Below are 55,946 nucleotides of genomic sequence, written 5' to 3' on the forward strand. Positions count from 1 at the left end.
TCCTCGACGGGGACCTGGAACCGGGCGACCTGTTCCGCCGCCGCGACGACCGTCGCGGGTGAGGCGCCGATGAACGAGCCGAAGCCGGCGGCCGCCCCGCCCCGGGCCGCCCCGCCCAAGGCGGCCCCCGCCGACCGGGGGGCCACCCGGATCGCCGACCGGGTCGTCGCCAAGATCGCCGCCCAGGCGGCCCGCGAGGCGCTCGACGCTCCCCCCGGCGCGCCCCCGCACGCCACCGTCACCGTGCACCACGACATCGCGCGGGTCCGGGTCAGCCTCGAGCTCGGCTACCCCTCCGACCTCGCCGCCCAGTGCGCGGCCGTACGGCGCCAGGTCGCCCGGCGCATCGAGGAGTGCGCGGAGATGTCCGTACCCGAGGTGGACATCGACATCGAGCACCTGCACTCCACCCACACCCGGCTCGCCGCCGGGCGGGACCGGCGGCTGCGGTGACCGCCCCGGCCCCCCGCTTCCGGTCCGCCCGGCGCGTCCCGGCCGCGCTCACCGCGCTCGTCGTCCTGGGGGTCGCGGGCCTCTTCCTCTACGACCTCGCCGCCGTACGGGCCCACCGCCCCGGCATGAGCTGGCGCCGCGAGCTCGCCGCGCAGCTCGACAAGCTCACCCCCGCCGACCTGGCCGTCCGGCTGACCGGCGGGGCCCTCGTGCTGGCCGGGCTGCTGCTCCTGCTGCTCGCCCTCACGCCCGGCCTGCGCGGGATCCTCCCGATGCGCACCCCGGATGCGGCCGCCGGGGTGCGCGCCGGGCTGGGCCGCAAGGACGCCGCGCAGGTGCTGCGGGACCGGGCCATGGAGGTGTCCGGGGTGCGGTCGGTACGGGTCAAGGTGGGCCGGACCCACATCGCGGTGCGGGCCACCTCGCACTTCCGCGAGCTGGACGACGTACGGGCCGACCTGGACGAGGTGCTCGCCGTCGGCGTCGAGGAACTGGGCCTCGCGCACCCGCCGCGGGCACACGTACGGGTCAGGAGGTGAGCGGGCGGTGCTCGGGAAGGTGAACCGGACCCTGCTGGCGGTGATCGGAGCGGTCCTGCTGGCCGCCGGGACCACGCTGCTCGGCGGCTGGTGGCCGCTGCACGGCCGGCACGTGCCGCTGCTCACCGAGGAGGCCCGGCACCGGTACTGGCACGCCGACGGCTGGTGGTGGTGGGCGGTGCCGGCAGGCCTCGCGCTGTGCGTGCTCCTGGCGCTGTGGTGGCTGCTGTCCCAGGTGCGGCGGGCGCGGCTGGGGGCCGTCGAGGTCGACACCGGGGACGGGGCGTTCGCCCTGCTGCGGGGGCGCGCGCTGGAGGAGGCGGTCGCCGCCGAGGCCGGCGCCCTCGACGGCGTGGCCCACTGCCGGGCCTCGCTGTGCGGCCGGCGCGGGTCGCCCGCGCTGCGGATCGCGATGGAACTGGAACCGCACGGCGTGCCCGCCGACGCCCTGGCCGCCCTCGCGGGCCCGGTCCTGACCGGGGCCCGCACCTCGGCGGGCCTCCCGGGGCTCCCGGCGGAGGCCCGCCTCAAGGTGACCTCGCACCGGGCACAGCGGGTGACGTAGCCCCCGTCAGAAGCCGTGCCGGGAGCCGCCGTCCACCGGCAGCATGACGCCCGTCAGGTACGAGGCGGCGGGGGAGAGCAGGAACGCGGCCGTGCGGCCGAACTCCTCCGGGGTGCCGTAGCGGCCCAGCGGGATCCGGGACTCGTTCCCGGCCCGGGCCGCCTCCGAGTCCCCGGACAGGGCGTCGAGCTCGCGCACCCGGTCGGTGTCGATGCGCGCCGGCAGCAGGCCGACGACCCGGATCCCGCGCGGGCCCAGCTCCACGGACAGGGACTTGGCGAAGCCCGCCAGGCCCGGCCGCAGGCCGTTGGAGATGGTCAGGCCGGGGATCGGCTCGTGGACCGAGCCCGACAGCACGAAGCCGATGACCCCGCCCTCGCCCAGTTCGGCGGCGGCCGCCCGGGCGAGCCGGACCGCGCCGAGGAAGACCGACTCGAAGGCGGCCGACCACTGCTCGTCGGTGTTGTCCGCGGCGGTGCCGGGGGTCGGGCCGCCGACGCTGACGAGGATGCCGTCGAAGCGGCCGAAGTGCTCGCGGGCGGCGGCGATGAGCTGCCCGGCCGCCGCCGGGTCGGAGTTGTCGGCGGCCACCCCGACGGCGTTCGGGCCGAGGGCGGCGGCGGCATCGGCCGCCCGCTTGCCGTCCCGGCCGGTCAGCACGACCTTCGCGCCGTCGGCGGTCAGTTCACGGGCGGAGGCGAAACCGAGGCCACGGGTGGCGCCGGTGACTACGTAGACACGGTCCTTCAGTCCAAGATCCATGCCGACACGCTACGCGTCGGCGGGCTCCGCCTCCACGGGAGCGGCCTTCGCCGCCGCCTCCTCGCGGTCCCGCTTCTCCCGTCGTACGAGGACCAGCCAGCCCACCGGCACCGCCGCGGCGAACAGCCACCACTGGACGGCGTACGCCATGTGCGCGCCGATCGAGTCGTGGTCGGGCTCGGAGATGATCTCGGGGCTGCCGCCCGCCGGGTCCGGAGCGGTCAGCTCCATGTAGCCGCCGAGGACGGGCAGGCCCAGGTACTCCGCCTGCTGCGCGCTGTTGATCAGCATCACCTGGCGGTCCGGCAGTCCCTTGCGGTCCTTGATGCCGCTGCCGCCGCTCGTCTCGTCGGCCTTCAGCCGGCCGGTGACGGTGACCTCGCCCGAGGGTGCGGCCGGCACCGGGGGATAGGCGCGCGGGTCGTCGCCGCCGGCCACCCAGCCGCGGTTGACCAGCACCGCCCGGCCGTCGCCGAGCACGAGCGGGGTCAGGACGTGGAAGCCGACCTTGTCGTCGTTGGAGGTCCGCATCCGTACGACCAGCTCGTGCGCGGTGTCGTACGTGCCGGTCGCGGTGACGGCCCGCCAGAAGTCCGCGCGGGGCACCTCGTGGCCGGGGGAGGTGACCTCGGTCACGGGCACCGGCTCCGCCCGCAGGTTCGCGTCGATGAGCTGGTTCTGCGCGACCCGGTGCACATGGCGGTGGTACTGCCAGAACCCCAGCTTGATCATCGAGGGGATCAGAACGAGGGCGACGAGGGTGAGGCACACCCACTGCCGGGTCAGCACAAAGCGGTACACGCCCACGACGGTACCCCCAGCGCGGAAGACCCCGGCGGCCGGGTGGCCGTCCGGGGTCGCGGGAGGAAAGGGGGGACGTGGTGCGGGGGAGTCAGACGGGAGTCATACGCGGTCGACGATGCCCACCTTCCCCTCCGCGCGGGCGCAGTGCGCCCCGCAGAACCACTCGCCCTCGACCTCGGCGCCCTGCCCGATGATCGGGACCCGGCAGTGGGCGCAGAGGGGCGCCATGCGGTGAATGGCGCAGGAGAAGCAGTCGAAGACGTGCACCGCGCCCTGCGCGTGCACCTCGAAGGACATGCCGTAATCGTTTCCGCAGACCTCACAACGTGCCATGCGCCGAATGCTGCGCACGGAGAAGGGCCGGAACAAGATCCAGCGGGGTGAGTCGCAGCGCCTGCACCCACCCGGAGCAATGCCGCCCCCGGCTCAGGACTCCGCGTCCGCCACGTCCCGCAGCAGCTGGGTGAAGGCCGCCTCGTCGACGACGGGGGTGGCGAAGGACTTCGCCTTGACCGTCTTCGAGGTCGCCGAGTCGGGGTCGTTCGTCACGAGCAGGCTGGTGAGCCGGGACACGCTCGTGGCGATGTGCAGCCCCGCCTCGACTGCACGGTCCTCCAGCAGCTCCCGCTCCACCGAGGTGTCGCCCGAGAAGGCGATCCGCATGCCCTGCTTCAGCGGCTTGCCGTCCTCGTAGCGCCCCGGGTTCGGGTACGGGCACGGCGGCCGCTTGCGCGAGGGACGCCAGCTGCTGTTCCCGTACGAGGCCTGGTAGCCCACCCGGGGAGCGGCGGCGGAGTCCGACCACTCGGTCAGCGGCCGGCACTCCAGCAGGGGCAGCCGCACGCTGCCGCGCGCGGCCGCGTGCAGGGACGGGCGGAAGGCCTCGGCGAGCACCCGGGCGTCGTCGAGCGCGTGGTGGGCGCGCTGCTGGACCACGCCGAAGTGGGCGGCGAGCGACTCCAGCTTGTGGTTGGGCAGCGGCAGGTTCAGCTCCTTCGACAGGGCGATCGTGCACAGCCGCTGACGGACCGGCGCGGTCTCCTCGGCGCGGGCGTACTCCCGGGCGATCATCTGCCAGTCGAAGATGGCGTTGTGCGCGACCAGCACCCGGTCCGCGAGCCGGCCGGCGAACTCCTGGGCGATGTCCTTGAAGAGCGGGGCGTCCTGGAGCATGTCGCTGGTGATGCCGTGGATCCACACGGGTCCCGGGTCGCGCTGCGGGTTGACCAGGGTGTACCAGTGGTCCTCCACGTTGCCCTGCGCGTCCAGCCGGTAGACGGCGGCGGAGACTATCCGGTCGTCGCGAGCGAGCCCGGTGGTCTCCACGTCGACGACCGCGTACCCCTTCGGGTACGCGGTCGGCCACGTCGTCTCTGCGGTCGTACGGTCGGCGAGCATGGTCACAGAGGATATCGGCACGGACTGACACCCGTGGCCGCGATGTCACCTCAGCCCAGTTCCGCCACCAGGTCCCCGGCCGTCACCGAGGTGAGCGCGGCGGGGACTTCGACGGTCCCGGGAAAGAGCCGGTACGCCGTTCCCGAAGCCCCCGTCGGGGCCGCGCCCCCGTGCACCAGGGCCAGGAACACCCGCTTGCCCGCGGCTGCTTCGGCGGCTGCCGCATCGGCGTCGCGGCACGCCCACAGCTCCTCCGGATCGCGGAGCGCGCCGATCCGGGCGGCGAAGCCCGCCACGTCCTCGTCCGGGCGGCGGCGGTGCACGCACAGCTCGTCGAACATCCCCGGTTCGACGACCCGGCGTACGACGGCCACCTCGCGGGAGCGCGCCGCGGCCCGCCACACCGCCAGGTCCCACATGCTCGTACGGACGCCCGCGCCGAAGTGCTCCCACACATCGCGGGCCACGGCAGCCAGCCGCTCCCCATGCGAGTCCACGCTCTGGAACCCGCCCGACGGCGGCAGGTGGACGTCCGTCCACAGGGCCCGGCGGGCCGAGAGGTCCACCACCATCGGCAGGCACGCCCGCGACTGCCCGGCGAGGTCGAAGCGCTGGCGGACGGTGCGCGGATCGTACGAGGAATCACGCGGGCGGTCCGCGGGCAGGGCCATGAAGCCCGCGAAGGCGTCCGGCAGCTCCTCGAAGGGCACGTTGTTGTAGCTGAAGACCAGCGGGACCGCGAACGCGTCGCCGTTCCGCGCGAGCGCGTCCAGGTCCAGGTCCACGTACTCGGTGGCGCCGTCCGGGGCGGGCGCCGAGGTGAGGTCGCCCGAGTGGACGGCGGCCCCGTGCGGCCCGTGCCGCAAGGTCGTGTAGTCGCACAGACCGGTGAACTTCCACTCGGCGTCGAAGAAGGCGACGGACAGGTCCAGGTCGGTGACCCGGCCCGCGGGCTCCGTCCAGTGCAGGAACAGCCGCAGCACCTCGCCCTCGGGCAGCGTCTGCACGCTGCCCCGCGGTACCGCCACCAGCGACTTGGCGGCGGTGCGCTCGCCGAAGGGCACCGTCAGGTCGGCGAGCCCGGAGTCGAGGACGGCCAGGTCGTACGGCTCGTCCCCGGCGGCACCGAACCGCCGCAGCACCTCGGCCTCCAGCCGGTCCGTGACCGCCCCGACGAGCGGCGCGGGCAGCGGGGCCCGCTCCTCCCGCGCCACCAGGGCGTGGGTGACCTGGCCGCGCGGGAAGAACACCCGCCGCCCGCCGCGGCGGTCCTCGGCCCGGGTCCGCAGCGCGCCGAGCGCGGACAGCAGCGGGCCCGCGCCGACGGAGGGCAGCCCGCGCGTCAGCGCCCGCTCCAGTTCGGGGACGAGCTCCTCACCCTCGTGCAGGCGCAGCAGCTGGTCCAGGCGGCGTACGAGTTCACCCGCCCGCTGCCCGGCCAGCGCGGCGGCCGCCCCCGCGTCCCCCTGCGCGACGGCAGCCTCGATCCGGCCGGCCCAGGTGGCGGGCCGGATCCGGTCGCCGTCCACGCGGACGGCGTCCGGGTACGCGGCAGCCGTCTCCAGCAGTGCCGCGCCGAGCGGTGTGGCGGCGGACACGGTGGTGCCCCGCAGCACGGCGAAGGCCAGCGCGGCCCGCGGGTGGCGGGCGTGCTGCTCGAAGGGGTGCAGGCGCTCGGCGGCCCGCTTCCAGCCGGCGGGGTGCCGCAGCAGGTCCTCGACCAGGTGCTCCGGGTTCAACGCGTCGAGCACCGAGAGGAGTTCCCGGCGCAGCGGCCGCCCGACCCTCGCGAACCGGGGCAGCGGCAGCAGGCCCGCCTCGCCGCCGGAGAGCACGGCGAGCAGCCGCAGCACGTCGGTGGCGGTGGTGAGGCGCGCGGCGAGCAGCGGCCGCACCGCGTCCTCGGTCCGCCAGTCGCCCAGCAGGGTGCCGAGGAGCAGCGCCTTGGTCTCCCGTACGGGGATCTCCTCGGGCAGCCAGCCGAGGTCCGCCGGGGCAGCGGGGAGCAGGAGGGCCAGGTCGTCGCGGTCCTCGGGGGACAGCGGGGTCTGCCGGGCGAGCAGCGAGGCGATCGCTCGGGCGCAGTCGCCCGGCTGATCGGTGCCGAGCCGGAGCAGCCGCAGCGGGCCCGCCGGCAGGGTCTTGCCCTTCTTGTCCTTGCCCTTGTCGGCGTCCGGGCGCAGGAAGGGGTCGGCGGGGTCGACGCGCCGGTGGCAGACCGGGCAGCCGGTGTAGTCGGCGCCGTCCCAGCAGGTGCGGCACACCAGGTGGGCGCAGGGGGCGACGGGGTGGACCGTGCCGCTCTCGCCGCACAGCACGCACGGCTGCTCGGGCTCCTGGAGCAGCAGGGCGAACACGCGGCTGACGTACCAGTGCTCGGTGTCCCGGGGGATGGAGAAGGGGAAGCGGCGGAAGAGCGGCTTGTGCACCCGGTCGGCGCCCATCAGCTCGTCCACCAGCGCGAGCAGCCGCAGCCGCTCCTCGGCGAGGTCGGTCGGCGCGAGCGCCGAGAGCGCCGCGTGCAGCTCCGCGCTCAGCGCGTGGCCGCGTTCGAGGAGTTCGCCCTCCAGGGGCCGTACCCCTTCGGGTCCGGGCGAGGCGGCGGCCGGCGGCCGGTCGACGTGGACGGTGGCGAGCCGGCGCAGCAGGACGGACTCGATGGCAGGCACTGGTGGATTCCCTCCGCGAATGGCAAAGCGGGGGCGGAGAGTGGGCGCGCGGGTCTTTTTCTTAAAAGGAGAATGAGAAGGATGCACGCCGGGGAGCCGCCCCCGCGGAGCCGATCCCATCACGGGACGGGGTGCCGGGGCAATGTGATTATCCGTGCGGTGTGAGCAGGGTGGCGGTCAGGGCCTGAACGGACAGCAGGAACAGCCGTTCCGGATCGGCCGGCCGGGCCAGGGCGCGGGCGAGGGCCGGGTCGTGCGGGGCCGCGGCCGGGTCCCAGAGCTCGCTCTCGGCGGGCGACTGGGCGGGGGAGCGTTCGCGATTGCGCTCGACGAGCAGGAAGCCGACGATCTGGAACTGGATCGCGCGCACCACGTCGGCCGCCCGCGCCCCGCGCAGTCCCGCGACGTGCACCTCGTGGACGAGGGCCTGCTGCGCGGGCAGGAACATCCGCTCGGTGAGCCCGCGCTCGTGGACCATCGCGATCAGGTGCGGGCGCTCGCGCAGCTCGCGGCGCAGGATCCGGGCCACCGACAGGATCCGCTCGGCGGGGGTGCGGCCGGCCGGCCTGATCGCACCCATCTCCTCCACGGTCCGCTCCACCAGGGCGTCCAGCAGCTGCTCGCGGTTGCCGACGTGCCAGTAGATGGAGGTCACCGCGGTCCCCAGCTCGGCGGCGAGCTTGCGCATGGTGAGGGCGGCCGGACCGTGCTGCTTGACCAGGGACGTGGCGGCGTCCAGTACCTCGTCACGGGTCAGCGTGCTTCTGGCCATGGAGCGGGCCCACCCATCTGTCGGTCCGTCAGTTCTGGTGCGTGCACGGGTCTTTACCCTTCATCGGTGGCGGTGTAACTGTGTTACAGAACCGTCCCCCGCTCAAGACAAGGGTGGTGCGAAACATGGCACGCGTACGGTACGGAGCGCGAAGCGAGGCCGAGATCGCGGCGTCGCGCGAGAAGAGTTCCAACCTCCCCGACATCTGGTCCACCGGCGTCGTCGCCGTCTGGGAGACCGACCCCGACGTGGTGGCGGCGGTCCTCCCGCCCCCGCTCAAGCCCGCCGAGCGGCCCCTCGTACGGGCCAACATCAGCAAGGTCGACCTGCCCGGCTACCCGCTCGGCGCCGGCTCGGTGGCGGTCGCCGCCCAGCACGGCGGGGTCGAGGGCTGGTACCCGCTGGTCATGCCGATGAGCCTGGAGCGCGCCCTGATCGGCGGCCGCGAGGTCTTCGGCGAGCCGAAGAAGCTGGGCGAGATCACCGTCGAGCGCGAGGGCCTCGTCGTACGGGCCTCCCTCGCCCGGCACGGGATCGCCTTCGTGGAGGTGCGCGGGGCGGTGGACCGCGAGCTGCCGCTGCCCGAGCCCGCCCAGAAGGTCGACTTCTACTTCAAGTTCCTGCCCGCGGTGGACGGTTCGGGCTTCGACGCCGACCCGGTGCTCGTGCACTGCACGCGCAACGAGAAGGTCCGCAAGCTGGAGCACATCACCGGTGACGTGGTGCTGCGCGAGTCGATGTTCGACCCCATCGCCGACCTCCCGGTGCGCCGCGTCGTCGAGATCACCATCGGCGAGAAGACCACCGACCAGAAGGGCAAGGTCGTCGAACGGGTCAGCGCCCAGGCCCTGCTCCCGTACATCCACCAGCGCTACGACGACCCGATGCAGATCCTGGACGGCCCTCCGGAAGGCAGTGTCTGACATGCGACTCGAACCAGGACAGGTGGCCGTCGTCACCGGAGCCGCCAGCGGCATCGGCCTCGCGATGGCCCGGCGCTTCGCCGCCGAGGGTCTGAAGGTCGTCCTCGCCGACGTCGAGGAGGGCGCCCTGAACAAGGCCGCCGGGGAACTCGCCGCCGAGGGGGCGGAAGTCCTCGCGCGGATCGTGGACGTCAGCGACCGCGACTCGGTGATCTCGCTGGCCGACGCCGCGTACGAGGCCTTCGGCGCCGTACACGTGCTGTGCAACAACGCCGGCGTCGGCTCCGGCGCCGAGGGCCGGATGTGGGAGCACGAGCCCAACGACTGGAAATGGGCCTTCTCCGTCAACGTGTGGGGCGTCTTCCACGGCATCCAGGCCTTCGTCCCCCGCATGATCGCGGGCGGCGCCCCCGGCCACGTCGTCAACACCTCCTCCGGCGACGGCGGCATCGCCCCGCTGCCCACCGCCTCCGTGTACGCCGTCACCAAGGCGGCCGTCGTCACGATGACCGAGTCCCTCTACGCCCACCTCAAGGCGGAGGGCGCGGACGTCGGCGCCTCCGTCCTCTTCCCCGGACCGCACATGCTGCGCACCGGGCTGTGGGAGTCGCACCGCAACCGGCCCGAGCGGTACGCGAAGGAGCGGCCGCGCAAGTCCCCGTACCGCAGCCTCGACCAGTACGAGGCGGCCATGAAGAAGGCCGGCCACGAGGTGAACTTCACCCCCGTCGAGGAGGTCGCCGAGCACGTCGTCGACGGCATCCGCGCCGACCGCTTCTGGATGCTCCCGGCCAGCGAGCACAGCGACCGGCAGATCCGCGCCCGGTCGCAGTCGATGCTCGACCGCGCCAACCCCGCCTACCTGGAAAGCTTCATCCTCGACTGAGGGGCCCGCAGTGAGTGACACACCGTACGAAGACCCGTACCTCATCATCTCCTCCGACTGCCACGCGGGCCTGCCGACCGAGCAGTACCGCCCCTACCTCGATTCCCGCTTCCACCCCCAGTTCGACGAGTTCCTCGGCGAGCGCGACGCGCGCCGCGCGGAGGCCACCCGGCTGGGCGTCCGCAACGAGGCCTTCGCCGAGAAGTGGTTCCACGACCACGAGGAAGGCCTCAAGGGCGGCTGGGACACGGCGCAGCGGCTGAAGGAGCTCGACGGCGACGGCGTGGCCGCCGAGGTCGTCTTCCCCGACGCGGACGCCGTCGACAGCCAGACCGCGGCCCCCTTCGGCGTCGGCCTCGGCCTCTCCGGCGACCAGGACCCCGAACTCGGCATGGCGGGCGCGCAGGCGCACAACCGGTGGCTGGCGGAGTTCGTCTCGCAGACCCCCGAACGCCACTGCGGCGTCGCGCTGCTCCCCATCACCGGCGAGCCGGACAAGGTCGTCGCCGAGATATACCGGGCCAAGGAGTCCGGGCTGGGCGCGCTGATGATCCCCGCGATGTGGGTGGACAAGGCGCCCTACCACGACCGCCGCTACGACCCCGTCTGGGCGGCGGCGGCCGAGACCGCGATGCCGATCGTCACCCACTCCGGCTCCTCGCCGCGCCACGAGTACGGCGACCACCTCGGCATCTTCGTCTCCGAGGTCACCTGGTGGCCGTCGCGCCCGCTGTGGTTCCTGCTGTGGTCCGGGGTCTTCGAGCGGCACCCGGGCCTCAAGTTCGGCGTCGCCGAGTCGGGCTGCTGGTGGCTCCCGAACCAGCTGTGGTTCATGGACCGCCTCTACCTCGGCGCGCACGGCGGCAAGAAGCTCTCCCCGTTCGAGGAGCTGAAGCGCCCGCCGAGCGAGTACCTGGACCGCCAGGTCTTCATCTGCGCGACGAACACCAAGCGCCGGGAGCTCGCCCAGCGCTACGAGATCGGCGTGGACAACATCCTGTGGGGCTCGGACTTCCCGCACCCCGAGGGCACCTGGCCGGACACCCGGAACTGGCTGAAGAAGACCTTCCACGACATCCCGGTCGACGAGACCCGCCGGATGCTGGGCCTTGCCGCGGCCGAGGTCTTCGGCTTCGACACGGAGAAACTGGCCCCGATCGCCCGCCGGATCGGCCCCACCCCGGCCGAGCTGGGCCAGTCGCCCGACCAGGCGGCGGTGGCGGCCTCCTGGGCCCGCTCCCGCGAGGTGGGCCGGCACTGGCTGACGGACAACGACTTCCCGGTCATGGGGGTGAACCAGTGACGTCCGAAGACCGCTACACGGTCATCTCGGCGGACTGCCACGCGGGCGCCGACCTGCTGGACTACAAGCCGTACCTGGAGAAGCGCCACCACGACGAGTTCGACGCCTGGGCCGCCACGTACGTGAACCCGTACGAGGACCTCCTCGCGGACACGGCGGACCGGAACTGGAACTCGGCGCGGAGGTTGTCCGAACTCGAAGCGGACGGCATCGTCGCGGAAGTCCTCTTCCCGAACACCATCCCGCCGTTCTTCCCCAAGGCCTCCCTGATGGCCCAGCCCCCGACGGCCGCGGAGTACGCGATGCGGTGGGCCGGGCTCCAGGCCCACAACCGCTGGCTGGCGGACTTCTGCGCGGACGCGCCGGGCCGGCGCGCGGGCGTGGTCCAGATCCTCCTCAACGACGTGGACGCGGCGGTCGCGGAGATCCGCCGCACCCGGAACGCGGGCCTCACCGGCGGCATCCTGCTGCCCGGCGTCCCGCCCGGCTCCACGGTCCCCGAGCTCTACTCGGCCGTGTACGACCCGATCTGGGCGGTCTGCGACGAGCTGGACGTCCCGGTCAACCACCACGGCGGCTCGGCCTCGCCCCCGCTCGGGGACGAACCCGCCGCCCGGGCCGTCTTCATGGTCGAAACCACCTGGTTCTCGCACCGCGCCCTGTGGCACCTCATCTTCGGCGGCGCCTTCCGCCGGCACCCCGGCCTCAAGCTGGTCCTGACGGAGCAGGGCTCCGGCTGGATCCCGGGCGTGATGGAGATGCTGGACTACTACCACGGCCGCCTGGTCGCGGCCTCGTCCACGGCCGAGTCCAAGTTCGGGGCGGGCCTCGCGGAGTCCATGGGCAAGGGCCCGAGCGAGGTGTGGCGGGACAACTGCTTCGTGGGAGCGAGCTTCATGCGCCCCCACGAGGTCCCGCTGCGCGACCGGATCGGCCTCGACAAGATCATGTGGGGCAGCGACTACCCCCACGACGAGGGCACGACCCCCTTCTCCCGCGAAGGCCTCCGCATCGCCTACGCGGGCCTCCCGCGCGAGGAGGTCGCGGCGATGGTCGGCGGCAACGCGGCCCGCGTGTACGGCTTCGACCTGTCCCTGCTGGACGCGGTGGCGGCGAAGCACGGCCCGCTGGTCTCGGAGATCGCCGAGCCGCTGACGCAGGTCCCGGAGGGGGCCACCAGCCCGGCGTTCGCCCGAGGGGGGTCGGTCCGGGTCTGGTAGCCCTCCGGTCCCGACGGGCGGCTCAGGATCGGCTGACCCGGAGCCGCCCGTCGGGAAACTGCTCGCTGCCGAGGACGGGGCTGCCGCCCGACAGGGTGATCTGCAGTTGCTGCAGGTCTGCCAGCGGGCTGAGGTCGACCGGCCCGTTGCACTGGTGGATGCTGAGGTGTGTCAGATTCGGCATGTCACGCAGTGGTTCGAGCCCGGTCGTGAGGGTGCTCGAGCCCAGATAGAGGTCGCTGATCCGTTGATGGGGGACCAAGGTGCCGAGATCGAGTCCGGACTGGAAGAGGACCTGAAGGGTCCGCAGCTGCGGCAACGGCCCCAGCCGCGCCAGCTGTGCGCTCTGCTCGTCCCCGGAGACGGTCAGCCAGTCCAGGCCGTCCCGGAAGCGCTCGAGCCCGTCCAGGCTGACGTGCCGAGCACCTCGGTAGAGCCCGAGGCCGGTCAGTGCGGCGGTTACCGGCAGATCGGCGACGCGTTCCAGGGCCGGGACGAAGTCCAGGCCGAGGTGGGTCAGCGATGCCAGGTCGGCGACCGGAGCGAGATCGAGTCCGTCCTGGAGCCGGTACAGGTACAACGTGTCGAGCGCGAGCCCGCGGAGCCCGTCGAGGCGTGTACCAGGGCAGGCGTCCAGTCCCAGTAGGGTGAGCCGGCTCTGCCCCGACAGCGCCGAGAGGTCACCCAGCCGGGGATTGTCCCGGAAGTACACGCGCTCGAGATCCGGATGGGCCAGCAGGTGCGGCGGGATGCCGAAGTCGCCTTCGAGGGTGATGCGCTTGAGGTGTGGCAGCCGGGGCAGCTGGGCCAGCTGCTCGGCGGCGTGTATCTGGAGGAAGGCATCCGAACCCAGCGAGCTGCCGGCCAGCACTGCCTCCGCGTACTCGGCCGCGTCGAACCTGCGCCATCCACCGGACAATTCGTAACAGACGGGGAATCGGGTGTCCTCGCGGAATGCCGCGATCAGTTCAAGGGCGCGCGGTCCGCCCACGAGTGCTGCCGTCTTGACCGTCGTTGCGGCCTCGTAGTCGGTCAGATCGGCCGGCTGCGGCAGCAGCTCCAGGACCAGCTCTCCCACCTTGGCCAGCTCTTCCGCCTGCTCCAGACTCTTCGGCGGCAGCAGCGCCGCCGTGCGCCGCTCGATGTCCGACCGGACTCCCGGGTCGAGTTCAGGGGCGTGCTCCAGACACGCCGCGGTCAGCAGGACCAGCCTGCTCCGGTCCCGTTTCACGCGGTCGGCGCGACGCAGCAGCTGTCGCAGGATCCGGGCACGTTCGTCGGGCCGCGCGTGCCCCACCGCCATGCGTACGACGTCGTCCCAGGTGTCGTCGTGCGCGTTCTGTACGAGGACGCCGAAGTCGCGCGCCTCGACGGCGGCCTTGGCGCCGAGGTAGTCCTGGAAGGTGCGGTGGACGAAGTCCACCGAGCCCTTCACCGGTTCGCGGAGCAGCCCACTGCGGATCAGCAGGTGGGTGAAGACTCGCGCGGTGCTGCCCTGTGCCCGGACCTGCGGCATCGCGTCCAGCCACTCGTCGATCATCTCGATCGCTTCGTCCCGCGCGGCCTCCACCTGACCGTTTCGGATCAGCCAGTACGCGAGCCTCTGCTCGTCCCTGGTGAGCTGGACCCCCTCGACGCCGATGATCTCCCGTTCCGTGTCCCGTCGGACCAGCAGCATGTCCAGCGCCGCGTCGTACAGCTCCTTGCGGGCCCTGGGGAGCTGCATCCGCCGGTCCCGGTTCAGTGCGCACAGCAGCGCGCACATCAGGGGATTGGTCGCGAGCCGGCTCAGATCCCGCCGTGCGCTCACCGCCTCCTGCAAGGACGTCTCGTACGCGCCGATGTCCTCACCGGCAGATCGGCCCTCCTCGCGCGCCGCTGTGTGCCAGTGCGAGATGAACGCCCTGATGTCCTCCCGTTCCATCGGCAGCAGCGAGTGCGGGGTGAAGGCCTGACCGGCCAGCCAGGTCTCCGGCACCGCCGACGGACGGGTCGTCACCAGGTAGCGGGCCTTGGGGAAGGCGGCGATGAGAGCGCGCAGCCAGTTCTCGGTACGAGTGCGCAGCCGCTGCGGCACCTCGTCCACGCCGTCCACGAGCACCAATGCCCGGCCGCTCAGCATGAGTTCCTCGACCCAGCCGGCCGGGGCCGTCAGCGGTATGCCGGAGGACGGCAGGAACTCCTCCGGCAGCGGCAGATTCTCGGCCGAGGTGAAGGACCGCAGGCGCAGGATGAACGGCACGCACGTGTTCCACGACTGCATCTCGGGGCCGAAGCTGCGCTGTGCGGCGTTCAGGGCCAGCCACTGCACCAGTGTGCTCTTGCCGGAGCCCGCCGGGCCGCGCAGCAGCACGCGGTCCGCGGCTCCGAGGGCCTGCTCCGCTTTGACCGAGGTCTGGCGCACCCGGGGTTCGCCCGTTACGAGTTGCTGCTCACTGCTCACCGTCAGGCTGATGTAGGCGAGGTCCAGCGGCCACTCCTGCTGTGCCCGGCTCGCAGTCAGTCCGAACAACTCGAGGCGGCCGTGCGTGCGGGCGATGTACTCGGCGTACCGCTCCTCGAAGGCGTACGCGGCCCCGCTGCCGCTGCCGCCGAGCCGGTCCACCGCCCGCGCCAACTCGCCCGTCCGCCGCACCAGTTCCACGTCCGCCCGGGCCTCGAAGCCCGGCAGGGTCGTCGCGTACTCCACCGCGTGCGCACAGCACAGGGCGATCAGGCGGCCGTACAGGCCCTCGGCGGCCCCGCTCAGGCCCGGTGGGGGCGGCGGCAGCGAGGCCGCCAGGGCCGTCGGGTCGAGGTCCGCCGCGAAGAGGGCCGCCGCGTCCAGCGGGCCGAGAGAGGCGAAGGCGTCGCCGACCGCTTCCACCGCCGCCAGGCGTTCGTGCTCCGGGAGCGCCCCGCACGCCGGGCCCAGGCGGGCCGCCAGGGTCTCCGTCAGGCGGCGGATCTCCGCGCCGCCCAGCTCCGCCGGCGGCTTGCGCCAGCGCGCCGCCGGGCTCGCCGGGTCCGCCGCCAGGCCCGCCCCCGGGGCCCGCGCCAGGAGCGACTTCAGCAGCGCCCCCGCCGCCGTGCCCGCCACCCGTAAGAGAACGGTCTCGAAACCCGTCATCCCCCACCCTCTCCGAACCCTCGGTAACCCGGATGGATACCGATCGGTAACAACCTCTAGCGGCACCCCGGAAAGCGCCTCTATGGTGCGGACATGCCGAACCTGCCCGATGTCGTGCTGTGGTCCATACCCGCCTTCGTACTGCTCACCGTCATCGAGTTGGTGAGCTACCGCCTCCATCCCGACGAGGATGCCGCCGGGTACGAGACCAAGGATGCCGTCACCAGTCTCGGCATGGGCATCGGCAGCATCGGTTTCGACCTCCTCTGGAAGATCCCGGTCGTCGCGATCTACACCGCCGTCTACGAGCTGACCCCGCTGCGCGTGCCGTTCCTGTGGTGGACGTTCCCGCTCATGCTGCTCGCGCAGGACTTCTGCTACTACTGGCAGCACCGCGGGCACCACGTCATCCGCATCCTCTGGGCCTGCCACGTCGTCCACCACAGCAGCCGCAAGTTCAACCTCACCACCGCCCTGCGCCAGCCGTGGACCAGCGGCACCTCCTGGCCGTTCTACCTGCCGATGATCGCCCTCGGCGTGCACCCGGCCGCCATCGCGTTCTGCTACTCCGTCAACCTCGTCTACCAGTTCTGGATCCACACCGAACGCATAGACAAGCTGCCGCGGCCCTTCGAGTTCGTCTTCAACACCCCCTCCCACCACCGCGTCCACCACGCCTCCCAGGGCGGCTACCTGGACCGCAACTTCGGCGGGATCCTGATCATCTGGGACCGGATGTTCGGCTCCTGGGTGGGCGAGACCGACAAGCCCGTCTTCGGGCTGACCAAGAACATCAGCACCTACAACCCGCTGCGCGTGGCCACCCACGAGTACGCCGCCATCGCCCGCGACGTCCGGGCCGCCGCCGGCTGGCGCGAGCGGGCCGGGCGGGTCTTCCGCGGCCCCGGCTGGCAGCCCGCCGCCGCGCAGCCGGCCCCGCAGGGCACCGCCCCCGCCGCCTCGGAGTCCGCCGCGTGAGCCCGCGCACCGTCCCGGCGTGGGCCGCCGGACAGGACCGCCGGGCGGCACGCCATGCACGACTCGGGCGCATCGCGCTCATCGGCTTCGCGCTGGCCACCGCCGTCGACCTCGGCTCGCTGCTCGCGGGCTGGCACCTCGGCCACGTCATCGCCAAGCCGCTGCTGATGCCGCTGCTCGTCGCGTACGTGATCGCGCGCGGCGGCGCGCCCCGCCTGCTGGTCGCCGCCCTGCTGGTCGCCGCCCTGCTGTTCGGCTGGGGCGGAGACCTGGCCCTGCTCTTCGACGCCGAGCCCGCCTTCCTCGTGGGCATGGGCTCCTTCGCCGCCGGGCACGTCTGCTACCTCGTGCTCTTCGGCAAGCGCGCCGCGAACCCGCTGCTCGGGGGCGCGTACGTGCTCGCGCTCGTCGGGACCGTCACGATGCTCTGGGCGGACCTCCCGGCGGACCTGCGCATCCCGGTCGCCGGCTACAGCCTGCTGCTCACCGCCATGGCCTACCGCGCCAGCGCGCTGGGCCCGCGGGCCGGGATCGGCGGGGCGCTGTTCCTGCTCTCCGACACCCTCATCGCCACCGGGGTCGCCGAATGGCCCCAGCTGCCCCGGCCGGACTTCTGGATCATGGCCACGTACATCGCGGCCCAGTACCTCCTCGCCACCGGCGCGACCAGCCGGGAAGCAGGCGTACGGTAGGGGGAGTCTTACAAGACTCAACCAATCCCCGAGCCGGAGGACTGCACCACCATGCGCGCCACCGTCATCCACGCCCCGCACGACATCCGCGTGGAGGAGGTGCCCGACGCCGCGATCCAGCGCCCCGAGGACGCCGTCGTCCGCGTCCTGCGCGCCTGCATCTGCGGCAGCGACCTGTGGGCCTACCGCGGCGAGGCCGAGCGGCAGCCCGGCCAGCGGATCGGCCACGAGTTCCTCGGTGTCGTCGAGGAGACCGGCTCCGCGGTGAGCGGGCTGAAGGCAGGGGACCTCGTCGTCGCCCCCTTCATGTGGTCCGACGGCACCTGCGACTACTGCTCCGAGGGCCTGTACACCTCCTGCGTGCACGGCGGCTTCTGGGGCTCGGTCGGCCACGACGGCGGCCAGGGCGAGGCCGTCCGCGTCCCGCACGCGGACGGCACCCTGGTGAAGCTGCCCGCCGACGCGGTCTCCGACGACCACCTGCTGACCGGGCTGCTCGCGCTCTCCGACGTCATGGGCACCGGCCACCACGCGGCGCTGGGCGCCGGCGTGCGCAAGGGCTCCACGGTCGCCGTCGTCGGCGACGGCGCGGTCGGCCTGTGCGGCGTCCTCGCGGCTAAGCGGCTCGGCGCCGACCGGATCATCGCACTGGGCCGCCACGCGGCCCGTACGGACATCGCGAAGCTGTTCGGCGCCACCGACGTCGTCGCCGAGCGCGGCGAGGCGGCCGAGGCGGCCGTCCGCGAGCTCACCGGCGGCCAGGGCGCGCACGCGGTGATCGAGGCCGTCGGCACCGAGCAGTCCATGCGCACCGCCGTGAACATCACCCGCGACGGCGGGGCCATCGGCTACGTCGGCGTCCCGCACGGCAGCGGCACCGGCCTCGATCTCGGCGTGATGTTCGACCGCAACATCACCCTGCGCGGCGGCGTCGCCCCGGTCCGCGCGTACATCCCGGAGCTGCTGGCGGACGTGCTCAGCGGCGCGATCGACCCGGCGCCCGTCTTCGACCGGGCGGTCTCCCTGGACGAGGTCCCGGACGGCTACCGCGCGATGGACAACCGCAGCGCGCTCAAGGTCCTGATCAAGCCCTGACGGCCCGGCGCGCGTACGGGGAAGGGCCGGGTGGGGTGATCCCCGCCCGGCCCCTCTTCGTATCAGCCGGTTACTTGACGGCCTTCAGCGCGTCGACCACGCCGTAGCCGTAGTAGCCCGTCTGGCCCCACTTGCTCTGGCAGGTGGTGGCGTCGACCAGGGTGCCCGCGCTGTTGTATATCTGCGCCGGGCACTCCGCCTTCGTCGCCTGGGCCTTCAGCATCGCCTGGATCTGCGAAGGCGTGGCCGACGGGTGGGCGCTCTTGAGCAGCGCCGCGACGCCCGCGACGTGCGGGGCGGCCATCGAGGTGCCCTGCTTGTAGCCGTAGCCGCCGCCCAGGACGGTCGACAGCACGCGGCCGTTGGCGTCCGGGGTGGCCGGGATCTGCCACTTGTCGCCGCCGGGGCCGGCGACGTCCACGACGCCGAGGCCGTAGCTGGAGTAGTACGACTTCAGGCCCTTGTCACCCGTCGCCGACACCGTGACCACGCCCGGGAGCTGGGTGGGCAGGTCCAGGCAGACCTTGGGGTCGATGGTGCGCGGCCCCGGGGTCGTGTCGTTCGGGCTGGAGTCGTCGAGGATCGAGTCGCCGGCCAGGTCGTGGTTGGAGTTGCCGGCCGAGGCCACGTGCAGCGTGCCCTTGCGCTCGGCGTACTTGGTGGCCCGTCCGATGGCCTCCACCAGCGCCTTCTGGTCGTCGTCCGACTTGCAGTTGTAGAGCCAGGGGTCGACGTAGTAGCTGTTGTTGGTCACCTCGATCCCCTTCTCGGCGGCGAACATGAAGCCGCAGACGACCGCCTCGGTGTAGAAGAGGCTGGTCCCCGGCTCGCTCACCTTGATCGCGGCGATCTTCACGCCGGGCGCGACACCGCTGATGCCGACGCCGTTGCGCGGGGCCGCGATGGTGCCGGCCACGTGCGTGCCGTGGTCGCTGCCGTTCGCGTACGGACGCCAGGCGCCCTCGGTGGTGTCGGCGACGCCGCCGACGCAGTTGGCCGACTGCTCCTTGGAGAAGTTCGGCGCGAGATCGGGGTGAGTGTCGTCGACACCCGTGTCGATGACGCCCACCGTGACGTCCTGGCTGCCATCGTTGATCTTGTGAGCCTGATCGGCCTTGATCGTCCGCAGGTCCCACTGGTTGGGCTCCAGCGGCTCCTGACCCTCCTGGGCCGCCGCTGCCGCCTTGGCGGCGTCCGCCGCGCTCAGCTGCTGCGTGGCGCCCTCGTCGGTGGTCTGCACCGGCTGGAGGGGTGCCGTACGGGTGGCGCCGACCGAGGTGAACAGGCCGCGGTTGGCGCGCAGCGTCTTGGCGAAGTCGGGGTTCTGGGAGTGCGCGACGACGACCCCGATCTGCTCATAGGCCGTCACCACCGTTCCGCCGGCCCGCTCGATGGCCTTCTTCGCCGCCTGCACCGTGGCATACGTGTTCAGGTTCGCCACGTACGACAGCTCGGGGCCGGTGGTTCCGGCCTTCGAAGCCGCGGCCCCGTCCGCCGTGTTGCCCAGCGGAGCGGCTGACGCCGCGACCGAGGGCAGGAAGGCGAGCGAGGCGGTGAGCGCCAGGCCGACCGGTACGGCGAGAGCACGCCGGCGGCCGGATCCCAGATGAGCCATGGGTTCTCCACATCATCCTTGAAAAAGCCGTCCGTACGCGGTCGCGACGGACGGGTTCATGACAGGCGAACCTAGCGTTTTCGTTCCCCTCTGCGCCATCAGTTCGAGAAATCAGTTCCCGAAGAATCAGTGGGTGTTGAACCGTCGCGACACGCCGTCCGTGCCGTTGACAGGGGGGATCAGCACCACCGTCCCCCCGCACGGAGGTTGTTTTGTCCGTCTTCCCCACCGCACCAGCGTCACAAGGAGATTCCCCCGTGACCACCGAAGCAGCGCCGCCGCCGGGCAGCGCGGGAACGCCAACGGCGGGCCCCACGGCCGATGATTTCGCGAGCGTCCAGCAGAGCGCCGAGTTCGCCGAACTGCGCAGCTCCTACCGCTCCTTCGCCTTCCCGCTCACCGTGGCCTTCATCGCCTGGTACCTGCTCTACGTGCTGCTGTCCAACTACGCGGGCGGCTTCATGGGGACCAAGCTCTTCGGCAACATCAACGTCGCCCTCGTGCTCGGCCTCGCCCAGTTCGCGACGACCTTCCTCATCGCCTGGCTGTACTCGCGCCACGCGGCCTCCAAGCTCGACCCGAAGGCCTCGGCCATCAAGGCGCGGATGGAGGCCGGGGAATGAGCGGTGCGCTCCACTCGACCACGCTCGCGGCGGGTGCCGGCGAGCACCGTCCGCTGATCATCACCCTGTTCGGGCTGTTCGTCGTCGCCACCCTGATCATCACGATCTGGGCCGGCCGCCAGACCAAGGACGCCGCCGACTTCTACGCGGGCGGCCGCCAGTTCACCGGCTTCCAGAACGGGCTCGCCATCTCCGGCGACTACATGTCCGCCGCGTCCTTCCTCGGCATCGCCGGAGCCATCGCCCTCTTCGGCTACGACGGCTTCCTCTACTCCATCGGCTTCCTCGTCGCCTGGCTGGTCGCCCTGCTGCTCGTCGCCGAGCCGCTGCGCAACTCCGGCCGCTACACGATGGGCGACGTCCTCGCGTACCGGATGCGCCAGCGGCCCGTCCGCACCGCTGCCGGCACCTCCACCATCGTGGTCTCGATCTTCTACCTGCTCGCCCAGATGGCCGGCGCGGGCGTGCTCGTCTCGCTGCTCCTCGGCATCACCAGTGACGGCGGCAAGGTGGCGGTCGTCGCGCTCGTCGGCGTCCTGATGATCCTCTACGTGACCGTCGGCGGCATGAAGGGCACCACCTGGGTCCAGATGATCAAGGCCGTCCTGCTGATCGCGGGCGCCCTGCTGATCACCTTCCTGGTGCTGCTGAAGTTCAACTTCAACATCTCCGCACTGCTCGGCCAGGCAGCCGAGAACAGCGGCCAGGGCACGAAGTTCCTGGAGCCCGGACTCAAGTACGGCAAGGACTCGCTCACCAAGCTGGACTTCATCTCGCTCGGCCTCGCCCTGGTCCTGGGCACCGCCGGCCTGCCGCACATCCTGATCCGCTTCTACACCGTGCCCACGGCCAAGGCCGCCCGGAAGTCCGTGAACTGGGCCATCGGCATCATCGGCGCCTTCTACCTGATGACCATCGCCCTGGGCTTCGGCGCGGCCGCCCTGCTGGGGCGCGCCGACATCCTGGCGTCGAACAAGGCGGGCAACACGGCCGCCCCGCTGCTCGCCCAGGAGGTCGGCGGCGGCGCGGGCTCCACCGGCGGCGCGATCCTGCTCGCCGTGATCTCCGCGGTCGCCTTCGCCACCATCCTCGCCGTGGTCGCGGGACTCACCCTCGCTTCCTCCTCGTCCTTCGCGCACGACCTGTACGTCAACGTGATCCGCAAGGGGAACGCCACCGAGAAGGAGGAGGTGCGCGCCGCCCGCTGGTCCACCGTCGTGATCGGCGCCGTCGCCATCGGCCTCGGGGCGCTGGCCCGCGACATGAACGTGGCCGGCCTGGTCGCGCTCGCCTTCGCGGTCGCCGCCTCCGCCAACCTGCCGACGATCCTCTACAGCCTCTTCTGGAAGCGCTTCAGCACCCAGGGCGCGCTCTGGTCGATCTACGGCGGCCTGATCTCGGCGGTCGGCCTGGTGCTCTTCTCCCCGGTCGTCTCCGGCAAGCCGACCTCCATGTTCAAGGACGCCGACTTCTACTGGTTCCCGCTGGAGAACCCCGGCATCATCTCCATCCCGCTCGGCTTCCTGCTGGGCTGGCTGGGAACCGTCCTGTCCAAGGAGAAGGCCGACCCGCAGAAGTTCGCCGAGCTGGAGGTGCGCTCCCTCACCGGAACAGGGGCTCACTGACATCGTCCGAACACCCAGCGTGGCCGCGTCGTAGTTCTCTACGACGCGGCCGCGTTACGTCTCGTTCATTCGTGCGCGTCTACCGGACACGTGCGTCACGTAGTCTCGAAATAGAACGCGTGAAGTAGATCCAATCTCGCGCGTAGACCTACTTCCGGACAGGGGAGGGGGCCCACTGTGCTTCTCGACACCTACGGCCGCGTGGCCACTGACCTGCGCGTCTCGCTCACGGACCGGTGCAATCTGCGCTGTACCTACTGCATGCCCGAAGAGGGACTGCAGTGGCTCGGCAAGTCCGACCTGCTCAGCGACGACGAGATCGTCCGGCTGATCCGCATCGCGGTCACCCAGCTCGGCATCACCGAGGTGCGCTTCACCGGCGGCGAGCCGCTGCTCCGCCCCGGTCTGGTCGGGATCGTCGAGCAGTGCGCGGCCCTCGAGCCCCGTCCCAAGATGTCCCTCACCACCAACGGCATCGGCCTCAAGCGCACCGCGCAGGCCCTGAAGGCGGCCGGCCTGGACCGGGTGAACGTCTCCCTCGACACCCTGCGGCCCGACGTCTTCAAGACCCTCACCCGCCGCGACCGGCACAAGGACGTCATCGACGGCATGGCCGCGGCCCGCGAGGCGGGCCTGACCCCCGTCAAGGTCAACGCCGTCCTGATGCCCGGCCTGAACGACGACGAGGCCCCCGACCTGCTGGCCTGGGCCGTGGAGAACGAGTACGAGCTCCGCTTCATCGAGCAGATGCCGCTCGACGCCCAGCACGGCTGGAAGCGCGACGGCATGATCACCGCCGGTGACATCCTGGAGTCCCTGCGCACCCGCTTCTCCCTCACCGAGGAAGGCTCGGAGGAGCGCGGCTCCGCCCCGGCCGAGCGCTGGGTGGTCGACGACGGCCCGGCCACCGTCGGCGTCATCGCCTCGGTCACCCGCCCGTTCTGCGGCGCCTGCGACCGCACCCGGCTCACGGCCGACGGCCAGGTCCGTACGTGCCTTTTCGCCACCGAGGAGTCGGACCTGCGCGCCGCGCTGCGCTCGGGCGCCCCGGACGAGGAGATCGCCCGGCTCTGGAAGGTCGCGATGTGGGGCAAGAAGGCCGGGTCCGGCCTCGACGACCCGTCCTTCCTGCAGCCCGACCGCCCCATGTCGGCGATCGGCGGCTAGCCCGCAGGGCCGGTCAGCGTTCCGAGCCCTCCGGCTGCACCCACTCGTCGAGCTTCACGACGTCCTTGAGGAAACCGCGGACCCCCAGGAACTGGGACAGGTGTTCGCGGTGTTCCTCGCACGCCAGCCACGTCTTGCGCCGCTCGGGCGTGTGCAGCTTCGGGTTGTTCCACGCCAGGACCCAGACGGCCGCGTCGCGGCAGCCCTTGGCGGAGCAGGTGGGGATTTCGTCGGTGGGGTTATCGGGAGAGTTCACCGCACAACCCTAGAACGGAAAGGCGACGCCGAGCAGCCACGGGGGGAGCTGCCCGGCGTCGGTCCCGTCGCTCCGACGGGGGATGCGGAGCGCGTAGGCAGTATGTCACGCAGGACCCGCTGCGGTGCAGCGGAACTTCATGATTGATCTGAGCTTTTCCTGAGGTTTCCCGCGTCCAGTGCGGGCCGCACAGGCGCCGGGATGAAGTGGGAGGGCAGCGAGGGCGTCGACTCGCGCCCCGCGTTGGCGATGACCACCGCGACGTAGGGCAGCAGGGCGCCCGCCACCAGCGTCACGATCGCCACAGGACGCTGCACGTTCCACAGGAGCACCGTCGCGATGACCGACAGGGTCCTGATCCCCATCGAGATCACGTACCGCCGCTGCCGGCCCCGCACGTCCTCCGCGAGGGCCATCCGGGCCCCGGTGATCCGGAAGACCTCTGCCCCGTTCCGCTTCTGCCGCTTCGTCCGTGCCACCGCTCCACCACCCGATCACCCGCCGGACACTCCCCGGTCCGGACCGCCTCCCACCGTACGCCGCGCCCCCGGCCGGGAGGAGGGCGGGTGCCCCCGGGACTGCTCCGAATGGGGCCGCCCGAAATGCGAGCTACGCCGGACGGGTCGAGACTGGGCCCACGTGCGCACAACGCGCCAGGAGGAGGGCTCGACATGTCTTGGTTGTGGGCGATCATCGTCGGTTTCGTGCTGGGCCTGATAGCCAAGGCCATTCTGCCGGGCAAGCAGCACCAGCCCCTCTGGCTGACCACCCTCTTCGGCATCATCGGCTCGGTCCTCGGCAATGCCGTCGCCACCTGGATCGGCGTGGCCGACACCAGGGGCATCGACTGGACCCGCCACCTGCTGCAACTCGCGGGAGCCGTCCTCGTGGTCGGCCTCGGCGAAATGGCCTACAAATCGATGCGCGGCGGCAAGCGCCAGATGACCTGAGCGCGCATCGGAACACGGCGGAGGGGCCGGCCGGACTCATTGTCCGTACCGGCCCCTCCACCGTGCTGCGCGGCTCGCGACGGGGCGTCAGGCGCCCGTGACCTCCACCGCGGCCAGGTTCTTCTTGCCGCGGCGCAGCACCAGCCAGCGCCCGTGGATCAGGTCCTCCTTGGCGGGGACCGCGTCCTCGGCGGTGACCTTCACGTTGTTCACGTAGGCGCCGCCCTCCTTGATGGTCCGGCGCCCGGCCGACTTGCTCGCGACCAGGCCCGTCTCCGCGAGCAGGTCGACGACCAGGCCCGGCTCCGTCACCTTGGCGTGCGGCAGCTCCGACAGGGCCGCGGCCAGCGTGGCCTCGTCCAGGTCCGCCAGCTCGCCCTGACCGAACAGCGCCTTCGACGCGGCGATCACGGCGGCGCACTGGTCGGCGCCGTGCACCAGCGTCGTCAGCTCCTCGGCCAGCGCCCGCTGCGCGGCGCGTGCCTGCGGCCGCTCGGCGGTCTGCGCCTCCAGTGCCTCCAGCTCCTCACGGCTCTGGAAGGACAGGATCCGCATGTAGGTGGAGATGTCGCGGTCGTCCACGTTCAGCCAGAACTGGTAGAACGCGTACGGCGTGGTCATCTCCGGGTCGAGCCACACGGCCCCGCCCTCGGTCTTGCCGAACTTGGTGCCGTCCGCCTTGACCATCAGCGGCGTCGCCATCGCGTGGACGTGCGCCTCCGGCTCGACCCGGTGGATCAGGTCGAGGCCGGCCGTCAGGTTGCCCCACTGGTCGGAGCCGCCCTGCTGGAGGGTGCAGCCGTGGCGCCGGTACAGCTCCAGGAAGTCCATGCCCTGGAGCAGCTGGTAGCTGAACTCCGTGTAGCTGATGCCCTGGTCGGACTCCAGCCGCTTGGCGACCGAGTCCTTCGTCAGCATCTTGTTGACGCGGAAGTGCTTGCCGATGTCCCGCAGGAACTCGATGGCGGACATGCCCGCCGTCCAGTCCAGGTTGTTCACCATGACCGCCGCGTTCTCGCCCTCGAAGGACAGGAACGGCTCGATCTGCGAGCGCAGCCGGTTCACCCACTCCGCGATGACCGCGGGGTCGTTCAGGGTGCGCTCGGCGGTCGGGCGCGGGTCGCCGATCTGCCCGGTGGCCCCGCCGACCAGCGCCAGCGGCCGGTTGCCGGCCAGCTGGAGCCGACGCATCGTGAGCACCTGGACCAGGTGCCCGACGTGCAGCGAGGCCGCGGTCGGGTCATAGCCGCAATAGAAGGTGACGGGACCGTCCGCGAACGCCTTGCGCAGGGCCTCTTCGTCGGTGGACTGGGCGAAAAGCCCGCGCCACTTCAGCTCGTCGACGATGTCCGTCACGGTCTCTCGACTCCTTCAGGGGATGGAAGTTGCAACACTTAGTTGCAAGAGATCAGTCTAGGCCGGTCAGACGCCCTGACTCACCGAACTCATGTTGAAGTCCGGGATGCGGACAGCCGGCATCGCGGCCCGGGTGAACCAGTCGCCCCACTCGCGCGGCAGGGTCTTCTCGGTCCGTCCGGCCTCCGTCGCCCGCGACAGCAGGTCCACCGGGGACTCGTTGAACCGGAAGTTGTTGACCTCGCCGACGACCTGCCCGTTCTCCACCAGGTAGACGCCGTCCCGGGTCAGGCCCGTGAGCAGCAGGGTGGCCGGGTCGACCTCGCGGATGTACCAGAGGCAGGTCAGCAGCAGACCCCGCTCGGTGGCGGCCACCATCTCGTCGAGGGACTTGTCCCCGCCGCCGTCCAGGATCAGGTTCCCGAACGAGGGGGAGAGCGGCAGCCCGGTCAGCCCGGCGGTGTGCCGGGTCGTGGTCAGCCGGGCCAGCTCGCCGTCCCGGATCCACTCGGTCGCCGGGACCGGCAGGCCGTTGTCGAAGACCGAGGCGTCGTCCCCGGAGCTGTGCGCGATGACGAACGGCGCGGACTCCAGGCCGGGCGCGTTCGGGTCGCTGCGCAGGGTCAGCGGCAGCTCGGACAGCTTCTCGCCGATGCGGGTGCCGCCGCCGGGCTTGGAGAAGACCGTACGGCCCTCCACCGCGTCCCGGGCCGTCGCCGACCACATCTGGTAGATCAGCAGGTCCGCCACGGCCGTCGGCGGCAGCAGCGTCTCGTACCGCCCGGCCGGCAGGTCGATCTTCCGCTCCGCCCAGCCCAGGCGTACGGCGAGCTCCGCGTCCAGCGTGATCGGGTCCACGTCCTTGAAGTCCCGGGTGGCCCGGCCGGCCCACGCCGAGCGCTGCCGGTCCGGGGACTTCGCGTTGAGCTCCAGGGTGCCCTTGGGCTGGTCGTGGCGCAGCCGCAGGCCCGCCGAGGTGCCGACGTACGTGGAGACGAGCTCGTGGTTGGCGAAGCCGTACAGTTCCCGGCCGCCCGCGCGGGCCCGGGCGAAGGCCTCGCCGAGGGCGGGCGCGAAGTCGGCGAACACCGCGGAGGAGGTCTCCGCCGGGGCGTCGGTGAAGTCCGGCGACACCGGGGTCGCGGTCACCAGCGGCTGGGCGTCCTCGGCGGGCCCGGCCCCCCGCGCGGCCGCCTCGGCGGCCCGTACCAGCGGCTCCAGGTCCTCGGCGGTGACGGCGGAGCGCGAGACGACCCCCGAGGCCGTGCCCTCCTTGCCGTCGACCGTGGCGATGACGGTGAGGGTGCGGCCGCGGGTGACGCCGTTCGTGGTCAGGGCGTTGCCCGCCCAGCGCAGATTGGCGGTGGACTCCTCGTCGGCGATGACGACACAGCCGTCGGCGGTGGAGAGCTCCAGGGCGCGCTCGACGATCTCGTGGGGCTTCGTACGCGGGCTCATCGGCCGGCCTCCTGCGTGGTGTTCAAGATGTTCACGTCGCGGAACAGCGCGGACGGGCAGCCGTGCGAGACCGACGCGACCTGGCCCGGCTGGGCCTTGCCGCAGTTGAAGGCGCCGCCCAGGACGTAGGTCTGCGGGCCGCCGACCTTCTCCATCGAGCCCCAGAAATCGGTGGTCGTGGCCTGGTAGGCGACGTCGCGCAGCTGACCGGCCAGCTTGCCGTTCTCGATGCGGAAGAACCGCTGCCCGGTGAACTGGAAGTTGTAGCGCTGCATGTCGATCGACCAGGAGCGGTCGCCGACCACGTAGATCCCGCGCTCCACCCCGCCGATCAGGTCCTCGGTGGACAGCCCGCCCGGATCCGGCTGGAGGGACACGTTCGCCATGCGCTGGACGGGCACGTGCCCGGGGGAGTCGGCGTAGGCGCAGCCGTTGGAGCGGCCGAGGCCGGTCAGCTTCGCGATCCGCCGGTCCAGCTGGTAGCCGACCAGGGTGCCGTCCTTGACCAGGTCCCAGCTCTGCGCCTCGACGCCCTCGTCGTCGAAGCCGATGGTGGCCAGCCCGTGCTCGGCGGTGCGGTCACCCGTCACGTTCATGATCGGGGAGCCGTACTTGAGCTTGCCCAGCTGGTCGAAGGTGGCGAAGGAGGTCCCCGCGTACGCGGCCTCGTAGCCCAGCGCCCGGTCGAGCTCGGTGGCGTGGCCGATGGACTCGTGGATGGTGAGCCACAGGTTCGAGGGGTCCACGACCAGGTCGTAGCGGCCGGCCTGCACGCTCGGCGCCCGCATCTTCTCGGCGAGCAGGCCGGGGATCTGCTCCAGCTCGGAGTTCCAGTCCCAGCCGGTGCCCGTCAGGTACTCCCAGCCGCGCCCGGCGGGCGGGGCGATGGTGCGCATCGAGTCGAACTCGCCGGTCGTGCCGTTGACGGCGACCGCGGTGAGCTGCGGGTGGATCCGCACGCGCTGCTGCGTGGTCACGGTGCCCGCGGTGTCGGCGTAGAACTTGTTCTCGTGCACGGCGAGCAGCGAGGCGTCCACGTGCGCGACGCCCTCGGCGGCCAGCAGCCGCGAGCTCCAGTCGGCGAGCAGCGCCGCCTTCTCGGAGTCCGGCACGTCGAAGGGGTTCACGTCGTAGGCGGAGATCCAGGTCCGCTCCGAGTGGACCGGCTCCTCGGCGAGCTCCACCCGCTCGTCGGACCCGGCCGCCTTGATCACCTGCGCCGACAGCTTGGCCATGGCCACGGCCTGCGAGGCCACCTTGGCGGCGCCGTCCATCGTCAGGTCCACGCCGGAGGCGAACCCCCAGCTGCCCCCGTGCACGACCCGGACCGCGTACCCGAGGTCGGTGGTGTCGGACCCGCCGGAGGGCTTGGCGTCCCGCAGGCGCCAGGACGCGCTGCGGACGCGCTCCAGCCGGAAGTCGGCGTGCTCGGAGCCCAGCGCACGGGCCCGGGCGAGCGCCGCGTCGGCGAGCGCCCGCAAGGGCAGCGCGGTGAAGGCCGCGTCGATGGAATGGGGCACGGAAGTCCTCCCGGGGTCGGGGCCGGTCGCTCCGATCATGTCGCGATCGAGGCGCGTGTGCCTACATCTTTCTGTAGGGACTCGACAGAGCCCGTCGCAAGGCCCTGTCGGAGGTCGATTCTCCGTACGGGGGACCGGCCCTATAGGTTTTCGGTATTCAGACCGCTAGCGAAAGGGTGATCCGTTGAGCCGCTCGGTTCTCGTCACCGGAGGTAACCGGGGCATTGGCCTCGCCATCGCCCGAGCCTTCGCGGAGGCCGGAGACAAGGTCGCGATCACGTACCGGTCGGGTGAGCCGCCGCAGGAGCTCACCTCGCTCGGCGTTCTGGCGGTCCGCTGCGACATCACCGACTCCGAGCAGGTGGAGCAGGCCTACAAGCAGGTCGAGGACGCGCACGGCGCGGTCGAGGTGCTCGTGGCCAACGCCGGCATCACCAAGGACACGCTGCTGATGCGCATGTCCGAGGAGGACTTCTCGTCGGTCGTCGACACCAACCTCACCGGCACCTTCCGGGTGGTCAAGCGCGCGAACCGCGGCATGCTCCGCGCCAAGAAGGGCCGCGTCGTCCTGATCTCCTCGGTCGTCGGCCTCCTCGGCTCGGCGGGCCAGGCCAACTACGCCGCCTCCAAGGCCGCGCTCGTCGGCTTCGCCCGCTCGCTCGCCCGTGAGCTGGGCTCGCGCAACATCACCTTCAACGTCGTCGCCCCCGGCTTCGTGGACACCGACATGACGAAGGTGCTCACCGACGAGCAGCGCGCCGGCATCGTCGGCCAGGTGCCGCTCGGCCGATACGCGCAGCCCGAGGAGATCGCGGCGGCCGTGAGCTTCCTGGCGTCCGACGACGCCGCGTACATCACCGGAGCCGTCATTCCCGTTGACGGCGGATTGGGCATGGGTCACTGATCACCATGAGCGGAATTCTCGAGGGCAAGCGCATCCTCATCACCGGGGTGCTGATGGAGTCGTCCATCGCTTTCCACACCGCCAAGCTGGCCCAGGAGCAGGGCGCCGAGGTCATCCTCACCGCGTGGCCGCGCCCGTCGCTGACCGAGCGCATCGCCAAGAAGCTGCCCAAGCCGGTCAAGGTGATCGAGCTCGACGTCACCAACCAGGAGCACCTCGACCGCCTCGAGGGCCTCGTCCGTGACGAGCTCGGCGGCCTCGACGGCGTCGTCCACTCGATCGGCTTCGCCCCGCAGGACGCCCTCGGCGGCAACTTCCTGAACACGCCGTTCGAGTCGGTGGCCACCGCCATGCACGTCTCGGCGTTCTCGCTGAAGTCGCTGACCATGGCCTGCAAGCCGCTGTTCCCGGCGGAGGGCGCGGCCGTCGTCGGCCTCACCTTCGACGCGCAGTTCGCCTGGCCGCAGTACGACTGGATGGGCCCGGCCAAGGCGGCCCTGGAGGCCACCAGCCGCTACCTCGCCCGTGACCTGGGCAAGGAGAACATCCGCTGCAACCTGGTCTCGGCCGGTCCGCTCGGCTCGATGGCCGCGAAGTCCATCCCGGGCTTCTCGGAGCTGGCCGACGTCTGGAACCAGCGCTCCATGCTGGAGTGGGACATGACCGACCCGGAGCCCACGGGCCGCGGCGTCGTGGCACTGCTGTCGGACTGGTTCCCGAAGACCACCGGCGAGATCGTCCACGTGGACGGCGGCCTGCACGCGATGGGTGCCTGACCGGTCCCGAGCACGTACGGCGGCGGCCGCGCTTCCCTCTGGGGGAGGCGCGGCCGCCGCCGTTTTCCGTGCGCGTTCGATCGGATGTTCACCGGCTGATCGGATCTTCCCGAGTCGAAAAGCGGGACAGATGCCTGCAAACTGGCCAAGTCGGGATCTTCCCGGCTCCTGCGGGGAGGAGGTACGGGAGTGCGCGCGAGGCCGAGCGGAGCGGTATCGCTCCTGGTCACAGCCGTGATCCTGACCGGACTCCTGATCCCCGGGGCGGCCGCCCAGTCCAGTGGGGAGGAGTCCGCGTCCGGTCCCGAGGGGGTCCCCGCCGTCGTCGACCTCGCCGAGATCCCCGCCGAGCCGCCCGTACAGCCCGCCCGGCCCCCGGCCAAGGAGCTCTTCGGTGCCGACTGCGACACCGAGATCTCGGGCTCACAGGTGACGGCGCGCTGCCACAACGGCTACCCGGAGACCGACATGGTGCGGCTGCACGTCGAATGCGACCGCTGGTGGGACCTGGACGGCGACAGCGCCGCCGTGGCCGTCGGCCCGGCCGGCCGCGTCGAGCTCGTCAGCCGCTGCTGGAAGGAAGTCCGCTCGGCCTGGGTCAGCCACCAGCGGCCGTGAGGTCCCCAGGGGGTGCCTTGCCGAGGCAGACGAACGGATAGCCCGCCGCCTCCGAGGCCGCCGCGTCCCCGTCGCCCCGCCGGATCGCCTCGATCAGCCGGGAGTGGTCCAGATGGGCCTCCGGGCGCAGCTCCGTTCCGACGTCCGTGCGCAGCCAGTCGGCCACCAGATCGCCGAGGTCCGCGTACAGCTCGATGAGCACGTCGTTGTGCGAGGCCGTCACCACGGCCATGTGCAGGCTCACGTCCGCCGCGACGAACACCTCCGCGTCCCCGCCCGCCCAGGCCTCCTCGCGCCGCGCCAGCAGTGCGTCCAGCTGTACGAGGTCGCGCTCGCTGCGCCGCTCCGCCGCCAGCCGGGCCGCCGAGGACTCCAGCGTGGAGCGCAGCTCGGCGATGTGCCGCGGATCGGCCCCGGCGAAGCGGCGGTGCATCACGCCGGCCAGCTCGCTGGTGGCCAGGACGTACGTACCCGAACCCTGCCGGATGTCCAGCAGCCCGTTGTGCGCCAGCGCCCGCACGGCCTCGCGCACGGTGTTGCGGGCGACGCCCAGCAGCTCCACCAGCTCCGGCTCGGTGGGGATGCGGGAGCCGACCGGCCACTCGCCGGAGGTGATCTGGTTCCTCAGCTGGGCGATCACCTGGTCGACGAGTGCGGAGCGCCGGGGCGAGGTCAGGGGCATGGGGTCCTCTCGAAGGCGCGTGTGGCTTACACAGAAATGACTGGACAACCAATCATCCCATGATTCTATGATGGTTGAATGCTCGACGAAGAAATCCAGCCCCGCGACCTGACCGCCGCTGCCGCGCCCCCCCGGCAGGCACCGGCGCAGCCGGCCTGGCTCGGCCCCGTGCTCATCGTCGGCATCGTGCTGGCCGCCCTCAACCTGCGGCCCGCCATCACCAGCCTGGGCGCCCTGTTCGAGGAGACCCGCGAGGGCCTCGGCATGAGCGGCACCGTCGCCGGACTGATCACCTCCGTCCCCGCGCTCTGCTTCGCCGTCTTCGGCGTCACCGCACCCCGGCTCTCCCGCCGCTTCGGCCCGGCCGCCGTCGTCTGCGCCGGCATGGCCGCCGTCGCCGCGGGCCTGCTGATCCGCGCCTTCGCGAGCAACGCCGCCGGGTTCCTCGCCGCCAGCGCCCTGGCACTGGCCGGCATAGCCCTGACCAACGTCCTGCTCCCGGTCATCGTCAAGCGCTGGTTCCCGGAGAAGGTCGGCACCATGACCGGCCTGTACTCCATGGCCCTGGCCGCCGGCACCTCCCTCGCCGCCGCCGGGACCGTCCCGCTGACCGAGGCCCTCGGCGGCAGCTGGCGTACCGGCCTCGTCCTGTGGGCCGGGCTCGCGGTCATCGCCGTACTCCCGTGGCTGCCCGTCGCCCGCGCCTCCCGCAAGGAGGAGCGCGGGGCGGCGGCCGCCGCCCCGGCCACCGCGAGCACCGGCCCCAGCGTCGTCCGCAGCCGCACCGCCTGGGCGCTGGCCTGCTACTTCGCCCTCCAGGCCACCGGCGCGTACATCACCATGGGCTGGCTCCCGCAGATCTTCCGCGACGCCGGGGTCTCCGCCTCCACGGCCGGCGTGCTGCTCGCCGTCACCATGGTCATGGGCGTCCCCCTCGCCTTCGTCATCCCCGGCCTCGCCGGCCGGATGAAGAACCAGGGCGCCATCGCCGCCACCCTCGGCGTCTTCGGCCTCACCGGCTACCTCGGGCTGTACCTCGCCCCCGTCGCCGGCGCCTGGGCCTGGGCGATCCTGCTCGGCGTGTCCAACTGCGCCTTCCCGCTCGTCATCACCCTCATCGGGCTGCGCGCCAAGACCCCGGCCGGGGTCGTCAAGCTCTCCGCCTTCGCCCAGAGCACCGGCTACCTCCTCTCCATCCCCGGCCCGCTCCTGATCGGCGCCCTCTACCAGCACAGCGGAGGCTGGGACCTCCCGCTCGCGGTGATGGCGGGCATCCTCGTACCGCAGATCGCGCTGGGCGTGCTGGCCGGCCGGGACCGCACGATCGAGGACGAATGCGGCATGCGAGACTGATCGGCATGTCGCCCGTACTTGAACCCAACCCGCAGAACGGCCACAAGAAGCTCGGCCTCGTCCTCGGCGCGATGCTCGCCGTGACCGTGGTCATCGCGGTCATCGCGACGCTCGCCTCCCCCTGAGGTGGGGGTAACCCCACCACCCCTAGGGGGTCAGGCTCAGGGTGAAGTGGGGTGTGCCCCGGATGGGAACGGCCGCCCCGGATCCATAGATTCGTAGGCATGTCGGTCCCCACGCACACCCGCGCCCGCCCACCCGCCACCACACGCTTCGGCGCGGACGCCCGGCTGCACTGGTGGGCGCTGGCACTGCCCGCCCTCGCCTTCGGGCTCCTCCTGCTGCTCCTCGCCGGATCGGGCCAGGCCGAGGCCGCCACCGGCGAGGACCCGGCGCTGGTCCAGGTCGCGCAGGAGCTCCTGCGCGCCGTCGCCTGACCCCTTCAACACCCTGCGCCGCACGCCCCGTTTCATGCGAAGCTGGGAGCCATGAGCGCCGACACACCCCGCAGGATCGCCCTCCTCCGGCACGCCAAGGCCGACTGGCCCCAGGTGTCCGACCACGACCGCCCGCTGGCGGAACGAGGCCGCAAGGACGCGCCGGCCGTCGGTCTGAAGCTCGCCGAAACCGGCATCGCCTTCGACCTGGCCCTCTGCTCCACCGCCGCCCGCACGCGCGAGACGTGGAAGCTCGCCGTCCAGGAAATGCCGCACCGGCCGAAGACCCACTACGAGGAACGGCTCTACGACGCCTCGCTCGGCGAGCTCATCGCCCTGCTGAACGAGACCTCCGACGAGGTGGCCGACCTCCTCGTCATCGGGCACAACCCCGGCATGCACGCCCTTGCCGACGCCCTCTCCGGACGGGCGAAGGACGACACCCTCGCGCGCATGACCCGTACCGGATTCCCGACCGCGGCGCTCGCCGTCGTCTCCTTCACAGGCTCGTGGAAGTCCCTGGAGCACGGAGTGGGCACGCTGCTCGACTACTGGACCCCCAAGGGCCACTGAACACGAACGGGCCCCGGCAGCCGGGGCCCGCTCTTGTGTCCTACGAGGTCACGCCAGGTCGGCGGCCTCGACCTCCTCGCGGGTGATCCCGAGCAGGTACAGCACCGCGTCCAGGAAGGGCACGTTCACCGCCGTGTGCGCGGCCTCGCGCACCACCGGCTTGGCGTTGAAGGCCACGCCCAGCCCGGCCGCGTTCAGCATGTCCAGGTCGTTGGCACCGTCGCCGATGGCCACCGTCTGGGCCAGCGGCACCCCGGCCTCGGCGGCGAACCGGCGCAGCAGCCGGGCCTTGCCCGCCCGGTCCACGATCTCGCCGGTGACCTTGCCCGTGAGCTTCCCGTCGACAATCTCCAACGTGTTGGCGGAGGCGAAGTCCAGCCCCAGCCGCTCCCGCAGATCGTCCGTCACCTGGGTGAAACCGCCGGAGACCACGCCCACCTGGTAGCCCAGCCGCTTGAGCGTACGGATCAAGGTCCGCGCACCCGGCGTCAGCTGCACCTCGGCCCGCACCTTGTCCACGACCGAGGCGTCCAGACCCGCGAGCAGCGCGACACGGGCGTGCAGCGACTGCTCGAAGTCCAGCTCACCGCGCATGGCCCGCTCGGTCACCTCGGCGACCTCGGCCTCGCAGCCGGCGTGCGCGGCGAAAAGCTCGATCACCTCGTCCTGGATCAGCGTCGAGTCCACGTCCATCACGACCAGGCGCTGCGCCCGGCGGTGCAGCCCGGCCGAGACCACGGCCACGTCGACACCGATCTGCGAAGCGGCCGTGGCCAGCGCGGTGCGCAGCGGCTCGGTCTCGGTGCCGGATACGGCGAACTCCACCGCCGTCACCGGGTACTTGGCCAGGCGGAAGATACGGTCGATGTTGCCGCCGGTCGCGGTGATGCGGGCGGCGATGGCGGCGGTGGACTCGGCGGTCAGCGGATGCCCGAGCACGGTGACGTGCGAACGGCCACTGCCGCGCGGCCGGTTGTCACCGGTGCCGGAGAGGATCTCGGCCTGCATCTTGAGCGACTCGGCCCAGCTGTGGACGGTGGCCCGCAGCTCGCCCTCGGCTCCGCCGGCGGGCTTGGTGACGAGGGCGCACAGGACGATGCGGCCACGGGTGACGACCTGCTCGATGTCGACCACGTCGACGGAGTAGGCGGCGAGGGTGTCGAACAGCCCGGCGGTGATCCCGGGACGGTCCTTGCCGAAGATCTTGACGAGGAGGGTGGGGACGTCGGAGGTCTGCGATGCGCTCATGGTGCTCTCACCGTATCTTCCCGACCCCCACTCCCGGACCCCCGTCCCACCCTACGGGCGTAGCCCCGCCGGGGTCGGGTGTGCGGTGGGGTGCCCCGGCAGGGCGTCGAACGCGGGTGCGCGGCGGTGCGACCTCTGTGATACCGCCGCGCCGCCGGGGTCGGGTGTGCGGTGGGGCGCCCCCGCAGGGCTCCGAACACAAACACCCTCGGCCCTCCGCCCCCTGGAAACGTTCGGAGCCCGAGGAGGTGCCCCGCCGCGCGGCCGGCCCCGGCGGCCCTTTGCGTGCGGGCCGCTGCGCGGGGCCTTTCCCCCACCCCGCCCCTTCCCGAAACCGGGCTCCGCCCGGACCCTCCCCCAGACTCCGTCCGGGGGTACCCCCGCCCTCAAACGCCGGACGGCTGGAGTTCCGGCCCACGTCTTCAGCTGCTGGGTGGCGGAGGTGGGGGCGGGGGAGGGGGCGGGGTGAACGGCGGCCGGCGCGGCGGCCTGGGCGGCGTGGGTGGGATGCCGGTGACGGTGACGTCCCAGGAGCCGTCCGCCCCGGGGTCCGTCACCGGACCCGCCCCCGGACCCCCGCCGGGCGCGGCTTCGCCGGACGAGCCGGGCCCGGGGCCCGCGCCCCAGGCGTGGCTGCGGCCCGGCTGCGGGGCGGCTGCCCCGTACGGGGCCGTGGGTGCGTCAGGGCCCGCAGCGCCGGGGCCCCAGCCGGGAGCCGGCCAGGCAGGCGGCCCGCCCGGCCGCGCCGGACCGTCGGGCCACCCCGGGGCGGCGGCCCGACGGCCGCGCCGGGTCAGGGCCGCGCCCGCGCCGCCGGCGAACGCCCCCCAGGCCGCCCCCAGGGCGAGGGCGAACACCACCGACCCCCGCAGCTCAGCGCCGGCGTCAACGGCGTCCACGCCCAGCACCGCGAGCGAGGCGTCCGCCGAGAACCCCGTCAGCCCCACCAGCACCGCCAGCCCCACCCCCGTCGCCGCCGCCAGCCGCGCCGCGCACTCCCCGACCCCGCGCCCCGGACTTCGTACGGCCGCCAGTACGCCCGCGCAGAGCAGCAGCAGGGCCGACCCCGCCACCAGCAGCCACACCCGCCCGTCGTACTCCGCGAGCCGCGCCACCGTCACCGGCTCCCGCGCGCCGGCCCCCACCAGCAGCTCGTCGAGCGGATCCGGCAGCAGCCGGGCCGGCGCCCCCGTGGCCCGGCCGCGCAGCGGCACGAACAGCCCGAGCAGCACGCCCAGCCAGGCCCCGTTCGGCGCACCGAGCAGCGCGGCCCCCAGCACGTGCCGTTCCTCCCCGGGCTCCGCCCGAACGGCCGCCCACACGGCCGCCGCCAGCCCGGCCGCCACCGCCACCAGCAGTACCGCCACCACAGCCGAGGCGGCCGGGCGCAGCCGCGCCCACCCCGCCGGCCCGCGCCGCGAGACCAGCAGCGCCACGCCCAGCACCACCGCCACCCACACCCCGGCACCCACCAGCGTCGGCCAGAGCTCCACCGAGAAGCCCACCCGGGCCCGGGTCTCGATCAGCTCCCCGACGCGGTCCGGCAGCAGCCCGCCGATGTCCCCGAGCCCCGGGATCTCCAGCTTCGGCGGCACCTTCACCGGAGCCGGAACCGCCGGCAGCCGCGGCCCGTCCACCGTGACCACGTCGTGCCCGGCCCACGCCAGCCCGCCCGCCGTCGCCACGAACAGCCCCGCGACCACCGTCACCCGGGCCACCAGCTCGCCCGCCGCCGCCCCGGCGCGCAGCGAGCGCAGGAACACCGAGGCCAGCACCAGCGCCCCGGCCAGCGCCACCCCCAAGGGCATGACGTCCAGAGAGCCCTCCGCGCCCGGCCCGTCGACCCCGAAGACCGACATGTCACCCGAGGGGGTCACCGTCCCGCCGACCGCCAGCACCACCACGGCGGCCGTCATCGCCCCGAGCGAACCACCGAGGGCGTCGGCCCCCAGCAGGTGCAGCCCCAACCCGGCCACCCCGGCCATCACGGCCAGGGACCAGCCCACGGCGGCGAGGCCGGACAGCAGCACGTCCCCCCAACGAACGCGACGCACACCAGGCATACGCGGTTCCCCCGATCAGGGCCGAGCGGGCGAGAAGTCCCGTATCTCACTCTCCGGGTGACTTTCGGCCCCGTCAACGGGCAGGCGTAGACGCCGCATCGTGGCCCCGATTCCACATGTGGGCCCGGGCCTGAAATAGTTCCCCCGGATGTTCGCCATCCCTAGACTCCCTGACGTCAGGGGGATTCTCGGGGGACTTAAGTGGGGCTGGAGTGCCGGAACTCGTACTGGAATTGAATGGAAGGACCTGGACGCTCGATCCGTCCAGGTCGTACTCGCTGGGGCGCGACCCCCAGGGAGACGTGGTGATCGACGACGCCCGGGTGTCGTGGCGGCACGCCACCATCGCCTGGAACGGCCGTGGTTGGGGTATCGAGGACCACGGCAGCACCAACGGCACGTACGTGCACGGTGCCCGGGTCCAGCAGACCGAACTCGTGCCCGGCACGCCGGTCCACCTGGGCAACGCCACCGACGGCCCGCGGCTGAACCTGAGCGCCGCCGCCGTACCGCAGCAGGCCCAGGCCCAGCAGGCGGCCCCGGCGCAGGCGTACGCCCAGTCGCAGGCCCAGGGGTACCAGACCCCGCAGCAGCAGCCCCAGCAGCAGGCCTGGGAGCAGCAGCAGCACGCACAGCAGCAGCACGCGCAGCAGCACGCCCCGCAGCCGCAGGCCCAGCAGCACTTCCCGCAGCAGCAGGGCGCCGCGCCCGCGCCCCGCCCCGCGCAGGGCGGCGCACCCGCGTACGGCGACCGCAGCCCGACGACGTTCCACCAGCTCTCGCTGGGACACGTCATGCGGATCGGCCGTGCGCTGGAGAACGAGCTGGTGGTCTCCGACCTCCAGGTCTCCCGCCACCACGCCGAGTTCCGCTCGATGCCCGGCGGCCGCTTCGAGATCCACGACCTCGGCAGCCACAACGGCACCTACGTCAACGGCCAGCCGCTGCCCAAGTCCGGCACCGCGCTGCTCGGTCCGAACGACATCGTCGGCGTCGGCCACTCGACGTTCCGGATCGTCGGCGACCGCCTCGAGGAGTTCGTCGACACCGGCGAGGTCTCCTTCTCGGCCCGCCACCTCACCGTCACCGTCGACGGCGGCAAGCAGATCCTCAAGGACGTCACCTTCGGCGTCCCGGAGAAGTCGCTGATCGGCGTCATCGGCCCCTCCGGCTCCGGCAAGTCGACCCTGCTCAAGGCGCTCACCGGCTACCGGCCCGCCGACCAGGGCGACGTCCTCTACGACAACCGCAACCTGTACAAGCAGTTCGCGGAGCTCCGCCAGCGCATCGGCCTGGTCCCGCAGGACGACATCCTGCACAAGGAGCTGACCGTACGGACGGCCCTCAAGTACGCGGCCAAGCTGCGCTTCCCCGGCGACACCGCCGAGGCCGAGCGCGCCGCCCGCATCGACGAGGTGCTGCGCGAGCTGAAGCTCGACATCCACAAGGACAAGAAGATCACCGCGCTCTCGGGTGGTCAGCGCAAGCGCGTGTCCGTGGCCCTGGAGCTCCTCACCAAGCCGTCGCTGATCTTCCTGGACGAGCCGACCTCCGGCCTCGACCCGGGCATGGACCGCGACGTCATGCAGCTGCTGCGCGGCCTCGCCGACGACGGCCGCACCGTCCTCGTCGTCACCCACTCGGTGGCCGAGCTGGCCATCTGCGACAAGCTGCTGGTCATGGCCCCGGGCGGTTCGGTCGCGTACTTCGGCCCGCCGGACGACGCGCTGAACTTCTTCGGCTACAGCACGTGGGCGGACGTCTTCTCGGCCTTCGAGAACTACCGCGACTACGACTGGGCCGGCCGCTGGAAGGGTTCCCAGCACTACCAGCTGTACGCCGCGGACCTCGACGCGGTCGCCCCGCAGTCGGTGGCCATGCCGCCGGCCCAGCAGATGCGCCCGAGCACCCCGCAGGGCTGGGGCTCGCAGCTGTGGACGCTGATCCGCCGCTACGTCTCGGTGATCGCGTCCGACAAGGGCTTCATGGCCCTGATGCTGCTCCTGCCCGCGGTCCTGGGCGTGGTCTCCACGGTGATCCCCGCGAAGTTCGGCCTCGCCCCGCCGGTCGCCCCGTCCCGGTTCAACGGCGACGCCGGCACGATCATGCTGATCCTCGCGGTCGGCATGTGCTTCTCCGGCGCCGCCAACTCGGTCCGTGAGCTGATCAAGGAACGCGTGATCTACGAGCGTGAGCGCGCGACCGGCCTGTACCGGTCCGCGTACCTCATGTCGAAGGTGATCGTCCTCGGCTTCATCACGGCCATCCAGGGCGTGATCATCTGCGCGATCGGCTTCTTCCCGCGCGACCTGCCCACCGAGGGCCTGGTCATGCCGCCGGCCGTCGAGATCTGCCTGTCGGTCATCGCGCTCGGCTTCACCTCGATGATGTTCGGCCTGGTGATCTCCTCGCTGGTGAAGACCGCCGAGAAGACCATGCCGCTGCTGGTCATGTTCGCGATCGTCCAGGTCGTGTTCACCGGCATCCTCTTCCAGGTGTACGACTCCCCGGGCCTGGAGCAGTTCGCCTGGCTGATGCCCTCCCGCTGGGCCATCGCCGCCGCCGGCACCACGCTGAACCTCGGCAAGCTCATGCCGCCGTGGGACGCGGAGAACCCGAGCAACACCGACCCGCTCTGGGACGCCACGGTCGGCCAGTGGAGCCTGAACATCACCATCCTGCTGCTCCTCGGCATCGCCTGCGGCTTCCTGGTCCAGCGCCTGCTGCGCCGCCACGAGCCCGAGGTCATGCGGGCCGGCAAGTAACGCCGTACGTGCAAAACGCCTCAGGGCGGCACCCGGACATCCGGGTGCCGCCCTGAGGCGCATGTGGCATGGGGGGTGTCAGCGAGGCCTAGTAGGCGCTGTTGACGTTGTCCATCGAGCCGTAGCGGTCGGCCGCGTAGTTGCAGGCGGCGACGATGTTGGCGACCGGGTCGTACTGGTCGAACTTGGTGCCCTTGACGTGGTACGCCTTGAAGGTCGGCAGGATGACCTGGAGCAGACCCTTGCTGGGGATGCCGTTCTGGGCGTTGATGTCCCAGTTGTTGATCGCCATGGGGTTGCCGCTGGACTCGCGCATGATGTTGCGGTGGATGCCGGCGTAGGTGCCCGGAATGCCTTCCTTCTTCATGATGAAGAGGGCTTCCTTGATCCAGCCGTCCAGGTTGTTCGCGAAGACGGGGGTGCGGGCGGCGGAGCGGCTCGCGGCCTCCTTCTGCTCGCGGTCCTTCTTCGCGTCGGCCTCGGCCTTCGCCTTGGCCTCGGCCTTCGCCGCGTCCTTCGCCTGCTTGTCGGCGACGACGTGCTGCACGGAGAGGTTCTGCTGTACGGCCTTCGTCTGCGCACCGTCGACGACCTGGGTCCAGGCGACGGGGGCGGCGACGGTCGCCGTGGCCTCGGCGGCGTCGGCCGGGACCAGGGAGAAGGCGAGCGCGGCGGCACTGAACGTGGCGACGCCGGCAATGGACAGCTTGTGTGCCTTCGTCAGACGACTGTGACCGGGAGTGCTGGAAGCAGACATGGCGGGGCAACCTCTTCGAATAGCGGGGGCCGCAGGAAAGCGCCGCTCGGATCCGGGATCCGCGGCGCTGTGCGACGAGGGCAATTCTTAGCGGTGGCAAAAAGCTGTGGCAAAGGTGTGACGTACGATCCTGCTTAGTGGATCACGGACTGGGGCCGAGGCCCGATTTCCGGCCTCGGCACTAGTCGCACCCGTGCTGACGGGACCTTTATCCGTCCACTAGGGAACTTCGTAAGTGATCTGGGTCCTATGCGCGGGCTCACATCGGGCACGTAACGATTTCACCGAGCGTTGCTGAAGCAACGCAATCAGTCACCGATTGTCATCCTTGAGTAGCAGATGCACGTCCCCGAACTCGTGCCAAAGGCAGAGCCGGGCCACGGCCTCGGCGTACCCGCGCCGTACGGCATCCCGCCCCGCCACCGCCTCCAGCATCAGCAGATGGGAGGCCTCGGGCTCGTGCAGCCCGGTCAGCAGCCCGTCCACCACCCGCACCCCGCGCTCCGGCGTCACCACCAGACCGGTCCACCCGCCGGCCGCGCGCACCACCCCGTCCGCCCCCGCCGCCGACTCCAGGGCCCGCACGGCGGTGGTCCCCACCGCGAGCACCCTCCCGCCGCCCGCCTTCGCCGCGTTCACCAGCCGCGCCGTCGTCGCGGGCACCTCGTACCGCTCCGGGTAGGGCGGCTCGTGCGCCTCCTGCGAGGCCACCCCCGTGTGCAGGGTCAGCGGCGCGAACTGCACCCCCCGGCTCACCAGCCGCGCCACCAGCTCCGCCGTGAAGGGCCGGCCCGCGCTCGGCATCTCCGCCGAGCCCGCCCCGTCGGGCGCCGGCACCGCGAAGACCGTCTGGTACGCCGACAGCGGCTGGTCCCGCTCCGTGTACGCGTACCGGATCGGCCGCCCGTACGCCTCCAGCAGCGCGGGCACCTCCGCGGACGGCCGCGCCCACCACAGCCGGTCCGCCCCCGCGGACAGCGGCTCCTCCAGCACGAGCCGGTGCCCGCCCGGCAGCTCCACCAGCCCCCCCGCGGGCCCGCCGGCCCGCCGCCGGGTCGTCCCGCCCCCGGCCGGCTCCCGCAGCTCCACCGCCCAGCGCCCGTCGTCCCCCCGGGTCGAGAAGTGCACCACCACGTCCGCGCCGCCCAGCCGCCCGTCCACGGCGGCCGGCAGCGTGGCCGAGGTGTTCACCACCAGGACGTCCCCGGCCCGCAACAGCCCCGGCAGCTCCCGGAAGGCGTGCAGCGAGACCTCCGCACTGCCCCGCGAGACCAGCAGCCGTACGGAATCCCGCCCCCTCCCCGGCCCGCGCTGCTCGGCGGGAACCCGGGCCATCAGACCAGGCGGAATGTCCCTTATATACAGTCCCTTCTCCGGTAGCGCCGACCGCCCCCTCACCGCCGGCCCCCCAAACCCGCAGCCCCGCCCGCAGCGACGCCGGCCGAGCTGCCGCCGGCCCCGCCCGCAGAGCTGTCGGTCGAGCCGCCCGCCGCCACGCCCGTACCGGGCTCCGCGACCGGCTCGCCATCCGTACCGCCGCCTCCGTCGTCCGCCCGGCCCGCCGCGAGGCGCCCGGCCGCGAGGCGCTCCGCCGTGTACCGCCCGCTCGGCAGCCCCTCCGCCCACAGCCGCAGCAGCACCGGCGCCACCTCCTCCGGCGTCGGCAGCCCCGCCAGGTCCTCCCCGGGCTCGGCCGCCGCCATCATCCGCGTCCGCATGGAACCCGGGTCCGCCCACCACACCCGCAGCCCGGGCTCCTCCACCGCCAGTACGGCCGACATCAGGTCCCCGGCCGCCTTCGTGGCCCCGTACGCCCCCCACGTCGCGTACGGAACCACGGCCGCGTCCGAGCTGATGTTCAGCACCGCCCCGGCCCCCGAGGCCCGCAGCAGCGGCAGCCCCTCCTGGACCAGCCCCAGCGCCCCCACCACGTTCACCTCGAACGCCTCCCGCAGCCCGTCCAGCGAATGCTCCGCCAGCGGCACCAACGGCTCCGCCCCCAGCACCCCCGCGTTGTTCACCAGCAGGTCCAGCCCGCCCAGCTCCCGCGCCGCCGCCACCAGCGCCGCCCGGTGCGCCCCCGAGGGCACGTCCCCCGGCACAGCCACAACCCTCCCTCCCGACCGCGGCAGCGAACCGGCCGCCTCCTCCAGCGCCGCCGCGCCCCGCGCACTCAGCACCAGGTCCCAGCCGCGCGCCGCCAACTCCCCGGCCAGCGCCCTGCCCAGCCCCCGCGAAGCCCCCGTCACGATCGCCACCGACATGACCGCACCACGCCTTCCGTCCCCGATCAGCAGATGCCCCCAACCTAGGAAGGCCGCACCCGCCGCCGCGTCGGCCGCGAGCCCCACCCGCACAGGTCCCTTGGACCTACGCCCGAGGCCCGATCCCGCAGGTCACGGTCCTGGGTACGGTGACCCCATGCACAAAGGACGCACAGGACCCGAACGCACCGGCCTGGCCGCCGTGAGCACCGCTCTGCTCGCCATGAGCCGCCGCCTGGAGGTCCGCGACGTCCTGCGCACGATCGTCGTGTCGGCCCGCGAGCTCCTGGACGCCGAGTACGCGGCCCTGGGCGTCCCGGACGACCACGGCGGCTTCGCCCAGTTCGTGGTGGACGGCATCAGCGCCGAGCAGTGGCGTCGCATCGGCCCGCTGCCCCGCCAGCACGGCATCCTCGCCGCGATGCTCCACAAGGACGCCCCCGAGCGACTGGCCGACGTACGCCAGGACCCGCGCTTCGGGGGCTGGCCGGCCGCGCACCCCGAGATGTCCGACTTCCTCGGGCTGCCCGTCCGCGACGGCGAGGAGATCCTCGGCGCCCTCTTCCTCGCCAACAAGAAGGGCCCGGGCGCCTTCACCGACGAGGACGAGGAACTCCTCTCCCTCCTCGCCCAGCACGCGGCCATCGCCCTCACCAACGCCCGGCTCTACGAGCGCAGCCGCGAGCTCACCATCGCCGAGGAGCGCTCCCGCCTCGCCCACGAGCTGCACGACGCCGTCAGCCAGAAGCTGTTCTCGCTCCGCCTCACCGCCCAGGCCGCCGCCGCGCTCGTCGACCGCGACCCGGCCCGCGCCAAGGACGAGCTCCAGCAGGTGTCCGCCCTCGCCGCCGAGGCCGCCGACGAACTGCGCGCCGCCGTCACCGAGCTCCGCCCGGCCGCCCTCGACGAGGACGGCCTCGTCGCCACCCTCCGCACCCACGTCCAGGTACTCGACCGCGCGCACACCGCGCACGTCACCTTCGCCTGTGACGGCGTACGGGCCCTGCCCGCGACCCAGGAGGAAGCACTCCTGCGCGTCGCCCAGGAAGCCCTCCACAACGCCTTGCGCCACTCCGGCGCCGACCGCGTGGAGGTCACCCTGGCCCGCACCCCCGACGGCGGCGCGGTGCTCAAGGTCCGCGACACCGGCAAGGGCTTCGACCCGCAGACCGTCCGCCGTGCGGGCCGCCACCTCGGCCTGGTCTCCATGCGGGACCGCGCGAGCGGCGTCGGCGGCCGGCTCACCGTCCACTCGGAGCCCGGCAGGGGCACCACGATCGAGATGGAGGTCCCCGGTGGCTGAAGACACCGGACGAATCCGCATCCTGCTGGTCGACGACCACCAGGTGGTCCGCCGCGGCCTGCGCACCTTCCTGGAGGTCCAGGAGGACATCGAGGTGGTCGGCGAGGCCTCCGACGGCGAGGAGGGCATCGCCCGCGCCGAGGAGCTGCGGCCCCACGTGATCCTGATGGACGTCAAGATGCCGGGCACCGACGGCATCGAAGCCCTGCGCCGGCTCCGCGAGCTCGAGAACCCGGCCCGCGTCCTGATCGTCACCAGCTTCACGGAACAGCGGACCGCGATCCCCGCCCTGCGCGCCGGAGCCGCCGGATACGTCTACAAGGACATCGACCCCGACGCCCTCGCCGGCGCGATCCGCTCCGTCCACGCGGGCCACGTCCTCCTCCAGCCGGAGGTGGCGCAGGCCCTCCTCTCCCAGGAGGAGCAGCAACCCGCCGGCGCCGGCCGCCCCGGGTCCCTCACCGACCGGGAACGGGAGGTCCTGGGCCTGATCGCGGACGGCCGCTCAAACCGGGAGATCGCCCGGGCGCTGGTCCTGTCCGAGAAGACCGTCAAGACGCACGTCTCGAACATCCTGATGAAACTGGACCTCGCGGACCGCACCCAGGCCGCACTGTGGGCCGTCCGCCACGGTCTAGCCGAGTAAACGGATTTCATACGGTCGGGTGTATGTAGCCCGGACGGCGCAACCCGATCACGGGTCGGCCGTTCTCCATGACGTGCCGCGACGGCTGGTCGCGGCAGACGTACTGGAGGACGAGAACGTGAAGAACTTCAAGAAGGCCGCAGCAGTCACCATGATCGCGGGCGGCCTCGTCGCCGCCGGCGCCGGTGTCTCCTCGGCGCACGGCAGTGCGTCGGCGGAGGGCGAGGCCCTGAACTCGCCCGGCGTGGCCTCCGGGAACCTGCTCCAGGTCCCGGTCCACGTCCCGGTCAACGTCGTGGGCAACTCGGTCACCGCGATCGGCCTGCTGAACGGCGCCTGGGGCAACACGGGCGTCAATTCCTAACTGCGAGCCTCGCACCGGCCCCGCTTCCCCCTCTCTCCCCGGGAAGCGGGGCCGCGGTGTCTCCGGCCCCGCCGGGCAAAATCCAGCCCCGCCGGCGTTTGAGGCGCGGGGGTCCGGGGGCGGAGCCCCCGCAACGGCGCCGCACGCGGCGCTCCGGCTCAGCCGAATCCAGCCCCGCCGGCGTTTGAGGCGCGGGGTCTGGGGCGGAGCCCCAGGAGCCGGGGCGCAGCCCCCGCCCGGCCCGGCCCCCCGCGGCCCGCGTCAGCGAAGCCGTTCCTCCACGGCCGCGTTGTACGCCGCCACCAGCGCCCGCCGAGCCACCCGCTCCACCGGCCGCAAGGCCTCGGCCCGCGCCGCCATCTCGGACGAGGACACTGCACCCCCGTGCCCGTGCTCGTACGCCAGCGACACCATCAGGTCCACCCGCTGCGCCAGCGACAGCACCCGCACCGCCCGCACCGGATACCCCGGCGCCAGCGCCTTGTCGGAAGGCCCCGCCTCCGCCCGCGCCCGGTACGCCGACAGCGCGGCCTCCGCGACCGGCCCCGACCCCGCCACGTCCAGCCGCGTCAGCACCACCGTCGCCTCGCGCAGCGCCTCCGCCAGCTCCCGCTCGGCCTCGCCCAGCGACGGCACGTCCGCCGGCGGAGCCTCCCGTACCGGCAGGCAGTGCCACACCACCGAGACGTGCACGTCCCCGGCCGGCCCGGCCTCCGTCACCTCCGGCACCAGCCCCATCGCAGCGCCCACGCACACCACGGCCTCCTCGGCCTCCAGCGCCCGCGCGTTGAACTCCGGCGGCCCGCTCAGCCCCAGCGGATGCCCCGGCGCCGGCAGCGCCACCCGCAGCCCGCTCACCCCCAGCGCCCGCAGCCGGCCGAGCGCCAGCGTGAGCCCCACCGGCTCCGCCTCACCCGGCAGCCCCGCCACCCGGTGCACGGCGTCCTCGCCCACGATCGACAACACGGCCTCGTCGGGCGAGACCAGACCGGCCAGCAGAGCGTTCCCCCAGGCGGCCAGCCGCCCTGAACGTGGTTCGAAAAGCATCCCCCCACTCTACGGATCCGCCCCGCACGGGCCCCCGCACCGGGCCCCGGCCCCGGACCCGTCCCCGAGTGGCGTAGGTTTTCCTCTGGGGCCGCGCCTACAGGCGCGCACAGAACCGTGACTGCAAGGGGTGACAACACGCTCATGAGCGATGTTCTGGAGCTGGTGGACGTATCCGTGGTCCGCGAGGGCCGGGCGCTGGTGGACCAGGTCTCCTGGTCGGTCAAGGAGGGCGAGCGCTGGGTGATCCTCGGCCCCAACGGCGCCGGCAAGACCACGCTGCTGAACCTCGCCTCCAGCTACCTCTTCCCCACCAAGGGCACCGCCACGATCCTCGGCGGCACCCTCGGCAAGCCCGGTACCGACGTGTTCGAGCTGCGCCCCCGCATCGGCGTCGCCGGGATCGCGATGGCCGACAAGCTCCCCAAGCGGCAGACCGTCCTGCAGACCGTCCTCACCGCCGCCTACGGCATGACGGCGACCTGGCAGGAGGAGTACGAGGAGATCGACGAGCAGCGCGCCCGCGCGTTCCTCGACCGCCTCGGCATGAGCGAGTACCTCGACCGCAAGTTCGGCACCCTCTCCGAGGGCGAGCGCAAGCGCACCCTGATCGCCCGCGCCCTGATGACCGACCCCGAGCTGCTGCTCCTCGACGAGCCCGCCGCCGGCCTGGACCTCGGCGGCCGCGAGGACCTCGTACGCCGCCTGGGCCGGCTCGCCAGCGACCCGCTCGCGCCCTCGATGGTCATGGTCACGCACCACGTCGAGGAGATCGCCCCCGGCTTCACCCACGTCCTGATGATCCGCCAGGGCAAGGTCGTCACCGCGGGCCCGATCGACCTCGAACTGACCTCCCGCAACCTCTCGCTCTGCTTCGGTCTCCCGCTGATCGTCGAGCGCAACGGGAACGACCGCTGGACCGCCCAGGGCCTGCCCCTGCGCTAGCCGCACCCGCGCACCAGCGCGAGGGCCCCGCACCCTGTCCCGACCGCGCCCACCCCGCCTACCATGACCATGTGGACATCGACGCGTGGGTGTGGTGGCTCATCGGCGCGGTCGGACTGGGCATCCCCCTCGTCCTGACCGCGATGCCGGAGTTCGGCATGTTCGCCGTCGGCGCGGTCGCGGCCGCCATCACGGCGGCCGTCGGCGGGGGAGTGGTGGCCCAGGTCCTGGTCTTCGTGATCGTGTCGGTCGCGCTCATCGCCGTCGTACGGCCGATCGCCAACCGGCACCGCGACCAGCGACCCCAACACCGCAGCGGAATCGACGCGTTGAAGGGCAGAAGCGCAGTCGTCCTCGAACGCGTCGACGGCCGAGGCGGCCGCATCAAGCTCGCCGGCGAAGTCTGGTCCGCGCGCACCCTCGACGCGGACACCAGCTTCGAACCGGGCCAGTCGGTCGACGTCGTGGAGATCGACGGGGCGACCGCCGTCGTCATGTGACAAGCAGACCGCTCGCGGCCCCCGGGTCTGCGAGACTCCGTTCAACGGGGCAGCACAGACAGCCGGAAGGGCACGGGGAACCGCATGCAACCGATCATCATCGTCCTGATCATTCTGGTGGTTCTGGTCTTCATCGCACTGGTCAAGACGATCCAGGTGATCCCGCAGGCCAGCGCCGCCATCGTCGAGCGGTTCGGCCGCTACACCCGCACCCTCAACGCGGGCCTCAACATCGTCGTCCCGTTCATCGACTCGATCCGCAACCGGATCGACCTCCGTGAACAGGTCGTCCCGTTCCCGCCGCAGCCGGTGATCACCCAGGACAACCTGGTCGTCAACATCGACACCGTCATCTACTACCAGGTGACCGACGCGCGCGCCGCGACGTACGAAGTGGCCAGCTACATCCAGGCCATCGAGCAGCTCACCGTCACCACCCTGCGCAACATCATCGGCGGCATGGACCTGGAGCGGACCCTCACCTCCCGCGAGGAGATCAACGCGGCCCTGCGCGGCGTCCTCGACGAGGCCACCGGCAAGTGGGGCATCCGCGTCAACCGCGTCGAGCTCAAGGCCATCGAGCCGCCGACCTCCATCCAGGACTCGATGGAGAAGCAGATGCGCGCCGACCGCGACAAGCGCGCCGCGATCCTCCAGGCCGAGGGTGTCCGGCAGTCGGAGATCCTGCGCGCCGAGGGTGAGAAGCAGTCCTCCATCCTGCGCGCCGAGGGTGAGGCCAAGGCCGCGGCCCTCAAGGCCGAGGGCGAGGCCCAGGCCATCCGTACGGTCTTCGAGTCCATCCACGCCGGCGACGCCGACCAGAAGCTCCTCGCCTACCAGTACCTCCAGATGCTCCCGAAGATCGCCGAGGGCGACGCGAACAAGCTCTGGATCGTGCCCAGCGAGATCGGCGACGCCCTCAAGGGCCTCTCCGGCGCCATGGGCAACTTCGGCCCGCTGGGCGGCGGTTCGGGCTTCAACCCGCAGAACGCGGGCAAGGACGGCGGCGGCATCCCCGCCGCCCGCGACAAGGACAGCGCCGAGCGCCGCGAGCAGCCCCCCATCGACTGAACGGGCAGTCCCCTCCGGCATGATCAGTGAGGCCCCTCGACCTTCATGGCGGGGAGGCGACTCACTCATGCAAAGGGGACGACCCCGTCCATGTCGATGACTCTCTGGGAATCACTCGCGGTCTTCGCCGCCGGCATCGGCGCCGGCACCATCAACACGATCGTCGGCTCCGGCACCCTGATCACCTTCCCGGTGCTCCTGGCCACCGGCCTGCCGCCGGTCACCGCCAACGTGTCCAACACCCTCGGCCTGGTGCCCGGTTCCATCAGCGGAGCCATCGGCTACCGCAAGGAGCTCCAGGGCCAGCGCGCCCGCATCCTGCGGCTCGGCGCCGTGTCCCTCGTCGGCGGTCTCGCGGGAGCCGTCCTGCTCCTCACCCTGCCGTCGGACTCCTTCGACACGATCGTGCCCGTCCTGATCGGACTGGCCCTCGTGCTCGTCGTCTTCCAGCCCCGCCTCGCCGCCTACCTGCGCCGCCGCCAGGAGTCCGCCGGAGGCGACACGGGCCACCCCGACGGCGGGCCGGCGCTGCTCACCGGCATGCTGCTCTCCAGCGCGTACGGGGGCTACTTCGGCGCGGCCCAGGGCGTCCTCTACCTCGGCCTGATGGGCCTGCTGCTCCACGAGGACATACAGCGCATCAATGCCGTCAAGAACGTCATCGCGGCGCTGGTGAACGGCATCGCGGCCGTCTTCTTCCTCTTCGTCGCCGACTTCGACTGGACGGCCGTCCTCCTCATCGCCGTCGGCTCCACCATCGGCGGCCAGATCGGCGCCAAGGTCGGCCGCCGCCTCCCGCCGACCGTCCTGCGCGCGGTCATCGTGGTGGTCGGCATCCTCGCGATCGTCCAACTGCTGCTCCGCTGAGCGACGTAGAAGGCCTACGTCACCCAGCGGACCGGCACCTCAGGCGGAACGCTCCAACCACTCCGGCAGCACATCCCGCCCGTTCACCCCGAGGGCCAGCAGCATGGCGTCCGCAGGAGAGGGTACGAAGGGCTTCCGGAGGAGCGGCATCCCCGCCTCCTCCGGAGTCCTCGCCGCCTTGCGGTGGTTGTCCTCGGCGCAGGAGGCCACCGTGTTCAGCCAGGTGTCCCCACCTCCCTGGGCCCGCGGCAGCACGTGGTCCACGGTCGTCGCGCGCTTCCCGCAGTACGCGCACCGGTGCTGGTCCCGGACCAGCACTCCCCTCCGCGACCAGGGAGCATGTCTTCGGAAGGGCACCCGGACGTACCGGCAGAGCCTGATCACCCGGGGCAGCGGAAGATCCATGCTGGCACCGCGCACACGCAGATCGGGGTGCGACTGTTCCACGACGGCCTTGTCCTGGAGCACCAGGACCACAGCCCGGTTCAGCGTCACCGTCGACAGCGGCTCGAAGCTCGCATTCAGCACCAGCGTGTCCCGCATCTCGCCCACCTCCCGTGTGCAGGCCCGCGACCACCCTGGCGGCAGGGCCCGCAACCACTCTGGCCGCGCGCGCCACGCGGGACAACGCAATAAAAATGCCCGGTCCAGGCCGTCTTTAGACCAGGACCGGGCAAACACCAGGAGAAGAGATCAGCCGGCAGGCGCCTCGTACTCACCGATCAGCTGGGCCCGCCCGAGCGTGTGGAACCGCAGGTTGAAGCCGACGGCGGCGGGAGACACGTCCTCGCCGGGGCCGAGCTTCTCCTGATCCACCGCGTAGACGGTGAACACGTACCGGTGCCGCTCCCCGGCCGGCGGAGCGGCCCCGCCGAAGTCCTTGGTCCCGTAGTCGTTGCGCACGTGCACCGCCCCGGCGGGCAGCCCCTCGAACTTCCCGCTGCCCGCCCCGCCCGGCAGCTCGGTGACCGAGACCGGCAGATCGAAGAGCACCCAGTGTCAGAACCCGCTGCCCGTCGGCGCGTCCGGATCGAAGCACGTCACGGCGAAGCTCTTCGTCCCCTCGGGGAAGCCCTCCCACCGCAGCTGCGGCGAGATGTTCCCACCTGCGAGCACCTGGGCGTCACCCAGATCGGCACCCGGCGCGAGATCCTCGCTGGTTACGGTGAAGGCGTGCACCTCGGGGTGGAAATCGTGCGGCAGAGACGGCCGTTGACGCTCAGACACGACGGAAACCTCCTGGCGTGATCGAAAAGTCCTCACTGCGAGCCTAAGCCCTTTTGGCAGGGCCTATCTTCTTCCAATGCAAAGATCAAGAACCGCGTCAGCAGCATCCCGCGGCACCGCTGGCGCGGCCCTGCTGACCAGCGTGGCAGCAGTCGCCGCCACCCTCGTCGCGATATCTCCGGCACAGGCATCCGGAACCGAACAGTCCACACCCGACCCCGACGCGAAGCGCAACGAACAGATCCTGTTCCGCTCGGGCACCGCGGGCTACGGCTGCTTCCGCATTCCGACCCTCACCCGCACCAAGACGGGCGCGCTCCTCGCCTTCGCCGAGGCCCGCACTTCCCCCTCCTGCGCCGACCGCGGCCCGATGGACATCGTGGTCCGCCGCTCCACCAACGACGGCCGTACCTGGGGCCCCATCCGCACGGTCCTGACCGGCCGCCCCGTGCTCAAGGTCGAGGGCGAGCCCGACAAGCCGGCCGACCCCAAGGCCCCCTGGACCCACGGCAACGCCTCCCCGGTCGCCGACCTGGAGACCGGCGACGTCTTCCTGCTCTCCACCGCGGAGCCGACCGTCCCCGGCGGCGAGCGCCTCGCCTACGTCCAGAAGAGCAGCGACGACGGCGTCTCCTTCGGCCCGGCCCAGGACTTAGACCGCCTCAGCGGCACGACCAAGGGCTGGTTCGGCACCGGCCCCTCGCACGGCATCCAGCTCCGCAACAGCACCGCCTACAACGGACGCCTCGTCGTCGGCGCCTACGAAAGCCCGAGCGGCAAGCCCCAGCACACCGGCGTCTACTACAGCGACGACCACGGCGCGAACTGGAAGAGGAGCGCCACGTACGGCAAGGGCGACACCGTGCCCCCGGTCGCCGACATCAAGCCCACCGAACCGTCGGTGGTCGAACTCCTCGACGGAACCGTCTACGTGGGCGCCCGCAACGAGGTGTCCCCGAAGATCGGCGAGGACAAAAAGCCCATCACCCCGGACCACCGGGTCCGCGCCCTCAGCACCGACGGCGGCGCCACGGTCAAGAACTTCAAGACCGTCCCCACCCTCGTCACCCCGCAGATCCAGGCCTCCCTGCTGGCCCCGCGCCTCACGTACCAGAAGACGCCAGGCGACACCCTCATCGCGGCGGCCCCCGCCGACCCGATGAAGCGGGAGAAGTTCGAGATCCGGTACTCCCTCGACCACGGCGAGACCTGGCAGCGCCCCCCTGGGGACGCGGGCCGGATCAACAAGGACCGCACCGGCTACCCGGACTGGGCCGGCTACTCGGACCTCGTCGAAATGGGCGTCGAGGTCCCCGACCCGGCCGGCGGCAAGCCCCTCATGACCGGCGGCGAGATCGGCCTGGTGTACGAGGGCGGCAGCACCTTCTCCGCCCAGCACATCTACTTCAAGCGCTTCCACCCCTCGGACCTGGAGATCCCCGGCACCTTCGCCGGCACCAGGAACCCCCAGCCGCGACAGCTGCCCGGCCGCACCACCCCGGACAGCGGGCCCCACGCCAACGACGCCTACCTCGTCGACGACGCGAAGATCGTCAAGGAGGGCCGGTTCGGCCAGGGCCTCGCCCTCGACGGCGCCCTGCCGTCCACCGCCGAGAAGCCGAACAAGGCCGACTACGTCGACGTCCCGTACGCCGCCTCCATCGACCCCGGCATGGACAACTTCACGTACTCGCTGCACTTCAAGCGGGACACCGCCGCGCCCACCACCGCCCAGGTCCTGATGTGGGCGTACGGCGTCAACGCCGAGCCGCAGGTGTGGATGCGCGCCTACCCGGCCGAGGGAGTGATCCGGGCCCGGGTCGAGACCCCCGGCGGCAAGGCGGTCACCGCAGCGGTCTCCGTCCCGGAGGCCTTCGCCGCCAACGCCAGCTGGTACCACGTGACCCTGGTCCGGGCCGGCAAGGACGTCACGCTGAGCGTCGCCTCGGCCGATGACCCGGACCGCAAGAACGTGGTGAAGGACCACCGCCCCGGCACCGCCATCGACGGCGCGGTCACCTCCCACCGCTACACGGGCAACGACGGCATCCGGATCGGCGCCAAGCCCGACGAGACCTTCCCCTTCAAGGGCACGATCGACGACTTCCGCATGTACCGCACCAACCTGGCCGAGGACGACCTCAAGCTGCTCGGAACCGGCCAGACCACCGCCAAGGACAAGGACCACCTCGCGGCCCGCCTGGCCTTCCAGGTCGTCGACGACGCCACCCCTCCGGGCCCGGTCACGCAGTTCGCCATCGCCGACGACGTCTCCGGCAACTGCGCCGACGCCAATCTCCTGCTCGAACCCGGAGCGAAGCCCCTCAACACGGCGTCCGGCGACGCCCGGATGGGCAAGTACGCTCTGGTCAACAACTCCACCCACCAGGGCCTCGAAGTCCCGTACACGCCTGCGCTGGACCCCGGCACCGGCGACTTCACGCACACCCTCTGGTTCCGCTACACGGCCGATGACACGACCCCCCGATCCGCCCTCATGTGGGCCTACGGAGTGGGAACCGACCAGACGCCGAAGCCCTCGCTCTGGGTCCGCAGCGAGCCGAAGAACGACAGCATCACCGCCCTGGCCGAGACCGATCACGGCAGGGTGTATCTGGAACTGGAGGACAAGGCCACCAACCGGACCGCCTTCGGCGACAACCAGTGGCACCTGCTCACCCTCACCCGCAAGGGAGACTCCCTCAAGCTCCAGATCGACGCCCCGCACGCGGACCGCACCACCGAAGGAACCGGCCTGGGAACCGAGAAGCGCGGCTCCTTCACCGCCGGCCGCCCGGACGCCCTCGGACTGCGGCTGGGTTCGCACCCGGGCAACTCCGAGGTCTTCACCGGAGCCCTCGACGACTACCGCTTCTACCACCGGGCCCTGACGCAGCGCCCCCTCGGTGAGCAAGGGGAGGACCAGGAGCTGGAGAAGATCGCCAGGCCGGCTTCCGTCGACGTGCCGGCCTCCGGCACCGCCGACTACCCGACGGACGGCCTGAAGATCTGGTGGTCAATGGAGCACAGCACCACCCAGATCCACGACATGTACACCCGCCCCGTCGTCGGCGGCCCCGCCACCCCCGACGCCTCCGGCCACTGCAACAACGCCTTCGTACGCGGCGGCGCCGAGATCGACGGCACCAAGGGCACCTTCGGCGGCGGTGGCGTCACCCTCGACGGCACCGACGGCCACATCGAGCTGCCCTTCACCAACACCGAAGGCATCGGCTCCGAGGACTTCACCCTCGCCATGTGGGTCCGCTTCAACGCCGCCGAAGCCGGCCTCGCGAAGAAGACCCCCGTGATCGCCTGGGCGTACGGTCAGGGAGACGCCGACCGCCAGCTCTGGATCCGAGCCGAGCCGGAATTCAACCGCATCTCGGCCCTGATCGAGACGGACGTCGCCACCTCCTACGTCAAGGTCTCCGACGCCTCCTTCCGCAACAACAAGGACGCCTACCACCACCTCGTCCTCCAGCGGGCGAACGGCAAGCTGACGCTCACCGTCACCGACGCCGGCCTCGACCAGGACGGCAAGCCCGTCGTGGCCAAGGGCGAGGCGGACGCACCCACGGGCGGCTCGCTCCACTACACGGACAACTTCCAGGCCGAGGGCATCAAGCTCGGCAGCCGCCTCGACGGCGACCACCCGTTCGCCGGCTCCCTCGACGAGTTCGTCCTCGTCCGCCGGGCCCTCGACGCAGACGAGCTGAAGGCACTCCGGGAGCAGAACAAGCTCCCGACGGACCAGGCCACCGCGGCCCGGCTCTCCTTCGAGAAGATCACCAACTACGGCTACGCCCGCATGTAGCCGCACACACCGAGGGCCCGGACCGCCACCGCGGTCCGGGCCCTCACCCATTGCCTCAGAACCAGTTGCGCTGCGAGCCCACCGACGCGATCCACTGGTTCAGGTACGCCACCCAGTCCGTCCCCTGGTACGACTGCAGCCCCACCTGGAAGCAGCGGTAGGTGTCACTGCCCTCGCTGAACAGACCCGGCTTCTTGTCCATCTCCAGGACGACGTCCATCTCCCGGCCGTCCGAGACGAAGGTCAGCTCGACCTGGTTCAGCCCCCGGTACTGCGACGGCGGCAGGAACTCGATCTCCTGGTAGAAGGGCAGCGTCTGCCGCGTCCCGCGGATGTGCCCGCGCTCCATGTCCGCACTCCGGAAGGAGAAGCCGAGCTGCCGGAACGCGTCGAGGATCGCCTGCTGCGCCGGCACCGGGTGCACGTTGATCGCGTCGAGGTCGCCCGCGTCCACCGCGCGCGCGATCTCCAGCTCGGTGCTGACCCCGATGTTCATCCCGTGCAGGTGCTGACCCCCGAAGTGGGTGATCGGCGTCTCCCAGGGGATCTCCAGCGCGAAGGGCACCACGTGCAGCGCGCCGGGCTGCACCTGGAAGGCACCGCCGAGGCGCTGCTTGGTGAAGACGACGTCCTGCTTGTACTCCTGGTCGCCGCCTTCCACCTCCACGCGCGCCTGGAGGCCGACCGACAGCCCCTCGATCTGCTGCTCCACCGACCCGCCCTGGATCCGCACCTCGCCCTGGACGATTCCGCCCGGCACGACGTTCGGCTCGGTGATGATCGTGTCCACCGAAGCACCGCCGGCACCCAGGCTCGCGAACAGCTTCCTGAACCCCATGCTCAAACTCCCCTTGAAGGCACTGTGTGAAGGTGTGGCGACTACGCCGCGACTACCCCTTACCAACGCGGAACCTTAGGCCCCGGTTGCAGCCGTGCGCGTTCCACTACGCTCGACCGGATGAGCGCGCGCCCCGACCGTAC

Annotated in this window: 52 protein-coding genes and 3 pseudogenes (2 of these 55 cut by a window edge); 32 read left to right on the forward strand and 23 right to left on the reverse strand. The window is 71.8% G+C overall.

Going from position 1 to position 55,946, the window contains the following annotated elements:
• The 4 genes in view from AB0O21_RS23955 to amaP are tightly spaced (at most 7 nt apart) and all read left to right on the forward strand, a layout consistent with a single transcriptional unit that may run on beyond the window.
• On the forward strand, positions 1-62 hold the end of the coding sequence (locus tag AB0O21_RS23955) for a hypothetical protein (RefSeq protein ID WP_215139865.1). Its footprint begins 124 nt before the window's first position; only the last 62 of its 186 coding nucleotides appear in the window; the start codon falls outside the window, past its left edge; its stop codon occupies positions 60-62.
• Positions 63-69: 7 nt separating this feature from the next.
• Positions 70-453: a hypothetical protein gene (locus AB0O21_RS23960; RefSeq protein WP_365173656.1), complete on the forward strand. Its 384-nt coding sequence runs from the start codon at positions 70-72 to the stop codon at positions 451-453.
• Complete coding sequence (locus AB0O21_RS23965; protein WP_365173658.1) at positions 450-992, forward strand: DUF6286 domain-containing protein; 543 nt, start codon at positions 450-452, stop codon at positions 990-992. The genes AB0O21_RS23960 and AB0O21_RS23965 overlap by 4 nt, the downstream gene beginning before the upstream one ends.
• A gap of 7 nt (positions 993-999) precedes the next feature.
• Positions 1,000-1,557 carry an alkaline shock response membrane anchor protein AmaP gene (gene amaP / locus AB0O21_RS23970; RefSeq protein ID WP_365173661.1) on the forward strand — a complete coding sequence of 186 codons (558 nt, stop codon included), beginning with the start codon at positions 1,000-1,002 and terminating at the stop codon, positions 1,555-1,557.
• Between the two features lie 6 nt (positions 1,558-1,563).
• Here the strand turns inward: amaP and AB0O21_RS23975 are convergent, their stop codons facing one another.
• From AB0O21_RS23975 to AB0O21_RS24000, 6 genes are all read right to left on the reverse strand, one after another.
• Positions 1,564-2,319, reverse strand: coding sequence for an SDR family oxidoreductase (locus AB0O21_RS23975; RefSeq protein WP_365173663.1), 756 nt, complete (start codon positions 2,317-2,319; stop codon positions 1,564-1,566).
• A 9-nt stretch (positions 2,320-2,328) separates the two neighbouring features.
• Entirely contained in the window at positions 2,329-3,120 is a 792-nt protein-coding gene (locus AB0O21_RS23980; protein WP_365173665.1) for an SURF1 family protein, read from the reverse strand.
• A 102-nt stretch (positions 3,121-3,222) separates the two neighbouring features.
• Entirely contained in the window at positions 3,223-3,456 is a 234-nt protein-coding gene (locus AB0O21_RS23985; RefSeq protein ID WP_365173667.1) for a hypothetical protein, read from the reverse strand.
• Between the two features lie 93 nt (positions 3,457-3,549).
• Positions 3,550-4,527 (reverse strand): DEDDh family exonuclease, encoded by a 978-nt coding sequence (locus AB0O21_RS23990; RefSeq protein WP_365173785.1) that lies wholly within the window; start codon positions 4,525-4,527, stop codon positions 3,550-3,552.
• A 44-nt stretch (positions 4,528-4,571) separates the two neighbouring features.
• On the reverse strand, positions 4,572-7,190 hold the full coding sequence (locus AB0O21_RS23995; RefSeq protein ID WP_365173669.1) for an MXAN_6230/SCO0854 family RING domain-containing protein: 2,619 nt from the start codon (positions 7,188-7,190) through the stop codon (positions 4,572-4,574).
• 148 nt (positions 7,191-7,338) lie between these two features.
• Entirely contained in the window at positions 7,339-7,962 is a 624-nt protein-coding gene (locus AB0O21_RS24000; RefSeq protein WP_365173671.1) for a TetR family transcriptional regulator, read from the reverse strand.
• A gap of 125 nt (positions 7,963-8,087) precedes the next feature.
• Between AB0O21_RS24000 and AB0O21_RS24005 the strand changes: the two genes are divergently transcribed.
• The 4 genes from AB0O21_RS24005 to AB0O21_RS24020 are packed head-to-tail and all read left to right on the forward strand — an operon-like array spanning position 8,088 to position 12,294.
• The gene (locus AB0O21_RS24005; protein ID WP_365173674.1) at positions 8,088-8,885 is read left to right on the forward strand and encodes an acetoacetate decarboxylase family protein; all 798 of its coding nucleotides are present in this window, start codon (positions 8,088-8,090) and stop codon (positions 8,883-8,885) included.
• Between the two features lies 1 nt (position 8,886).
• Positions 8,887-9,771, forward strand: a complete 885-nt coding sequence (locus tag AB0O21_RS24010; protein ID WP_365173676.1) for an SDR family NAD(P)-dependent oxidoreductase — start codon at positions 8,887-8,889, stop codon at positions 9,769-9,771.
• 10 nt (positions 9,772-9,781) lie between these two features.
• Complete coding sequence (locus tag AB0O21_RS24015) at positions 9,782-11,074, forward strand: amidohydrolase family protein (protein ID WP_365173678.1); 1,293 nt, start codon at positions 9,782-9,784, stop codon at positions 11,072-11,074.
• Positions 11,071-12,294, forward strand: a complete 1,224-nt coding sequence (locus AB0O21_RS24020) for an amidohydrolase family protein (RefSeq protein WP_365173680.1) — start codon at positions 11,071-11,073, stop codon at positions 12,292-12,294. Before AB0O21_RS24015 ends, AB0O21_RS24020 begins: the two co-directional genes overlap by 4 nt.
• A 22-nt stretch (positions 12,295-12,316) precedes the next feature.
• Here AB0O21_RS24020 and AB0O21_RS24025 read toward each other — a convergent pair whose 3' ends face one another.
• On the reverse strand, positions 12,317-15,403 hold the full coding sequence (locus AB0O21_RS24025; protein WP_365173683.1) for an NACHT domain-containing protein: 3,087 nt from the start codon (positions 15,401-15,403) through the stop codon (positions 12,317-12,319).
• Between the two features lie 93 nt (positions 15,404-15,496).
• Here AB0O21_RS24025 and AB0O21_RS24030 point away from each other — a divergent pair, with 93 nt between their 5' ends.
• The 3 genes from AB0O21_RS24030 to AB0O21_RS24040 all read left to right on the forward strand — a co-directional run bounded on the left by AB0O21_RS24030 (position 15,497) and on the right by AB0O21_RS24040 (position 18,168).
• A complete protein-coding gene (locus tag AB0O21_RS24030; RefSeq protein WP_365173685.1) occupies positions 15,497-16,381 on the forward strand; it encodes a sterol desaturase family protein in 885 nt (294 codons plus the stop codon).
• 80 nt (positions 16,382-16,461) lie between these two features.
• Positions 16,462-17,073: a lysoplasmalogenase gene (locus AB0O21_RS24035; protein WP_365173788.1), complete on the forward strand. Its 612-nt coding sequence runs from the start codon at positions 16,462-16,464 to the stop codon at positions 17,071-17,073.
• A 51-nt stretch (positions 17,074-17,124) separates the two neighbouring features.
• Positions 17,125-18,168 (forward strand): zinc-dependent alcohol dehydrogenase family protein, encoded by a 1,044-nt coding sequence (locus tag AB0O21_RS24040; protein WP_365173687.1) that lies wholly within the window; start codon positions 17,125-17,127, stop codon positions 18,166-18,168.
• 70 nt (positions 18,169-18,238) lie between these two features.
• Here the strand turns inward: AB0O21_RS24040 and AB0O21_RS24045 are convergent, their stop codons facing one another.
• Positions 18,239-19,783 carry a S8 family serine peptidase gene (locus tag AB0O21_RS24045; protein WP_365173690.1) on the reverse strand — a complete coding sequence of 515 codons (1,545 nt, stop codon included), beginning with the start codon at positions 19,781-19,783 and terminating at the stop codon, positions 18,239-18,241.
• Between the two features lie 257 nt (positions 19,784-20,040).
• Here AB0O21_RS24045 and AB0O21_RS24050 point away from each other — a divergent pair, with 257 nt between their 5' ends.
• From AB0O21_RS24050 to moaA, 3 genes are all read left to right on the forward strand, one after another.
• The gene (locus AB0O21_RS24050) at positions 20,041-20,406 is read left to right on the forward strand and encodes a DUF485 domain-containing protein (RefSeq protein ID WP_365173692.1); all 366 of its coding nucleotides are present in this window, start codon (positions 20,041-20,043) and stop codon (positions 20,404-20,406) included.
• On the forward strand, positions 20,403-22,031 hold the full coding sequence (locus AB0O21_RS24055; protein ID WP_365173694.1) for a cation acetate symporter: 1,629 nt from the start codon (positions 20,403-20,405) through the stop codon (positions 22,029-22,031). The genes AB0O21_RS24050 and AB0O21_RS24055 overlap by 4 nt, the downstream gene beginning before the upstream one ends.
• A gap of 177 nt (positions 22,032-22,208) precedes the next feature.
• Complete coding sequence (moaA, locus tag AB0O21_RS24060; RefSeq protein WP_365173696.1) at positions 22,209-23,198, forward strand: GTP 3',8-cyclase MoaA; 990 nt, start codon at positions 22,209-22,211, stop codon at positions 23,196-23,198.
• 13 nt (positions 23,199-23,211) lie between these two features.
• Here the strand turns inward: moaA and AB0O21_RS24065 are convergent, their stop codons facing one another.
• Positions 23,212-23,454, reverse strand: coding sequence for a hypothetical protein (locus AB0O21_RS24065; protein WP_365173698.1), 243 nt, complete (start codon positions 23,452-23,454; stop codon positions 23,212-23,214).
• Positions 23,455-23,591: 137 nt separating this feature from the next.
• Positions 23,592-23,933, reverse strand: coding sequence for a DUF3099 domain-containing protein (locus tag AB0O21_RS24070; protein WP_365173701.1), 342 nt, complete (start codon positions 23,931-23,933; stop codon positions 23,592-23,594).
• Between the two features lie 192 nt (positions 23,934-24,125).
• Between AB0O21_RS24070 and AB0O21_RS24075 the strand changes: the two genes are divergently transcribed.
• Positions 24,126-24,404: a GlsB/YeaQ/YmgE family stress response membrane protein gene (locus AB0O21_RS24075; protein ID WP_365173703.1), complete on the forward strand. Its 279-nt coding sequence runs from the start codon at positions 24,126-24,128 to the stop codon at positions 24,402-24,404.
• An 87-nt stretch (positions 24,405-24,491) separates the two neighbouring features.
• On the opposite strand, the gene tyrS is transcribed toward AB0O21_RS24075, so the two are convergent.
• The 3 genes from tyrS to AB0O21_RS24090 form a co-directional block, all read right to left on the reverse strand.
• Positions 24,492-25,760 (reverse strand): tyrosine--tRNA ligase, encoded by a 1,269-nt coding sequence (tyrS, locus tag AB0O21_RS24080; RefSeq protein ID WP_365173705.1) that lies wholly within the window; start codon positions 25,758-25,760, stop codon positions 24,492-24,494.
• Between the two features lie 66 nt (positions 25,761-25,826).
• Positions 25,827-27,218 carry a metallopeptidase TldD-related protein gene (locus AB0O21_RS24085; protein WP_365173708.1) on the reverse strand — a complete coding sequence of 464 codons (1,392 nt, stop codon included), beginning with the start codon at positions 27,216-27,218 and terminating at the stop codon, positions 25,827-25,829.
• Positions 27,215-28,738 carry a TldD/PmbA family protein gene (locus AB0O21_RS24090; RefSeq protein WP_365173710.1) on the reverse strand — a complete coding sequence of 508 codons (1,524 nt, stop codon included), beginning with the start codon at positions 28,736-28,738 and terminating at the stop codon, positions 27,215-27,217. The genes AB0O21_RS24085 and AB0O21_RS24090 overlap by 4 nt, the downstream gene beginning before the upstream one ends.
• Before the next feature lie 184 nt (positions 28,739-28,922).
• On the opposite strand from AB0O21_RS24090, the gene fabG reads away from it, so the two are divergent.
• The 3 genes from fabG (at position 28,923) to AB0O21_RS24105 (ending at position 31,036) form a co-directional block, all read left to right on the forward strand.
• A complete protein-coding gene (fabG, locus tag AB0O21_RS24095) occupies positions 28,923-29,642 on the forward strand; it encodes a 3-oxoacyl-[acyl-carrier-protein] reductase (RefSeq protein WP_365173713.1) in 720 nt (239 codons plus the stop codon).
• A 5-nt stretch (positions 29,643-29,647) separates the two neighbouring features.
• On the forward strand, positions 29,648-30,418 hold the full coding sequence (gene fabI / locus AB0O21_RS24100) for an enoyl-ACP reductase FabI (protein WP_365173715.1): 771 nt from the start codon (positions 29,648-29,650) through the stop codon (positions 30,416-30,418).
• A 189-nt stretch (positions 30,419-30,607) separates the two neighbouring features.
• Positions 30,608-31,036: a hypothetical protein gene (locus AB0O21_RS24105; RefSeq protein ID WP_365173717.1), complete on the forward strand. Its 429-nt coding sequence runs from the start codon at positions 30,608-30,610 to the stop codon at positions 31,034-31,036.
• On the opposite strand, the gene AB0O21_RS24110 is transcribed toward AB0O21_RS24105, so the two are convergent.
• Complete coding sequence (locus tag AB0O21_RS24110) at positions 31,017-31,718, reverse strand: FadR/GntR family transcriptional regulator (RefSeq protein ID WP_365173719.1); 702 nt, start codon at positions 31,716-31,718, stop codon at positions 31,017-31,019. The two genes, AB0O21_RS24105 and AB0O21_RS24110, sit on opposite strands and share 20 nt — an antisense overlap.
• Before the next feature lie 78 nt (positions 31,719-31,796).
• Between AB0O21_RS24110 and AB0O21_RS24115 the strand changes: the two genes are divergently transcribed.
• From AB0O21_RS24115 to AB0O21_RS24130, 4 genes are all read left to right on the forward strand, one after another.
• Complete coding sequence (locus AB0O21_RS24115) at positions 31,797-33,071, forward strand: MFS transporter (RefSeq protein WP_365173721.1); 1,275 nt, start codon at positions 31,797-31,799, stop codon at positions 33,069-33,071.
• Between the two features lie 5 nt (positions 33,072-33,076).
• Complete coding sequence (locus AB0O21_RS24120) at positions 33,077-33,196, forward strand: SGM_5486 family transporter-associated protein (RefSeq protein WP_365173724.1); 120 nt, start codon at positions 33,077-33,079, stop codon at positions 33,194-33,196.
• A gap of 99 nt (positions 33,197-33,295) precedes the next feature.
• Positions 33,296-33,508, forward strand: coding sequence for a hypothetical protein (locus AB0O21_RS24125; protein ID WP_365173726.1), 213 nt, complete (start codon positions 33,296-33,298; stop codon positions 33,506-33,508).
• A gap of 51 nt (positions 33,509-33,559) precedes the next feature.
• On the forward strand, positions 33,560-34,081 hold the full coding sequence (locus tag AB0O21_RS24130; RefSeq protein ID WP_365173728.1) for a histidine phosphatase family protein: 522 nt from the start codon (positions 33,560-33,562) through the stop codon (positions 34,079-34,081).
• A gap of 48 nt (positions 34,082-34,129) precedes the next feature.
• Here the strand turns inward: AB0O21_RS24130 and serB are convergent, their stop codons facing one another.
• Together serB and AB0O21_RS24140 are read right to left on the reverse strand one after the other, a co-directional pair.
• Positions 34,130-35,329, reverse strand: coding sequence for a phosphoserine phosphatase SerB (gene serB, locus AB0O21_RS24135; protein WP_365173730.1), 1,200 nt, complete (start codon positions 35,327-35,329; stop codon positions 34,130-34,132).
• Positions 35,330-35,751: 422 nt separating this feature from the next.
• Positions 35,752-37,392 (reverse strand): streptophobe family protein, encoded by a 1,641-nt coding sequence (locus tag AB0O21_RS24140; protein ID WP_365173732.1) that lies wholly within the window; start codon positions 37,390-37,392, stop codon positions 35,752-35,754.
• Positions 37,393-37,604: 212 nt separating this feature from the next.
• Here AB0O21_RS24140 and AB0O21_RS24145 point away from each other — a divergent pair, with 212 nt between their 5' ends.
• The gene (locus AB0O21_RS24145) at positions 37,605-40,157 is read left to right on the forward strand and encodes an FHA domain-containing protein (RefSeq protein ID WP_365173735.1); all 2,553 of its coding nucleotides are present in this window, start codon (positions 37,605-37,607) and stop codon (positions 40,155-40,157) included.
• Positions 40,158-40,245: 88 nt separating this feature from the next.
• Here the strand turns inward: AB0O21_RS24145 and AB0O21_RS24150 are convergent, their stop codons facing one another.
• The 3 genes and pseudogenes from AB0O21_RS24150 to AB0O21_RS24160 all read right to left on the reverse strand — a co-directional run.
• Positions 40,246-40,914, reverse strand: coding sequence for a transglycosylase SLT domain-containing protein (locus tag AB0O21_RS24150; RefSeq protein WP_365173737.1), 669 nt, complete (start codon positions 40,912-40,914; stop codon positions 40,246-40,248).
• A 312-nt stretch (positions 40,915-41,226) separates the two neighbouring features.
• Entirely contained in the window at positions 41,227-42,249 is a 1,023-nt protein-coding gene (locus AB0O21_RS24155; protein ID WP_365173740.1) for an S-adenosylmethionine:tRNA ribosyltransferase-isomerase, read from the reverse strand.
• A 254-nt stretch (positions 42,250-42,503) separates the two neighbouring features.
• A pseudogene (locus AB0O21_RS24160) lies at positions 42,504-43,178 on the reverse strand (SDR family NAD(P)-dependent oxidoreductase); the annotation flags it as partial.
• Positions 43,179-43,335: 157 nt separating this feature from the next.
• Here AB0O21_RS24160 and AB0O21_RS24165 point away from each other — a divergent pair.
• The 3 genes from AB0O21_RS24165 to AB0O21_RS24175 all read left to right on the forward strand — a co-directional run bounded on the left by AB0O21_RS24165 (position 43,336) and on the right by AB0O21_RS24175 (position 45,491).
• Entirely contained in the window at positions 43,336-44,481 is a 1,146-nt protein-coding gene (locus tag AB0O21_RS24165) for a GAF domain-containing sensor histidine kinase (RefSeq protein ID WP_365173742.1), read from the forward strand.
• On the forward strand, positions 44,474-45,127 hold the full coding sequence (locus AB0O21_RS24170) for a response regulator transcription factor (protein WP_365173744.1): 654 nt from the start codon (positions 44,474-44,476) through the stop codon (positions 45,125-45,127). The genes AB0O21_RS24165 and AB0O21_RS24170 overlap by 8 nt, the downstream gene beginning before the upstream one ends.
• 118 nt (positions 45,128-45,245) lie before the next feature.
• Positions 45,246-45,491 (forward strand): chaplin, encoded by a 246-nt coding sequence (locus tag AB0O21_RS24175; protein WP_329391089.1) that lies wholly within the window; start codon positions 45,246-45,248, stop codon positions 45,489-45,491.
• Between the two features lie 261 nt (positions 45,492-45,752).
• Here AB0O21_RS24175 and AB0O21_RS24180 read toward each other — a convergent pair whose 3' ends face one another.
• Positions 45,753-46,538, reverse strand: coding sequence for a hypothetical protein (locus tag AB0O21_RS24180; protein ID WP_365173747.1), 786 nt, complete (start codon positions 46,536-46,538; stop codon positions 45,753-45,755).
• A gap of 144 nt (positions 46,539-46,682) precedes the next feature.
• Here AB0O21_RS24180 and AB0O21_RS24185 point away from each other — a divergent pair, with 144 nt between their 5' ends.
• The 4 genes from AB0O21_RS24185 (at position 46,683) to AB0O21_RS24200 (ending at position 49,921) form a co-directional block, all read left to right on the forward strand.
• Complete coding sequence (locus tag AB0O21_RS24185; protein ID WP_365173750.1) at positions 46,683-47,483, forward strand: ABC transporter ATP-binding protein; 801 nt, start codon at positions 46,683-46,685, stop codon at positions 47,481-47,483.
• Between the two features lie 71 nt (positions 47,484-47,554).
• Positions 47,555-47,983: an NfeD family protein gene (locus AB0O21_RS24190; protein WP_365173752.1), complete on the forward strand. Its 429-nt coding sequence runs from the start codon at positions 47,555-47,557 to the stop codon at positions 47,981-47,983.
• A gap of 84 nt (positions 47,984-48,067) precedes the next feature.
• The gene (locus AB0O21_RS24195) at positions 48,068-49,054 is read left to right on the forward strand and encodes an SPFH domain-containing protein (RefSeq protein ID WP_365173755.1); all 987 of its coding nucleotides are present in this window, start codon (positions 48,068-48,070) and stop codon (positions 49,052-49,054) included.
• Between the two features lie 90 nt (positions 49,055-49,144).
• Complete coding sequence (locus AB0O21_RS24200) at positions 49,145-49,921, forward strand: sulfite exporter TauE/SafE family protein (RefSeq protein WP_365173758.1); 777 nt, start codon at positions 49,145-49,147, stop codon at positions 49,919-49,921.
• Positions 49,922-49,960: 39 nt separating this feature from the next.
• Here AB0O21_RS24200 and AB0O21_RS24205 read toward each other — a convergent pair whose 3' ends face one another.
• Positions 49,961-50,464 carry an HNH endonuclease gene (locus AB0O21_RS24205; RefSeq protein WP_365173760.1) on the reverse strand — a complete coding sequence of 168 codons (504 nt, stop codon included), beginning with the start codon at positions 50,462-50,464 and terminating at the stop codon, positions 49,961-49,963.
• Positions 50,465-50,614: 150 nt separating this feature from the next.
• A pseudogene (locus AB0O21_RS24210) lies at positions 50,615-51,148 on the reverse strand (YbhB/YbcL family Raf kinase inhibitor-like protein).
• A gap of 142 nt (positions 51,149-51,290) precedes the next feature.
• Between AB0O21_RS24210 and AB0O21_RS24215 the strand changes: the two are divergent.
• Positions 51,291-54,965 carry a LamG-like jellyroll fold domain-containing protein gene (locus tag AB0O21_RS24215; RefSeq protein WP_365173762.1) on the forward strand — a complete coding sequence of 1,225 codons (3,675 nt, stop codon included), beginning with the start codon at positions 51,291-51,293 and terminating at the stop codon, positions 54,963-54,965.
• Positions 54,966-55,020: 55 nt separating this feature from the next.
• Here AB0O21_RS24215 and AB0O21_RS24220 read toward each other — a convergent pair whose 3' ends face one another.
• Positions 55,021-55,803: a sporulation protein gene (locus AB0O21_RS24220; RefSeq protein ID WP_365173764.1), complete on the reverse strand. Its 783-nt coding sequence runs from the start codon at positions 55,801-55,803 to the stop codon at positions 55,021-55,023.
• Positions 55,804-55,923: 120 nt separating this feature from the next.
• Between AB0O21_RS24220 and AB0O21_RS24225 the strand changes: the two are divergent.
• Positions 55,924-55,946, forward strand: a pseudogene (locus AB0O21_RS24225) (DNA-3-methyladenine glycosylase) (its annotated part continues 235 nt past the right edge of the window); the annotation flags it as partial.

Origin of the sequence: Streptomyces sp. NPDC091371 (genome assembly GCF_040684275.1) — a bacterium.
Classification (GTDB): domain Bacteria; phylum Actinomycetota; class Actinomycetes; order Streptomycetales; family Streptomycetaceae; genus Streptomyces.

What these genes read in the sequence shown, in the direction of transcription:
- AB0O21_RS24205 (WP_365173760.1), bottom strand. Translation starts at nt 50,464, where the DNA reads ATGCGGGACACGCTGGTGCTGAATGCGAGCTTCGAGCCGCTGTCGACG.
- AB0O21_RS24165 (WP_365173742.1), top strand. Translation starts at nt 43,336, where the DNA reads ATGCACAAAGGACGCACAGGACCCGAACGCACCGGCCTGGCCGCCGTG.
- AB0O21_RS24010 (WP_365173676.1), top strand. Translation starts at nt 8,887, where the DNA reads ATGCGACTCGAACCAGGACAGGTGGCCGTCGTCACCGGAGCCGCCAGC.
- AB0O21_RS24000 (WP_365173671.1), bottom strand. Translation starts at nt 7,962, where the DNA reads ATGGCCAGAAGCACGCTGACCCGTGACGAGGTACTGGACGCCGCCACG.
- AB0O21_RS24195 (WP_365173755.1), top strand. Translation starts at nt 48,068, where the DNA reads ATGCAACCGATCATCATCGTCCTGATCATTCTGGTGGTTCTGGTCTTC.
- AB0O21_RS24075 (WP_365173703.1), top strand. Translation starts at nt 24,126, where the DNA reads ATGTCTTGGTTGTGGGCGATCATCGTCGGTTTCGTGCTGGGCCTGATA.
- AB0O21_RS24180 (WP_365173747.1), bottom strand. Translation starts at nt 46,538, where the DNA reads ATGCTTTTCGAACCACGTTCAGGGCGGCTGGCCGCCTGGGGGAACGCT.
- AB0O21_RS24120 (WP_365173724.1), top strand. Translation starts at nt 33,077, where the DNA reads ATGTCGCCCGTACTTGAACCCAACCCGCAGAACGGCCACAAGAAGCTC.
- AB0O21_RS24200 (WP_365173758.1), top strand. Translation starts at nt 49,145, where the DNA reads ATGTCGATGACTCTCTGGGAATCACTCGCGGTCTTCGCCGCCGGCATC.
- AB0O21_RS24125 (WP_365173726.1), top strand. Translation starts at nt 33,296, where the DNA reads ATGTCGGTCCCCACGCACACCCGCGCCCGCCCACCCGCCACCACACGC.
- AB0O21_RS24025 (WP_365173683.1), bottom strand. Translation starts at nt 15,403, where the DNA reads ATGACGGGTTTCGAGACCGTTCTCTTACGGGTGGCGGGCACGGCGGCG.
- AB0O21_RS24040 (WP_365173687.1), top strand. Translation starts at nt 17,125, where the DNA reads ATGCGCGCCACCGTCATCCACGCCCCGCACGACATCCGCGTGGAGGAG.
- AB0O21_RS24045 (WP_365173690.1), bottom strand. Translation starts at nt 19,783, where the DNA reads ATGGCTCATCTGGGATCCGGCCGCCGGCGTGCTCTCGCCGTACCGGTC.
- AB0O21_RS23960 (WP_365173656.1), top strand. Translation starts at nt 70, where the DNA reads ATGAACGAGCCGAAGCCGGCGGCCGCCCCGCCCCGGGCCGCCCCGCCC.
- AB0O21_RS24085 (WP_365173708.1), bottom strand. Translation starts at nt 27,218, where the DNA reads ATGAGCCCGCGTACGAAGCCCCACGAGATCGTCGAGCGCGCCCTGGAG.
- fabI (WP_365173715.1), top strand. Translation starts at nt 29,648, where the DNA reads ATGAGCGGAATTCTCGAGGGCAAGCGCATCCTCATCACCGGGGTGCTG.
- AB0O21_RS24220 (WP_365173764.1), bottom strand. Translation starts at nt 55,803, where the DNA reads ATGGGGTTCAGGAAGCTGTTCGCGAGCCTGGGTGCCGGCGGTGCTTCG.
- AB0O21_RS24110 (WP_365173719.1), bottom strand. Translation starts at nt 31,718, where the DNA reads ATGCCCCTGACCTCGCCCCGGCGCTCCGCACTCGTCGACCAGGTGATC.
- AB0O21_RS24055 (WP_365173694.1), top strand. Translation starts at nt 20,403, where the DNA reads ATGAGCGGTGCGCTCCACTCGACCACGCTCGCGGCGGGTGCCGGCGAG.
- AB0O21_RS24030 (WP_365173685.1), top strand. Translation starts at nt 15,497, where the DNA reads ATGCCGAACCTGCCCGATGTCGTGCTGTGGTCCATACCCGCCTTCGTA.
- AB0O21_RS24185 (WP_365173750.1), top strand. Translation starts at nt 46,683, where the DNA reads ATGAGCGATGTTCTGGAGCTGGTGGACGTATCCGTGGTCCGCGAGGGC.
- AB0O21_RS24155 (WP_365173740.1), bottom strand. Translation starts at nt 42,249, where the DNA reads ATGGCCCGGGTTCCCGCCGAGCAGCGCGGGCCGGGGAGGGGGCGGGAT.
- AB0O21_RS24140 (WP_365173732.1), bottom strand. Translation starts at nt 37,392, where the DNA reads ATGCCTGGTGTGCGTCGCGTTCGTTGGGGGGACGTGCTGCTGTCCGGC.
- AB0O21_RS24115 (WP_365173721.1), top strand. Translation starts at nt 31,797, where the DNA reads ATGCTCGACGAAGAAATCCAGCCCCGCGACCTGACCGCCGCTGCCGCG.
- AB0O21_RS24130 (WP_365173728.1), top strand. Translation starts at nt 33,560, where the DNA reads ATGAGCGCCGACACACCCCGCAGGATCGCCCTCCTCCGGCACGCCAAG.
- AB0O21_RS23985 (WP_365173667.1), bottom strand. Translation starts at nt 3,456, where the DNA reads ATGGCACGTTGTGAGGTCTGCGGAAACGATTACGGCATGTCCTTCGAG.
- serB (WP_365173730.1), bottom strand. Translation starts at nt 35,329, where the DNA reads ATGAGCGCATCGCAGACCTCCGACGTCCCCACCCTCCTCGTCAAGATC.
- AB0O21_RS24005 (WP_365173674.1), top strand. Translation starts at nt 8,088, where the DNA reads ATGGCACGCGTACGGTACGGAGCGCGAAGCGAGGCCGAGATCGCGGCG.
- AB0O21_RS23975 (WP_365173663.1), bottom strand. Translation starts at nt 2,319, where the DNA reads ATGGATCTTGGACTGAAGGACCGTGTCTACGTAGTCACCGGCGCCACC.
- AB0O21_RS24150 (WP_365173737.1), bottom strand. Translation starts at nt 40,914, where the DNA reads ATGTCTGCTTCCAGCACTCCCGGTCACAGTCGTCTGACGAAGGCACAC.